Genomic DNA, 57671 nt, shown 5'->3' with positions numbered 1-57671 from the left:
GGGCCCAGGGCCGTTCAGAGGCGAGGCGCCCCGGACCGCCAGCGGTCCCCGGTCATCCGCCGATCGTGTGGAAGTCCCGCCGCAGCGCCGCGAACCCGCGCTCCTCGCGGCGGGGGTGGACGCGGTTCGTGAGCAGGATCGCGTAGCGGCCGGCCGCCGGGTCGAGCCACAGGCTCGTGCCGGTGAAGCCCGTGTGGCCGTACGAGGCCGGCCCGAAGGTGTCGCCCACCGGCGAACCGGCCGGATCCTGCCCCTGCCAGGCCAGTGAGCGGCGCAGGTTGAGGTGGTCCGTGCGGGGGGCCGTCATCAGGGCGAGGGTGTCCGTCTCCAGAAGCGGTGTGCCGCCGCCGAGCAGGCAGAGGGCGAGGCGTTCCATGTCCGCGAGGGTGGAGAAGAGGCCCGCGTGCCCGGCGACGCCGCCGAGTACGACGGCGTTCTCGTCGTGCACCTCACCGACGACGGTCCGGCCGCGCCAGGGGCAGGCTTCGGTGGCCACCGCGCGTGGGTGGTCGGCGACTTCCGGCCGGAAGCCGGTGTCGGTCAGGCCCAGGGGAGCGCTGACGAGGTCGGCCGTCAACCGGTCCAGGCTCCGGCCCGTGGCCTGCTCGGCGATGAGGCCGAGCAGCATGAACCCCTGGGAGGAGTAGGTGACATGACTGCCGGGCTCGGCGGTGCGCGGCAGCGTGCCGAGGGCCCTGAGCAGGGACTCGCGGGTGGGGTGGTCACGGTAGAGGGGGACGCCGCCGGGCAGCCCCGAGGTGTGGTCGAGGAGTTGGGCGACCGTACGGGCGGCGTGCGGACTGCCGGCGTAGCGGGCGAGGTGGTGTCCCACGGTGTCGTCGAGGCCGAGGACGCCGCGGTCGACGAGAGCCATGACGACCAGGCCGACGATCGGCTTGGTCACGGACGCGAGGTCCCAGAGGTCATGGCCGTCCAGAGCCGGCCCGTCGAGTGCGCGGGTGCCGGTCCATCCTCGGCCGTACGGGCCTGCCGTGTCGCCGAGCGACCAGGCGGCGCCCGAGTAGAGGCCGCGCGCCCGGCCGTCCTCCAGCATCCGGCGGCGGACGGCGGCGTGGTGCGCGGAGCCGGTCGTGTCGGGCCCGGTGGCGCTCGCACCCGTGGCCGCCCTGCGGCCGCCGACGATCGAAGCCGTCTGCCGGAACTCGGCATTCATCGCTTCTCCCCCTCCCCTGCGGCTCCGCCCGTACTCCGCGTGCCGCCTGCGCCCGTCCCGTTCGTGGGGCGCCCCGGGACCGCGGCCGGTCCGAGCCGCACGCCGGGCTGTGCGGCCAGGCTCGCCGACACGGCGGCTGCGGCGGAGCGCACCATCGGCCCGTACAGCTGGGCGGCCGCGTCGTCGAGGGTGAAGGCCAGGCCGGTCAGCACGAGGGCGCCCACCGCGCGGCCCGTCGCGTCGCGTACCGGGGCGGCGAGTGCGCGCCGGTCGAGCCAGGCATCGGTGCCGTCGTATGCGTAGCCGTCGCGGGCCGCGGCGGCCAGGGCCGCGTCATCGGCGGGTACTCCGTCCGGGCCTGCCGACAGGGACTCCCTCTCCTCGGCCGGCAGGGCGGCGAGCAGGGCGAGGCCTGCCGCGCCCGCGGTCACCGGCTCGCGGAAGCCGGGGCCCAGGTCGAGCCCGAGTCCCTGGACGGGTGAACGGACGTCCAGGTGGATCACCGTACGGTCGTCGCGCACCACGTAGGAGGCGAACAGGCCCGTACGGGTGCGGAGTTCATCGAGGACCGGGCCGACCCGGCGCATCGCGGCGTCGTCGGCGAGGAGGCTCGCGGCGAGTCCGAGGAGCCGTGGCCCCGGACGGTAGCTGCCGCCCGTGTCGGGTTCGGCGTACCCCGTCGCGGCGAAGGCGCGCAGCAGGCGGTGCACGGTGGGTTTCGCGAGTCCTGTGCGACGGGCGAGGTCTGCGAGACGGTGCGGCGCCCCGGACCGGGCGAGGGCCGCCAGAACCTCCATGGCCTTGTCCACCGGTCCGGGCGAGAGCGACGAGGGGCTCGGTCCCGGGCCGTCGGAGGCGGCGGTAGCCGCTGCTGCGGAGGTCTGCGTGTGCGAACGACTGTTGACCGGTTTCCCCATGTGGCCTACCTTACCCGAACTGCATTCCATTCACCGGAACGAGTGTGTTGCCCAATGGAACGAATACGTGAAGGGGGAGGCGGCCCGCACGTCGGCTGCTCCCGCCGTTCGGCGCTGCGCCTGAGTGGTCTCGCGGTGCCCGCCCTTGCGGTCCCGGCCCTGTTGAGCGGGTGCGGCGCACCCTCGGCGGCCTCCGCGGGCAACGTGCTGCGGGTCTCCCAGACCGGGGACCCGAAGACGATGGACCCGCACAAACAGGGTGACATGACGTCGATGAACGCTCTGATCAACATCTTCGACACACTCACCACGAGGGCCCGCGACAACACCCTCCAGCCGCGGATCGCCTTGTCCTGGAAAGCCGTCGAGCCGACGGTGTGGCGGTTCGCGCTGCGGCGCGGCATCACCTTCCACAACGGTGAACCGTGCGACGCCGAGGCCGTCCGGTTCAGCATCCGGCGTCTGCTCGCCCCCGCGACGAAGTCGCCCATCGTGGAGCTGCGTTACGTCGTGGACGTCAGCGTGGTCGACCGGTACACCGTGGACGTGCGCACCTCGGTGCACGACCCGATCCTGCCCGCGAAGCTGTCCTTGTTCGGCGGCGTCGTGGTGCCCCCGCGCTACCTGGCCGAGGTCGGCGACGAGGGCTTCGCCGCGCACCCGGTGGGCACGGGACCGTTCACGTTCCGGCGTTGGCAGCGCGACCACGAACTGCGCCTCGCCGCCTACGACAAGCACTGGCAGGGCCGCCCGCACGTCGATGAACTGGTCTTCGTACCCGCCCCCAACTCCTCGTCCGCGCTGGCCGCCCTGCAGAGCGGCGGCGTCGACATCGTGGCGGGCATGACCCCGGACGCCGCGCAGCAGTTGGCCGGATACCCAGGCGTGAAGATCGACCACCACACCGGCATCCGCACCTCCTACCTGTCGCTCGACACCCTCAGCGAAGGACCGCTGCGCGACCGGCGCGTGCGCCAGGCGCTCAACCACGCCGTCGACGTACCCCTGCTCATCAAAGCGGTGCTCGGTGGCAACGCCACCGAGGTCCCGGCGATGATCCCGCGCGGGGCGTTCGGCTTCGACGAGTCCGTGAAGCCCTTCGAGCGCTCCCTGGCCAAGGCCCGCGCACTGCTGGCCGAGGCCGGGCATCCCGACGGCATCAGCACCGCGATCACCGCCTCCAACCTGGACGCGAACGTCGCCGAGGCCATCTCGGGCCTGCTGGCCCGCGCGGGCATCCGCGCCAGGGTGAACCTGCTCGACCCGGGCACGTACTCCCAGCGCCTGACCTCCACCAACCACGGCGCGCTCGGCCCGATCTACCTGGCCGCGTCCACCGTCTGGACCATGGACGGCGAGAGCATGCTCCAGTCGAACGTGCGCAGCGACCGCCGGCAGAGCCGCTGGCACCACAAGCGCGCCGACCTGCTCGTGGACCGCGAGGAACTGTCCGTGGATCCGGCCGTGCGCCGCCGCGCCTTCTTCGACCTGCAGCAACTGATCAAGGACGAGGCGCCGTTCGTGCCCCTTTACCAGATCGACAACATCTACGTGCACAACACCCGGCCGAGCTGGACGCCCGGCGCCGCCGGGGTACTGGACATGGCGAGCGCGAAGGTGGCCGTGTGATGAGCCAGACCCTGACCGCGCCCACCACCCCTGCCGGACCCGCCGCGTCCGTCCCGGGACACAGCCGGGCCTGGGCGGTGTTGCGCCCTGCCGCTGCCCGACTCGGCACCGCGCTGCTGGTCCTGCTGTGCACCGCCACCGTCGCGTTCTTCCTGGTCCGGCTGTCCGGCGACCCGGTGAAGGTGATGCTGCCGCCGGACGCCACCGCCCAGCAGGAGAGCGTGCTCCGGCACAGCCTGGGCCTGGACAGGCCGCTCGTCACGCAGTATCTCGACTACCTGTGGGGCCTGCCGCGCTTCGACTTCGGCAACTCCCTCTTCTACGACCAGCCGGTCCGCGCGGTCCTCGCCGACCGCATCCCGGCGACCCTGCTGCTCGCGGCGGGCGCCCTCGTGGTGACGCTGGTGATCGCGCTGCCCGCCGGCACGATCGCGGCGATGCGCCGCGGAAAGGCCGCCGACCGCGGTGTCATCACCGCTGTTCTGATCGGCCAGTCGACACCCGCCTTCTGGGTGGGCATCCTGCTCATCCTCGTGTTCGCGGTCGGTCTGCACGCCCTGCCTGCCTCCGGGTACGGCACCTTCGCCCACCTCGTCCTGCCGTCGATCACCCTTGCCGTCTACTCGGTCGCCGTCGTCGCCCGACTGCTGCGCTCCTCGCTCATCGACGTGCTCGGCTCCGACCACATCCGCACGGCCCGCGCCCGGGGCCTCGGCCCGGTGCGCACCGTGCTGCGGCACGGCCTGCGCAACGCGTCGCTGCCCGTGGTGACGGTCGTCGGCCTGGAGGTCGGCAGCCTGCTCGGCGGCGCGATCCTCACCGAGCAGGTCTTCTCCTGGCCGGGCGTCGGCCAGCTGACCGTGCAGGCCATCGCCAACCGCGACTTCCCCCTGGTACAGGGCACCGTGCTGCTGTTCGCCGCCACGTTCGTCGTGGTGAACCTGCTCGTGGACCTGTCCTACGGCCTCCTCGACCCGAGGGTGAGGAACTCCCGATGACCACCACCGCCCCCGCGGCCACCGTTGCCGCCCCCGCCGCGACCCAGCCGTCCGTCCTGCGCTCGCTGCTGCGCAACCGGCTCGCCGCGATCGCGCTGCTCTTCCTCCTGCTGATCGTCGTGTGCGCGCTGTGCGCACCCCTGATCGCTCCCGCCGACCCGGGCGCCCAGAACCTCCTCGCCCGGCTCCAGCCCCCCGCCTGGCAGTCCGGCGGCAGCACGGACCACCTGCTGGGCACCGACCAGCTCGGCCGCGACCTGCTCTCACGCATCATCTACGGCACCCGGGTCTCCCTGCTCGTCGGCGCCGGCGCCGCCCTTCTCGCCGGTGTCATCGGCACCGTCGCGGGCCTCGCCTCCGGCTACCTCGGAGGCTGGACCGACCGGATCGTGATGCGCGTCGCCGACGTCCAACTCGCCTTCCCGGCGATCCTGCTGGCGCTCGCCGTCGTCGGCTTCGTCGGCTCGGGCCTCGGTTACGTGATCCTCGTGATCGGGATCACCGGCTGGGTGTCGTACGCCCGCGTGGTGCGTTCCGAAGTGCTGTCGCTGCGCACCCGCGACTTCATCACCGAGGCCCGCGCGATCGGCGTCGGCGACCTGGCGATCATGCGGCGGCACCTGCTGCCCAACGTCATGGCACCCCTGGCCACCATCGGCACCCTGCACGTCGCGGCGGCCATCGTCGCCGAGGCGTCGCTGAGCTACCTGGGCCTCGGTGTTCCGAAGGAGACGGTGACCTGGGGCGGCATGCTCGCCGACGGACAGCTCTACCTCGGCACGTCCTGGTGGATCGCCGTCCTTCCCGGCATCGCGCTCATGCTCACCTCGCTGTCCATCAACATCCTGGGCGACGCGCTGCGCGACGTCGCGGACCCGAAGGCGTACCGCCGATGACCGACTCCGCACAGACCACACCGTCCGCGCCCGTCCTCGAATTCCGGGACCTACGTGTCGACTTCACTCTCGCCTCCTCGACCGTGCACGCGGTACGCGGGGTGAACCTCTCGGTGACCGCCGGCGAGACCCTCGCCGTCGTGGGCGAGTCCGGCAGCGGCAAGTCGGCCACCGCCCTGTCCGCGCTGCGCCTGAACCCCGAACCCCCGTGCGTGTACGCGGGCGGCCAGGTGCTGCTCGACGGGAAGGACGTACTCACCCTGCGCGAGAAGGAGTTGCGCAAGGTTCGCGGCTCCCGGATATCCATGGTCTTCCAGGACCCGATGACCAGCCTCGACCCGTTGCAGCGGGTGGGCGACCAGGTCGCCGAGGTACTGCGGCTGCACGGCGACCACACCCGCGCCGAAGCCCGCAGGGAGGCGCTGACCGCTCTGGACGAGGTCGGCATCCCCGACCCTGAACGGCGCTACCGCCAGTACCCGCACGAACTGTCCGGGGGCCTGCGCCAGCGCGTCATGATCGCCTCCGCGCTCGTGGCACGGCCCAGCGTCCTCATCGCCGACGAGCCCACCACCGCGCTCGACGTGACCGTGCAGCGGCAGATCCTGGAGCTGCTCGTACGGCTCCAGCAACGCCACGGCATGGCCGTCCTGCTGATCACCCACGACCTGGGCGTCGTCGCCGAGACCGCCGACCGTGTCGTCGTCATGCGGCACGGCGAGATCGTCGAGACGGGCGACGTGGACCAGGTCTTCACGCGCCCCACCGCCTCGTACACACGCGATCTGCTGGCCGCCACTCCCCGACTGGAGCCCGTCGCATGACCACGAACCCGCTGCTGGAGATCGACGGCCTGCGCAAGGAGTTCCCCGGCCGCCCTCCGAGCGTCGCCGTCGACGACGTCTCCCTCACCGTCCGGGAGGGCGAGACCTTCGCCCTGGTCGGCGAGTCGGGCTGCGGCAAGACGACGCTGACCCGGCTGCTGCTCCGGCTGCTCGAACCCACCGCGGGCAGCGTGCGGTTCGACGGCACGGACCTGCTGGCTCTGGACGGAGCCGCGCTGCGGCCGCTGCGCCGGCAGATGCAGGTCGTGCTCCAGGACCCGTACTCCAGCATGAATCCGCGGCTGCGGATCGCCGACATCGTCGGGGAGCCGCTCGTCACCCACGAGGAATGGGCGCGCGGGCGGCGCGGCAGGGCCAAGGTCCGCGACCGGGCCGGCGAACTCCTCGACTCCGTCGGTCTGGACGCGAGCATCCTGGACCGGTATCCGCACGAGTTCTCCGGCGGGCAGCGCCAGCGCATCTCCATCGCGCGGGCACTGGCCCTGGAGCCACGCCTGGTCGTGCTCGACGAGCCGACGAGCGCACTCGACGTGTCCGTGCAGGCCCGCGTCCTCGACCTGCTCGCCGAACTCCAGAGCCGCCTCGGCCTGACCTACTTCTTCATCTCGCACAACCTGGCCGTCGTCCGTCAGATCGCCGACCGGGTGGCCGTGATGCGGCAGGGCCGCATCGTCGAGTCAGGCACCGCCGACCAGGTGTTCACCGCCCCCGAGGACGCGTACACCCGGCGGCTCCTGGACGCCGTGCCGGTCCCCGGCCCCGGCCGCCGGATCCTGCGGGGCCTCCCGGCATGAATCCCGGCCTAGACCCCCGACAGGACCAGGCCCGCCGCCCCGAGCAGTGCGCCGGTGTCCGCGGCCTCCCCGAGAACCACGGTGGGAGCCTCGCCACCACCGAGGGCATCGGCGCGCAGCCGGGACTCGATCATCGCCCGGAACGGTTCACCACCGTCGAGGGCCTCACCGTGCAGCACGAACAAGCCGCACGCGAAGAGCTGCTGGACGGTGGCGAGGCCGAGCACCAGGTTCTCCGCGTACCGGGCGACGAGATCACCGGCGGCCGGGGCGGCGGACGCCGTCAGGGCCGCCAGCGTGGCGGCCTCGGGAGCGAGACCGTGCTCGGCGGCGCGCTCGCGCAGCCAGCGGGTCGTCGCCACGGTCTTCCAGCAGCCGCGCCGTCCGCAGGTGCAGACCTCGCCGCTCGCGGTGACCGTCATATGGGCGCCGCTGCGCCCGCCGGCCGGGGCGAGCACCTCCCCCGCGTAGAGGATGCCGACGCCCAGGACCTCACCCGTCGCGACGGAGGCGAACGAGCGGCGGCCACGCCCGGCGCCGAACCAGCGGTCGCCGAGCACCTGTACGCGTGCCCGGTGCTCGATCCGCACCGGCGCGCCCGCCAGCGCCGCGAGCCGGTCGGCCAGCGGGTAGCCGCGCAGCGCCGGGGCGTCGTTCGCCTCGATGATCAGGCCCGCCGCGGGATCCACCACACCGGCCGCGGCCACGCCGACGCCGAGCAGGGACTGCCCCGCGAACACCGCCGCCGCCTCCCGCAGGGCCGCGTCGACGACGGCCGGGTCGGCGCTGCGTGCGTCGAAGCGGGCCTGCACCCGCTCGCGTACTGCTCCGCCACGGGTGAGCAGCGCGGCGCGTACCAGTCCGGGCAGCACCTCGACGGCGCCCAGCACACCGACGTCCCGCCCGGCCGGCTCGTCCGGCCGCGGATCGGGCACCAACCGCAAAGGATTACGTTCATGCGCCATGCGCCGACTCTGTCATGCCCTCGAACCGGGGAGACAGCGGCATGACCCACCGGAATCTGACCGAGGCCACCTGGCGCGAGACGCGGGCGGCGGCTCCCGACGCGATCGCCGTCCTGCCGATCGGTTCGCAGGAGCAGCACGCCGAGCATTTGCCGATGGGCACGGACACGATGCTCGCCGACGCCGTGGTCTCCCGCGCCCTGGCCCTGCTCGACGAGCGGGCCGCCACCGGCGTGGACGTGCCGGATCTCGTGAGGCTGCCGACGCTGCCGTACGGCCACAGCCCGCACCATCTGTTCGCGGCGGCGCTGACCCTGTCCGCGCCGGTGCTCGGCCTGGTCCTCGACGAGCTCCTCGACTCGCTGGCCGCCTGCGGTTACCGGCGGGTGCTCGTCGTCAACGGACACGGCGGCAACGACGAGATCATGCGGCTCGCGGTCAAGCGGTTCGCGCTGCGCGCCGACGTGACAGCGGCGGCCTGCTCGTACTGGACGCTCACCGACACCGGCGAGCCCGAAGCGGATGCAGACGCGCAGGACGAGAAGCACGCCGCGCGGATGCCCGGGCACGCCGGCTGGTTCGAGACGTCGTTGATGCTCGCCGCGCGGCCGGAGCTCGTACGGGCCGAGCGCGCCCGCCACGCGCCGGTCGAGCCGCCGCCGCTGTTCGACAAGCCGCCCTACCCCGGTCTGACCGTGGAGCGGCACGGCGAGTGGGAGCGGGTGGGCGGCGCCACCGATGACGCGTCCGGCGCCGACGCCGCACACGGCGAGCGCCTGCTCGACCGTCGGGCCCGCGGCCTGGCCCGCGCGGTGCTCGCCTTCGACGCCGCGTCGCGCCCCCTCGCGTGACCCTCCACCCCTTCCCACGTAAGGAACCGCTCATGAAGATCACCGAGGTCGACGTCCACGTCGTCAATCTGCCGCTGGTCAACCCGTTCACCAGCTCGTTCGAGACCAAGACCGGGGAGACACGCACCGTGGTGCGCATCAGGACGGACTCCGGTGTGGAGGGCTGGGGCGAGACGATGTGGGGCCGCCCGGTCGCCGCGATCGTCCGCGACCTCGCCGAGGACCTGATCGGAACGAGCCCGTTCGCCCTGGAAGCCTTCCACCGCCGCCACCACATGGTGCCGTTCTTCTACGGCTACCTGGGTTACGCCGCCCTGGCCGCCATCGACGTCGCCTGCTGGGACGCCATGGGCAAGGCCACCGGGCAGTCGGTGACCGATCTGCTGGGCGGCCCGGTGCGCGACGAGGTACCGCTGACCGCGCTGATCACGCGTGCCGACGCACCCGGTGCCGCTGCGGGCGACCTGCCGCGCGCTCTCGCCGAGCACACCGAGCGGGTGGTGGCCGAGGGCGGCTTCACCGCCGTGAAGCTCAAGGGCACCAAGGACGTACAGGGCGACGTCGCGATCCTGCGGGCGGTGCGCGCCGCCCTGCCCGAGGTGAATCTGCGCGTGGACCCGAACGCCGCCTGGTCGGTGCCCGACTCGATACGCGCGGGGATCGCGCTGGAGGAGCTGGACCTCGAGTACCTGGAGGACCCGTGCGTGGGGATCGAGGGGATGAGCCAGGTCCGCCAGAAGGTGCGCATCCCGCTGTGCACCAACATGTGCGTGGTCCGCTTCGAGGACTTCGCTCCCGCGATGCGCCTCAACGCGGTCGACGTGATCCACGGCGACGTCTACAAGTGGGGCGGCATCGCCGCGACGAAGGCGCTGGCCGCTCACTGCGAGACGTTCGGCCTCGGGATGAACCTGCACAGTGGTGGTGAGCTGGGCATCGCGACGGCCGCCCACCTCGCGGTGGTCGCCAGCACCCCGGTGCTGTCGCGCGCCATCGACTCCATGTACTACCTGCACGCGGACGACATCATCGAGCCGCTCACACTGACCGACGGCCGCCTGCGGGTACCGGACGGCCCGGGTCTCGGCGTCACCGTGGACGAGGACAAGCTCCGCCACTACGCCGAGGTGAACGCGCGCGAAGGAGACCTCACCAAGTGACCACCGACAGCTCCCGCCCCGGGCGCCACGCCGTCACGACCGCGACGGCGCCCGCGCCGATCGGCGGATACAGCCAGGGCATCGCAGCGGGCCCGTACCTGTTCACCTCCGGCTTCGGCCCGCAGGACCCGGTCACGGGCGAGCTGGACGGGACGATCGAGGGGCAGACCCGCCAGGTGCTCGCGAACCTGAGCGCGCTCCTTGCGACGGACGGGCTCACGCTCGACGACGTGGTGAAGGCGACGGTCCATCTCCAGGACGTCCACCGCGACTTCGCCGGGTTCGACGAGGTCTTCCGCAAGCACTTCGGCGACCCCCGGCCGGTGCGCACCACGGTGGGCTCCGAGCTGATGGGCATCCTCGTGGAGATCGACGTGGTGGCGCTGCGCCGGACCACCTGATCCGCACATCCCCGCACGAGCAGGTGCGCGAACAGTGCGCGCCGCACACCACGTGCGGTGCGGACGGGGTCTGCCGGCTTCACACGGACGAAGGGCACACCGGCCGGGACGGACCGCGCTCCCCCGTGAGTGCGGGGGTGGGACACGGTGGGAGCCTGACACCGTGACCGACCCGACCGGAGACCCCCACGTCCACCGCGACCCGTACCCCGCGTTCGCGGCCATGCGCTCCACCTGCCCGGTGCAGGCGGTGCCCGTCGGCTCGAGCGGACGGAGCAGCTACCTGGTCACGGGGTACGCGGAAGCCCGGCAGGGCTCGGCGACTCCCGCCTGTCGAAGGACACGGCGGCCTTCTTCGCGGGCGCCGGGTCGCAGCGCCGCCTGCACCCTGCGGTCGCACACAGCATGCTGGCCACCGATCCTCCCGAGCACACCCGGCTGCGGAAGCTGGTGACCGGTGCGTTCACGACGGGCGCCGTGTCCGGGCTGCGCCCCTTCATCGCCCGTCTGGCCGATGAACTCCTGGACCGGTGGCCGGTGGGCGGCCAGGTCGACTTCGTCGGCGAACTCGCCGTGCCCCTGCCAGTCATCGTGATCTGCGAGCTCCTGGGTGTGCCGGAGTGCGACCGGCCGGCGATCCAGCGGTGGTCCGGCGCGCTGTTCGCCGCCGGGCAGCCGGACCGCGGCGACGATGCTTCGCACGCCGTGGCCGACTACATGACCGGCCTCATCGCGTCCAAGCGCCTGCGCCCGGGCAGTTCGCTCCTCGACCGCCTCATCGCGGCCCGCGACGGCGACGATCGCCTCAGCGAGGAGGAGCTGGTCTCCCTGGCCGTGCTGCTGCTCGTCGCAGGGCACGAGACGACCACCGGCCTCCTCGGCAACGCCGCCCTCGCCCTCCTCCTCCACCCCGCCGAGTCGGAACGGCTGCGCCGGGACCCGGGGAGCATTCCGGCCGCACTGGAGGAGCTTTTGCGCTACGACTCCCCCGTCAGCACCTCCACGTTCCGCTTCACCACCGAACCCGTCACGCTCGGAGACAGCGCCGTCCCCGCCGGCGTCCCGGTGCTGATCGCCCTCGGGGCCGCCAACCGCGACCCGGCGAGGTTCCCGGTACCGGACCGGCTCGACCTGGGCCGGGAAGCCGCGGGCCACCTCGCCTTCGGCCACGGAATCCACCGCTGCGTCGGCGCTCCTCTGGCGAAGGCCGAGGCGGAGATCGTCCTGCGCGCCGTCCTGACGCGTTTCCCCCGCCTCCACCTGGCCGTACCGACGGCGGAACTGAACTGGCGTCGGACCCGGCTCGTTCGCGGACTGGTCTCACTCCCGGTCTCGACCTAGGGATCTTCTCGGTTCGACCGATGCCGGGCTCGCGGTAACGGTCAGGCCGTCAGATGGGCCAGCACCGAGCGCATCGCACCGCGTACCGCCTCGCGCGACTCCTCCGTCGGGTCGACGGTCTCGAAGCTGTGGTGACCGTTCGGCACGTCGACCACCTCGACGTCCGCCCCGCAGTCCGTGGCCGCGGTCAGGAACTTTTCGACGGTGGCGGCGATCTCGGGCATCTCACGCCCCACCCTCGTGATCACGACGGGAAGGGCACCCGCGCCCGCCACCGCGTCCACCGGATGGAACCGGCTGTCGAACAGACCCCAGTTCGGCAGCGGTGCCAGGATCGGGTAATTGGCCGCCAGGCAGCGCAGCCACACCGGAGGCCGGCGCAGCCAGTCCGCCGCGATCAGACCGCCGCCCGAGAGGAACCACAGGGCGACCCGGTCCCCGTCCACCCGCGGATCGGCCCGGACCAGCTCCACGGCGGCAGCCACGTCCGCGGCGGCACGCTTGTAGTCGGCCAGGTCGTGCAGGCGGTGGTCGAGGGTCACGCCCACCACCCCCTGCCCTGCGGCGTACCGGGCGTACCCCCTCAGGCCCGGCCAGTCACGCGGGGTCGGCCGGGCCTCGGCGGGCACCGGTCCGCCGTGCACGAACACGACGGCCGGCCGCGGGTCTCCGGCGTCGGGCAGGTACAGGTCGACGTTCCCTCTCCGCTCACGGGGGAGGTCCGGCACGTCCAGCAGGAACGGCCGCAGGTGCGCGGGCGGCTCCGCGGGGCCGGGAGGCACCAGCCGGTGTCCCCCGCCCGCGGCGGCCCGCAGCAGGACGTCGGCGAGCTCGGCAGGGAGGGAGAGCATCGGCCAGTGCCCGGTGGGGAGTTCGAAGAATGTCACCCCGGGATCGGTCAGGGCCTGAAGGGCGGGGTCACCGAAGCCCACGCGCATCTGGATCAGTTCGATGCTCGCACCGTTTCGGTTGCACAGCACCCCGGTGACGGGCAGCGAGGCCGCCGCACCGGTCAGCCGCAGTGGCTGGAGCAGGGTGCGCAGAGGCTGGGGCGCCGCCAGGGCGGTGAGCCGGTCGAGCGCCGCGTCGGGAATGCCCGCGGTGCTGCCCCAGCGCTGCCACTCGTCGCGGGCCGGGAAGGGCAGCTCCCGCCGGGTCCCGCAGGCACCGGCGTGCCCGGTCAACTCCTCGCGCAGGGACTGGTCCGGGACCGCGGCCAGGGCGGGAACGCCGTCCTGCGGCATCCCCGAGTCCAGGTAGACGATCCGGTCGATCAGCTCCGCCCGCCGGTCCGCGGCACCCAGCGCCGGGTGGATGCCGTAGTCGTGGCCGACCAGCACGATCTCCCGGCTGCCCGCGACGCCGACCGAGTCGATCGCCGCGAGTACGTCCGCGATGTGGGTCTCCAGGTCGATGCCGGCCGCCTCGACAGTGCGGGACCGGTCGAGTCCGGTGAGGGCCACGGCGTGCGCCTCGGCTCCCTGCGAGGCCAGGTGCGCGGCTGTGTCCTCCCATACGTGCGGTCCGGTGAACATCCCGGAAACCAGGACGAATACGGTCATGGGCCTCTCCTCCGTGCGCCGTCGTCGGCGGACCTCCACGATCGGCGGGCCGCGCTCGCCGGTACGGTAGAAGCTCCCCCTGAGGGAGGTTCAAGTGTTCACGTCGCACGACGGCCTGAGCAGCATCGGCGAACTCGCCGAGCGCGCGGGCGTCTCCGTCAAGGCAGTCCGCTTCTACTCCGACCGCGGCCTGCTGCCGGAGGCCTCCCGCAGTTCCGGCGGGCATCGCCGTTACGGCCCCGAAGCGCTCGGTCGGCTGCGCCTGGTCCGCTCCCTGCGCGCCCTCGGTCTGCCGCTGCGCGAGGTGCGCCGCATCCTCGACGAGGAGGACGCTGCGGGCAGCGTGCTGGAGGACGCCGTGGCCAGGCAGTTGCGCGAACTCGGCTCCCAGCTCAAGGCCATGCGCTGGCGGGAGGCGGGGCTGCGGTTGGTCCAGGAGTGCCCGCCCGGGGAGCGGGCCGACCGGCTGGCCCTGATCGGCGCCCTGGCCGCCCCGCCGAGCACGGCCCCGCTGGCCCGGTTCTGGCGGTCCTGGCTGCCGCCGCGGATGCCGGCCCGGGCGACGGCCGCGTTCCTGGAGGTGGCGGTACCTGAGCCGCCCGACGCCCCGGAGCCTGCCCAGGCCCTCGCCTTCGCCCGGCTGAACGCCTTCGTGACCCGTCCGTGCCCGGGCGCCGAACAGCCGCGGCCCGAGGCGCACAAGGCCGCGGGAGCCCACGGACCGGCCGTGCTGTACGCCGGTCTGGCCCAGGCGTACGAGCTTGCGGGCAAGCAGTTGCGCCGCGGCCGGGAACCGTACGCGGGCGAGGAACTGGACAGCTTCGTGGGTGCGTACGCGAGTGTGTACGGCGCCCGCGACACCTCCGCCTTCCGCAGCCGGCTGGCCCGGCAGCTCGCGGTCGACCCGCGGATCGACCGCTACTGGGACCTGGTGACCGAGGTGATCAGCACCCCGGGCGGTCCGCCGGAGCCGACCCCCGGGTCCGCACACGCCTGGCTGTTCGCGGCGCTGGACGAGCAGACGGCCGCGGCGGCCTGAGGCGCGGGGTGCTACCTCCTGGCGGCCCGCCCGCGCCGGTACATCACATAGCCCCCGCAGAGCAGTCCCGCCACGAACACTCCCAGCAGTGCGGCCCAGAGAGGCATCGTGACCTTCGGGATGATCACGCGGATGGTGACCTCGTCGGTGTTGACGCAGATGAAGACGATCGCGAGGACCGCCAGGACGGTGACGGCGATCCGTGCGGGGCTGAACGCGCCCGAGCGGCCGGTGGTGACGTCCTTGGGGCTCATGGGCGGCCCTTTCGCTGGGTCCTTACTGCGGTACCAGGAACGGCGGTCCCCGAACCCCAGGATCTCTCCGTGCGGGGCCCGGGGGCGGTGGAGCGCGGCCGTTCGGGTGACGGTCAGCCGACCACCGGGAGCTCCAGTACCCCGGTGTCCTGCGGGGTACTGGCGACGGTGACCGGCTTGATGCCCCGGTTGCCGAAGTACGCCGTGTCGCTCGCCGCGATCACGAACCGCAGCCGGTGCCCCGGCTCGAACCGGTGGACGATGCCCGGCAGCTCCACGGTGAAGGGGCGCGTGACGTCCGGGACGCGCACCGGCGCGACCAGACGGTTGACGAGCTTCTTGCTGCCGTCGGGCGCCACGTCGTACACCTTCGCGAAGAGGACCAGCTTGTCGGCGGCGTCCCCGCTGTTCTGGACGCGCTCCGTCTTCGGTGAGACGACCTTCAGGGTGGCCTTCGGCGCACCGACGACATCCACTGCCGAGGTGAGGGGGGCGCTGGTCCAGCCGAGGTAGGTGCCCTTGGTGTCGTACGGTGCCGGGTCGTCGATCCCGATCAGGCCGGCCAGCGCGCTCTCGGAGTGGCTGGTGGGCAGGAGCCAGTTCGTGTACTGGCGGCTGCCCCGGGTGACCTGCGCACGGCTGTCGGTCAGGGTGCCGTCGCCGGAGAGGTACATCTTCCGCGAGAGGGCGGGGACGGCGGCCGCGGTTCCGTAGCCGCTCGCCCAGTCGCGGTAGTAGGCGAACGCGGGCCCGGTGTCGGTGTCCTCCTCGTGCTGGAGGTAGCGGTCGAACCAGGCGAGGATCCGCTGTCCGACGTAGCTGGTCTCCAGATTGCCTTCCGCGAGGTCGAGTTCGCCGGGTACCTCGCCCCCGCTGTGACCCCAGGCCTGCCAGACCATCTTCGTCGTCGTGCCCTGCGCCGCGAGCGTCCGGTAGGTGGCGGTCGCCTCGTTGAGGTTGAACAGGCTGTCGGCCTGGCCCTGGACGAGCAGGGTCGGTGCCGTGACGCCCGGCAGGTAGGAGGCCGGTGAGACGCTGCGGGCGTAGTCCAGCATCGCGTCGGCCTCGGCGGCCGGGTAGCGGCCGGAGTTCAGGAGGCGGATGGTGTCGCACGCCTGCGGGGCGAAGTGGAGGCAGGTGAGGTTGCCGAAACGCGACGGGTCGAGGCTCGGGACCAGGAGCGGTTGGGCCTCGCCCATCAGGTAGAAGCCGTTGGTCCACTGCCACTTGAAGACACCGGGGGTGTCGGAGGAGACCCCCCGGGTCGCTCCCGTGGCGTTCGGGGCGAGTGCGTACGCCAGGTCGTTCCAGGTGATCAGCGGAACGAGTGCGTCGACCCGGCGGTCGGATGACGCGGTGGCCAGCTGGACGGCCCCGCCGTACGAGCCGCCGATCATGCCGACCCGCGGGTCACCCGGGCCGTCGCCCGTGACGTAGTCGGCCCTGGTGCCGTCGTCGGCGGCGCGTGTCCCGGCGAGGAAGTCGATGAGCCCGGAGGCCGCCTTTCCGTCGATGGCCGGGTCGTCGAGCGTGATGAGGCAGCCGGACTCACCGAAGCCCAGTCCGGAGTAGACGAGGCCGACGTATCCGCGGGAGGCGAAGGCCTTGCCGATGGCGTCGGTGGAGCCGTCGGACTTGCTGCCGCCGAAGCCGTTGGTCGCGAGGACCGCGGGGGCGGGGTGCTCCGCGTCGACACCGGCGGGCCGGTAGAGGTCGGCGTCCACGGTGCAGGAGCGGTCGCCCGCACGGACGGTGAACTCCAGTGGGGTCACGGTGAATTCGGATGCGGCCGACGCGGGACCGGCGCCGAGCAGGGCGAGCGGGGCGATGAGCGCCGCCCCGGCGAGGAAGGTGAGTGGACTGCGGGACCTGGGGACAGTGCGCGACACATGGACCTCCACACCGAGGAACACCTTACCGACCGGTAAGTACCGAGCCGGGCCCATGCTGTGACACCCGTCATACCGCTGTCAACGCACCGGACCGCGGTTTCATGACAGATATTCAGGAAATCCGCGTGGTGGGCACGTCACACCAGGGCCGGCACCTCCGTGGTGAGCGTGCAGCGACCGCCGTCGGCCGGCGCCTCCAGCACCGCGGGCACGCCGAGCGGGATCGTCAGCGCCGTGGAGCAGTGGCCGAAGCCCAGCTCCTCGACGACCGGTATCCCGAGTCCGCCCAGCCGGTCGTCGAGCACGGCCCGGACCTGCTCGTACGGTCCGCAACTCGCCCAGGAGCCGCACGCCACCCCGGATATGCCGTCGAGGGCTCCCATGCGCGACAGCCGGGTGAGGATGCCGTCGAGCCGGTACGGGTCCTCCGTGATGTCTTCGATCATGAGCAGGCCGCCCCGGGCGGAGGTCCGGGCCTGCGGGGTCCCCGCGTCGGCCGCGAGCAGGCTCGAACAGCCGCCGTACGTGACCCCCCGGGCCCGCCCGGGGACCAGCGCGGCCGCCGTGCCCAGCCCGAGCGTACGCACCGACTCGGGCTCGAACAGGGTGGAGCGCAGCGACTCCTGGGTGGCGGCGTCCTTCAGGAAGACCTCGGTGGCGACCATCGGTCCGTGCAGGGTCGAGAATCCCGCCCGCAGGGCGAATGCCTCGTGCAGCACGGTGATGTCGCTGTAGCCGACGAACACCTTGGGCCCGGCCGCCCTCAGCGCGGGCCAGTCGAGGAGATCGACCATGCGGTGGACGCCGTACCCGCCGCGGGCGCACAGCACCGCGTCCACGGACGGATCGCACCACGCCTCCTGCAGGTCACGGGCCCGGTCCTCGTCCGAACCGGCCAGGTAGTCCAACCCCGGGTGGACATCCAGGACATGGGGTGCGACCACCGGGTCCAGGTCCCAGCCGCGCAGCAGGTCGAGTCCCGTCTCGAGGCGCTCGGGCGGCACGGGACCACTGGGTGCCACGACCGCGACCCGGGCGCCGGGACGCAACCGGGCCGGCCGGGTGAGGGGCTGCAGGGTCACTTCTCCAGCTCCAGCCGGGGGATGTCGGTCCGGTCGATGCCGAACGTCTGTGCGTAGAGGGAGAGTTCGGCCTCCAGCGCCCGGCGCACGGTGTCCGCGCGGCGGAATCCGTGGCTCTCCCCCTCGAAGGTGATGTACGCGTGGGGGATGCCGCGCCCTGCGAGGGTGGCGAGGAACCGTTCGCACTGGGCCGGTGGGCAGATCGGGTCGTCCAGTCCCTGGAGCAGCACGAACGGAACGGTGAGCCGGTCCGTGTGGTTGATGGGTGAGCGCTCGCGGTAGCGCTCGGGCACCTCGGCCAGCGGGCCCACGAGCGAATCGAGGTACCGCGACTCGAAGTCGTGCGTCTCACCGGTCGCCCAGCCCTCCAGATCGAGGATGGGGTAGCTGATCGCCCCGCAGGCGTACACATCGGTACCGGTGAGGGACGCGGCGGCGGTCCAGCCGCCGGCGCTTCCGCCCCTGATCGCCAACCGTTCGCGGTCGGCCGAGCCCTCCTCGGCCAGCCCCAGGGCGACGGCGGCGCAGTCCTCCACGTCGACCACGCCCCACTGTTCGCGGAGGCGTTCGCGGTAGAGGCGGCCGTATCCGGTGGAACCGCCGTAGTCGACCTGGGCGACGCCGATGCCCCGGGAGGTGAAGTAGGCGATCTCCAGGTCGAGGGCGACCGGGTCGCGTCCGGTGGGGCCGCCGTGCGCCCAGACCACGTAGGGCGGCAGCTCGTCACCGGGGCCGGTGACCGCGGGGTGGTGCGGTGGGTGGACGTGGGCGTGGATCTCACGGCCACCGGGTCCGGTGAAGGTGCGGATCTGCGGCTCGGGGTAGTACGCGGGGTCGACGGCGTCCTGGTGGGGCGGGCCGATGGTCCGGGTGTGACCCGTCGCGGTGTCCAGCTCCACCACCTCGAAGGAGCTGTGCGGGCTCGCCGCGATGCCGATGACCCGGCTGTCCTGCACGGCGAGCGTTTCGGCCCACGACGTCCAGGGCCCCGCGACGTCGACGAGCTCACCCGTCTCCGGGTCGAGCACTCCGAGCCGGGTGGTGCCCCGGCCGTGGATGACGGCGATCAGCCCGCTGTCCAGCAGCCGGAACCAGTGCAGACCGATCTTCCACAGCGGCCCGCCGAACTCCTCGCCGCGGCCCGCGCAGAGCCGGCTGCTGGGCACGACGGCGCCCGCCACGGCGTCCGGCCGGATCCGCTGGAGCTCCCACCAGCCGTCGACGTCCGACGCGAAGAGCAGCGAGCCGTCCCGGTCCCACTCCACCTGGACGACCGACTCGTCGATGTCGCCGACGATCGGCCGTACGCCGGTGAAGGAGCCCTCCTCGGTGACCTCGGCGACCATCACGACCGTGCCGTCCCACGGCATCTGCGGGTGGTCCCAGGCGATCCAGGCGGCCCTGCGGCCGTCGAAGGAGAGCTTCGGCCCGGTGACGAACCGGTGCCGGTCGCCGCTGAGTTCCCGCACGGCGCTCCGGTCGCCGGCCGCCGAGCCGTCCAGGGGCACTGCGGCGATCGTCCGGCGGACGTCCGTGGGCGACTCGCCGGTGAACTCCTCGAGCACGCACCAGACTTCGCCGTGCGCGCCGCGGTCGAGGTGCAGCTGGGGGTCGACCCAGCGCAGTCCGCCGCCGATGTCCGACACGGGGCTGAGCGGCCAGGGCTCGTCGGACCCGTCCGGGGCGTAGGCGTACAGCCGCTGGTCGGGGTGGTGGACGAAGACGACCAGCGGTCCGCCCTCCTCGCGCGCCGCCCCGGCCCACGGCCGGCCGCCGTACTCGATGACGCGGCTGCGGGCGTTCCACGGGGCGGGCAGGACGGAGGTGGTGGTGCCGTCGGCCAGGCGGCGTACGAGGGCACGCCGGCCCCCTTCCGACGGGCGCGGTTCCGTCCACCACACCTCGTCGCCGACGTCACCGACGAACTCGGGCCGGCCGTCGTGCGAGGCGGCCAGTGCCGCGTCGATCGGTGACGGCCACGCGCCGTACGCCGCTGTGGACACCATGGTCGGTTCCCCCGTAGTCGTCAGGCGTTGCGCAGGAAGTGGTCCAGGACCCGTACACCGAAGTGCAGGGCGTCGACGGGGACCCGCTCGTCGACACCGTGGAACAGGGCCTGGTAGTCGAAGCCGACGGGCAGCTTCAGCGGGGAGAACCCGTAGCCGGTGATGCCGAGCCGGGAGAACTGCTTGGCGTCCGTACCGCCCGACATGCAGTACGGGACGGCATGGGCGCCCGGGTCGAACAGTTCGACGGCGGCGCGCATCTTCGCGTACGTCGGTGAGTCGACCGGGGCTTGAAGCGCCACCTCGCGGTGATGGAACTCCCAGTCGACACCGGGTCCGGTCAGCCGGTCGAGGGTCTCGATGAACTCGTCCTCGCCGCCCGGCACCATGCGGCCGTCGATCAGGGCGGTGGCCCTGCCCGGGATCACGTTGACCTTGTAACCGGCTTCCAGCATCGTCGGGTTGCTGCTGTTGCGAATGGTCGACTCGACCAGCGCGGCGGCAGCGCCGAGCTTGCCCAGCAGCTCGTCCACATCGAATCCGGGCGCGTCGAGGTCGACACGGATGTGGTGGAGCGCGGCGATCTCGGTGAGGGCGGCCCGTACGGTCGGGGTCAACCGCACCGGCCACTCGTGCTCCCCGATCCGGGCGACGGCGGCGGCGAGCGCGCTGACGGCGTTGGCCCTGTTGACCTTGGAGCCGTGTCCCGCCTTGCCCTCGGCGGTCAGCTTCAGCCAGCCCGTGCCGCGCTCGCCCGCCGCGATCGGGTAGAGCGACATGCCGGGTCCGGCGTGGAAGGTGAAGGCCCCGGACTCGCTGATGCCTTCCGTGCAGCCCTCGAAGAGCTCCGGGTGCCGGTCGGCGAGGAAACCGGAGCCGTCCTCGGCACTGGCCTCCTCGTCGGCCGTGTAGGCGATGACGATGTCCCGGCGCGGGCGGACACCGGCCCGCGCCCAGGCCCGGACGACGGCGAGGACCATCGCGTCCATGTTCTTCATGTCGACGGCGCCGCGTCCCCACACGACCCCGTCGCGCACCTCGCCCGAGAACGGGTGCACGGTCCAGTCGGCGGCCTCCGCGGGCACCACGTCGAGATGCCCGTGCACGAGAAGGGCGTCGGCGGACGGGTCGGTGCCCTCGATCCGGGCGACCACGTTGGTCCGTCCGGGCGTGCGCTCGAGCAGCGTCGGTTCCAGTCCGGCGCCGGCCAGCCGTTCGGCGACGTACTCGGCGGCCGGGCGCTCCCGGCAGTTGCCGTCACCGCGGTTGGTGGTGTCGATCCGGATCAGTTCGGAGGTGAACGTCACGGATTCGTCGAGCGCCGGGCCGTCCACGGCTCCGGGCGGGTCGGTCGTCTCAGCCATACTGCTCCTCCACGGCGGACGACACGATCGTCGTCACCGCCTTGAACGTGCGAATACCTTCGTACATCGTCCCGCTGGTGTAGGCGACGCGCCGCTCGCCACTGGGCGCCACGCCGGGGACCACGGTCGCGGCCGCCGCCAGATGCGCGGCATCGAATTCGAGCTCCACCGTGAAGGAGCCCCCGGTCACGGGTGTGTGGCGCACGGCGAGCGCGGTCGCGTCCTTGGCCGCCGCCCTGATGTCGGCGGCGGTACGTGCTGGGGTGCGGCACACGGCCGCGTACCGGGAGACGTGGTCCTTCACCGCGACCTTGCGGGCATCGGGGGCGTAGAGATCCGCGTCCTTGCAGGTCAGGTCGTCGCCGGTGACCAGGATGACGGGGACGCCGTACTCCGCCGCGACATGGGCGTTGAGCAGGCCCTCGCTGGCACGGACACCGTTCAGCCAGACGCCGGTGATGGAGTTGGCGAGATAGGTGTGCGCGAGTACGCCCTCCGTGCCGGCACCGGTGTGGTAGCCGACGAACGCGATGGCGTCGACGTCCCCGTGCTGGATGCCCTCGACCATGGAGAGGGACTTGTGCCGGCCGGTCAGCATCTGCACGCGGTCGTCGAGCAGCTCCAGGAGCAGGTTGCGCATCGACCAGTGGGCCTCGTTGACGAGTACCTCGTCGGCGCCCCCGTCGTAGAAGCCGAGGGCCGCCGCGTTCACGTCGGAGGTGAACAGGGGGCGGCACCTCTCCCACTGCGAGGTGCCGGGCAGCACGTCGGCCGGCCACGTCACGCCGGTGGCGCCCTCCATGTCGGCGCTGACGAGGATCTTCACGGTGCACGGTCCTGTCGCTGGTCGGTGGGGTGCGGTCGAACGGATACCGCGTCGGTCGTGCGACATCGGTACCCGCACGGTCGACGGATATCCCCCGCCCGCTCCCGGGAAGAAGATCTTCGTGCCGCATCACGGTACGCGCCGCAAGGGCACCGGACCAGAGCCGTCGGGATCTGTCACTGGTCCAGTCCGGTGATGCCGGGGGCGCCGGACGGACGGGCCCGCGCCGGTGGCACACTGGCCGCCGATCGTGCGAAGGAGCCCCCCGTGACGATGATCCGCAGCCTCCGCCGCGTGGTACGCCGTGCCTACCGCGGCAAGGTGGACCTGAGCCACCCCGCGCGCTCCCCGCTCGGCAGCGCGGTGGTCAACTGCGTGCTGTACGAGGACGGAGTGCGGTATCCGTCGGACTGCCCGGCGGACGAGGCCCTGCGCCGGGTCCGTACCTCCGGCCGGGGCTTCGTCTGGCTCGGGCTCCACGAGCCGACCGTGGCCGAGTTCGCCGGTGTCGCCGAGCTGTTCGCGCTGCATCCGCTGGCCGTCGAGGACGCGGTGCACGCCCATCAGCAGCCCAAGGTGGAGCGGTACGACGAGACACTGTTCGCCGTGTTCAAGACGTGCCGCTACGTCGAGCACGAGGAACTCACCGCGACCAGCGAGGTGGTGGACACCGGGGAGATCATGGTCTTCACCGGCCCCGACTTCGTGATCACCGTCCGGCACGGCAGCCACGGCTCGCTCGGCCCGCTGCGCGAGGGCCTGGAGTCCGCGCCGGAGCAGCTGGCGAAGGGACCCGCGGCCGTGCTGCACGCGATAGCCGACCATGTGGTCGACGCCTACCTCGGCGTGGCCGAGTCCATGCAGAACGACATCGACGCCGTGGAGACCGCCGTCTTCAGCGAGCACGCCGGCCGGGGGGACGCGGGCCGTATCTACCAGCTGAAGCGTGAGCTGCTGGAGTTCAAGCGGGCCGTGTCCCCGCTGGACCGGCCGCTGCAGGCCCTGGCGAGCCGCACGATGGAGCCGGTGGGGCCGGACTTCCAGCCCTACTTCCGCGATGTCGCCGGGCACCTGGCCCGCACGGCCGAGCAGATCGCCGCGTTCGACGCTCTGCTCGACTCCGTGCTGCAGGCCCATCTCGCGCAGGTGACCGTCGCCCAGAACGAGGACATGCGCAAGATCACCGCATGGGCGGCCGTCATCGCCGTCCCCACCATGGTCTGCGGGGTGTACGGCATGAACTTCGACCACATGCCGGAACTGCACTGGACCTACGGCTACCCGTTCGTCGTGGGTGTGATGGTGGTCGCCTGTTTCGTCATCCACCGCGGCTTCCGGCGCAACGGCTGGCTCTGACCCGTCGGGTCGCCGGTGCGCCGGCCGTCGGGGCGGCGGGCCGTCAGGGCCGTCAGGGCCGGACCGTGCCCTTGACGAGCTCGTCGATGCGGGCGAGCTCGTCCTCGCCGAACTCCAGGTTGCGGACCGTCGCCACACTGTTCTCCAGCTGGGCGACGCTGCTCGCGCCGACGACGGCGGAGGTGACCCGGCCGCCGCGCAGCACCCAGGCCAGCGCCAGCTGGGCCAGGGACTGTCCGCGCTCCCGCGCCAGCTCGTTCAGCCCGCCCAGCCGGCTCACCAGCTCGGGGGTGACGGCGTCGGCCGACAGGAAGGGGCTGGTACCCGCGGCGCGCGACCCCTCCGGGATGCCCCGCAGATAGCGGTCGGAGAGGATGCCCTGCTCCAGCGGCGAGTAGGCGATGGAGCCGGTGCCGAGCTCGTCGAGGGCGTCCAGCAGCCCGTCCTCCACCCAACGGTCCAGCATCGAGTAGCGGGGCTGGTGGATGAGGAGCGGGGTGCCCAGGTCGTTCAGGATCCGGGCGGCCTCGCGGGTCTGCTCGGCGGAGTAGTTGGAGATGCCGGCGTACAGCGCCTTGCCCTGGCGGACAGCGGCGTCGAGCGCCCGCATGGTCTCCTCGAGCGGGGTGTCGGGGTCGAAGCGGTGCGAGTAGAAGATGTCGACGTACTCGATGCCGAGCCGGGTGAGGCTCTGGTCCAGCGAGGCGCGCAGGTACTTCGCGGACCCCCACTCACCGTACGGGCCGTCCCACATGTCGTAGCCGGCCTTGGTGGAGATGACGATCTCGTCCCGGAGACGGGCGAAGTCCGTCTTCAGGGCACGGCCCATCGCGATCTCGGCGGAGCCGGGGGGCGGGCCGTAGTTGTTGGCGAGGTCGAAGTGGGTGATGCCCAGGTCGAACGCCCTGCGGAGGATCTCTCCCTGGCTCTCCGGGGTCCGGTCGCCTCCGAAGTTGTGCCAGAGCCCGAGCGACAGCGCGGGAAGCAGCAGGCCGCTGCGTCCGGTGCGCCGGTAGGGCATGGCGGTGTAGCGGTCGGCGGACGGAAGGTACATGCGAGCACTCCACGGGAGAGGTCCGGGGGGAGCGCGCCAGGTCTGGTGCGCAGCGTCCAGACTGGCGGAGAACGATCCAGCGGTCCAACAGGAGATTGCACTGGGATTCATCGATTAGATTGCTCAATCATGGAACTGCGTCAGCTGGAGCACTTCGTGGCCGTCGCGGAGGAGCAGCACTTCACCCGAGCGGCCGAACGCCTCGCCGTGTCCCAGTCCGGGCTGTCCGCGTCCGTCCGGGCGCTGGAGCACGAACTGAAGACCCCTCTGTTCAGCCGCACGACGCGCACGGTGCGGCTCACCGAGGCGGGGCAGGCGCTGCTCGTGGAGGCGGAGCGCACCCTGGCGGGGGCGAGGGCGGCGCGCGACGCCGTCGATGCCGTACGGGGGCTGCTGCGCGGCACGCTGACGCTGGGGGTCGAGCAGTGCGTGGCCGGGGTCAGCCCGGCCCGGCTCCTCGCGGCCTTCCACCGGGACCATCCGCACATGGAGATCCGACTGCGCCAGGAGGGCACCTCCAGCCTGCTGGAGGGTGTGGCCGGCGGGCGTCTGGACCTCGCGTTCGCCGCCACCGTCAGTCCGCTGGAGTGGGCGGGCGAGCTCATGCCACTGGCGCGGGAGCCCATGGTCGTCCTCTGCGCCCCCGGTCACCGTCTCGCGGAGGTGCCCCGGGTGGCGTGGACCGGTCTGCACGGCGAGTCGTTCATCGACTTCCATCCGGACTGGGGCCCGCGCCGCGCGGCGGACGAGGCGTTCGCCGCAGCAGGGGTGCGCCGTACGGTGGCGCTCGAGGTCAACGATGTCCACAGCCTGCTGGAGCTGGTCCATGAGGGCCTCGGTATCGCCGTGGTGCCGCACCACTTCTCCCGCAAGCAGGAGGCGCGGGGGCTCGTGGTGGTGGAGCTCGACGGTGCGCACCGGCCGGTCTACGAGAGCGTCGTGCTGCTTCCGCCGGCCCGGGCCATGAGCCCGGGGGCGCAGGCGCTGATGTCGCTGGTCCGGGAGGACCCGCTGCGCTGAGCCCGGGTGTTCGGCCGAACCGCTCAGCTGCTCAGGGCTTCGGCGAACGCTCCAGGACGGCCGGCGGGCACGTCCACCCGTACTGACTCCCCCGTCACGGTAGGGCTTGTTCAGTCCTCGTGGCCCAGCTGGAGATCACGTTCGGTCCGTCCGCCCCCGGGGACCTGGAGCACGGTGGCGACGGGCGGGTAGCCGGCGGCGATCACGGTGTACTCACCGGTCGACAGGTCCACGAAGCGGAACGCACCGTCAGGTCCGGTGGCGAGAGTGTCGACCACGTTGCCCGCCGCGTCCAGCAGGGTGACCCTGGCGTCCTCGACGACCCGCCCGCCGGGAGCCCGTACGACACCGCGCAGCACGGCGCCGCCGGCCAGTTCGATGTCCTGCCTGGTCTCTCTCGCGGCCTGCACGCTGACCGGCAGGGCGGCGGGGCGGAAGGCGGGGGCGCTGGCCGCCAGGGTGTACTCACCCGCCACCAGCTCGCCGATCACGTAGCCGCCGTCGCGCCCCGTGCGGGTGGTCGCGACGACTTCGCCGCGCACATCGGTGAGCGTCACCGCCGCGTCGCGGACCGGGGCACCGTCGGGGGTGACGACCGCGCCCGCGAGCCGTCCCGCACCGCCGAGCACCACATCGAGCTCCACGGGCCGCTCGCCGACGGTGACGCTGACGGCCTGCGGCTGGTGCCCGCCCGCCGCTGCGATCAGCACGTACGAACCGGCACCGGGCGCGCTGAGCGCGTACCGCCCGTCGTCACCGCTCGCGCCACGTCCGATCTGCTGCCCCTGGACGTCGATGAGGGTGAGGGCGGCGCGCCCCACCTTCGTACCGTCGGGGTGCTGGACGCTGCCGCAGACCGGGACGCCGGACAGCCGTCCGGCAGGCGGCGGGCCGGGGTCGGTGCGGGCAGCGGGGATCGTGGAGTGCGTCGCGGACGGGTCGGCGGCCGTGCCTGGGGTGTGGTGGGGCACCAGGGGTTTCTCCTTGAGGAAGAAGGCGAGGAACAGGCCGAGCAGGAGCACCGGCACGAGGTAGAGGAAGATCCGCGGCATCGCGTCGGCGTACGCCTGGATGTAGGCGTCGCGCAGGGCGGGCTCCATGGCGTGGACCAGCTGCGGGGTGATCGACTCCGGGTCGGGCAGGTCGGCTCCGGTGGGGAGCCGCACCCCGAGGGCGTCCCCGAGCCGCCCCGCGAACAGGGTTCCGAAGATCGCCGCGCCGACGCTGCCGCCGATCTGGCGGAAGTAGTTGTTGGCGCTGGTCGCGCTGCCGAGGTCGGCGGGGTGTACGGAGTTCTGCACGGCGAGGACGAGCACCGGCATGACCAGGCCGATCCCGATGCCCAGCACGGCCTGCCCGAAGCCGTATTCGACCGCTGAGGTGTCGGTCTCCAGCCGCGAGAGCAGCCACATGCCGACGGCCGAGACCGCACTGCCGGCGAGGGGGTAGATCCGGTAGCGCCCGGTCCGCGAGATCAGCTGGCCGGAGACGATGGACGCGCCGACGATGCCGCCCATCATGGGCAGCATCAGCAGCCCCGATTCGGTCGCGGTGGCGCCCTCGACCATCTGGAGGTAGGTCGGCAGGTAGCTGGCGGCGCCGAAGAGCGCGATCCCGATGACGGCCCCCACCAGCGCCGTGACGTTGAAGACCGAGTCGCGGAACAGCCGCAGGGGGATGACGGGTTCGGCCGCGCGGTGTTCGACGGCGAGGAACAGCAGAGTCGTTCCGGCAGCACCGGCGGCGAGCCCCAGGACGGTGCGCGAGCCCCAGGCATATTCCGTGCCGCCCCAACTGGTCAGCAGTACCAGGCAGGTCGAGGCGGCGGCGAGCAGGAGCGCCCCGAGCACGTCGAGGCGGGGGCGGACGGCCGGCTTGGGCAGTTTCAGTACGACGGCGATGACGGCGAGTGTGACCAGGCCGAACGGCACGTTGATGTAGAAGCACCAGCGCCAGGAGGTGTGGTCGGTGAAGAAGCCGCCGAGCAGGGGGCCCGCGACGGACGCGAGGCCGAAGACGGCCCCGATGAGGCCCATGTAGCGGCCGCGTTCCCTGGGCGGGACGATGTCGGCGATGATCGCCTGGACGCCGATCATGAGGCCGCCGCCGCCGATGCCCTGGACGGCCCGGAAGGCGATGAGTTCGTCCATCGTGCGCGACCAGCCGGCGAGTGCGGAGCCGATGACGAAGACGACGATGGCGAACTGGAAGACGCCCTTGCGGCCGAAGAGGTCGCCGAGCTTTCCGTAGACCGGCAGGCCGATGGTGGAGGCGAGCAGGTAGGCCGTCACGGCCCAGGACATCTTGTCCAGGCCGTGGAGCTCACCGACGATCTTCGGCAGGGCTGTGGCCACGATCATCTGGTCGAGCGCGGCGAGCAGCAGGGTGAGCATCAGCCCGAGGAAGACGAGGCGGACCCGGCGGGGGCTGTTGTCCTCGGGCGTTGCGGTGGGCGGTGGGGGTGGCGTGGCCGCGGCGCCTCCGGCGCCACTCGGCTCGTCCTTCACCAGAGTGATCCCACCCACCACGTGACGCTCCCCTCGTCGCTGCTGCGCCGCCCATTTCTCGCATCAGGCGGCAAGGCAGGGCAAACGCGACCGGGCGCGCGGGCGGCGCATAACGAGGGCTTATGCGCCGGTGGGAGGCGCTACGGCGCACAACCGGCCGTCCCGGAAAACCACCCGTTCCGGTGAGGCCGGCTGCGATGCCGACGGGGTCGGCGGACGGGCTACTTCTCGACCTCGGTGGCGAGGTTCTGCAGGAGCTCGTCGTAGATCCGGCCGAGGCCCTTCGGCGCGAAGGTCCTCTCGAAGAAGCCGCCGATGCCGCCGGCGCCGTCCCAGACGGTCACGACGACGGCCTTGGACTTGCCCTCACCGGCCGGAGTGACGGTCCAGGTGGTGACCATGGAGGAGTTGCGGTCCTTCTCGACGAGCTGCCCTTCGGTCGGCTCGGTGACCTCGAGCAGGCAGTCTCGGACCCGCTTGCTGGTGGCCTGGAGCTTCCAGTGCACGAGGGTGCCTTCGCCGTCTCCGCCCTCACGCACCTCGTACTCGCTGAAGTGGCCCGTCAGCACCCTGCCCCGGACCTCCTTGTAGTCGGCCAGCGCATCGAACACAGTCTCTGCGTCCGCCGCGATGATCCGCTCCGTCGTGGCCTCGACCTGCGCCATGCCTGCTCCTCAGCACTCGGTTGTTCGGGGTGTAGCTGAGCCAACCACCTCCGGTACTGCCCCTCAAAATCGGGCCTCGCGATCCCACCGCGCACGATCAAGGGAACAAGTGTTCTATTCTCTGCGGAGTGCTACCAAGGAGGCGTCCATGCGCTGGGACAATCTGGCCGAGAACACCGCAAAGGCGGGGAACGGCGCGCTCTTCGCTGCGGACGCGGTGACCACGCGCACCTTCGACACCCCCGAATTCCGAGGGATCACCTTCCACGAGATCCGGGCCCGATCGATCGTGAACCGGGTGCCCGGGGCGTCCCGCATGCCGTTCGAATGGACCGTGAACCCCTATCGGGGTTGCTCCCACGCCTGCGTGTACTGCTTCGCCCGCAAGACCCACAGCTATCTGGACCTGGACACCGGCCTCGGTTTCGACTCCCAGATCGTCGTCAAGATCAACGCCGGTGAACTGCTGGACCGTCACCTCGCCTCCCGGCAGTGGCACGGAGCGCACATCGCGATGGGCACCAACGTCGACTGCTACCAGCGGGCGGAGGGCCGCTACCGGCTGATGCCGGGCATCATCACGGCCCTGCGCGATCACGCGAACCCCTTCTCGATCCTGACGAAGGGCACCCTGATCCTGCGCGACCTGGAGCTACTGCGGCAGGCGGCCGAGGTCACCGAGGTCGGCATCTCCGTCTCCGTCGGCTTCACCGACCCCGCTCTGTGGCGCACGGTCGAGCCGGGCACCCCCTCCCCCGAGCGCCGCCTGGACGTCGTGCGCACCCTCGCCGACAACGGCATCGGCTGCGGTGTGCTGATGGCGCCGGTCATCCCCTTCCTGAGCGACGGCCCCGACCAGCTGCGCACCACCGTCCGCGCGATCGCCGCCGCCGGGGCCACGTCGGTGACCCCGCTTGTGCTGCATCTGCGCCCCGGCGCCCGCGAGTGGTTCATGCAGTGGCTGGGCGAGCACCATCCGCACCTGGTGCGGCGGTACGAGCGGATGTACGCGGACGGGGCGTACGCGCCGACCTGGTACCAGCGCCGCGTCACCCGCCGGGTGCACGAACTGGCGGCCGAGTTCGGCATCGGTCCCGTACACCGGGGCGAGAACCGCCGGATCTCCGCACCCGAGGCGCCGGTGCCCCTGCCCGACGCTCCCTCCACCGGCCCCACCCAGCTCACCCTGCTCTGACCGCGCCCGCGCTCCTGCCCGAACGGGTCAACTCTCGATGGAATCTGTCCCGTCGTGCCCGAATTCGGGGAGCATCCGGCGGGGGCTGTGCCGCTCACAGGCGCGTTCCCTCCACCACGGGAGGCCATATGACGAAACGTGCAGGAATTCTGGTCGCAGTCGGCGCCACGGTCGCGGGTCTGGTGACCGCAGCGCCGTCCACCGCGACCGCCGGAACGGGGGCGGGCGCACCGCGCGCAGTCGCCCCGCTCAAGTGGAGCGCATGCGGGACGGCGTCGTATCCGGCCCTGCAGTGCGCAAAGGTCCGCACCCCGCTGGACCATGACCGACCGTCGGGCAGACAGGTCACCCTCGCACTCTCCCGGATCCCGCACACGGCGAAGACCTCGCAGGGTCCGCTGCTGGTCAACCCCGGCGGCCCCGGCGGCAGCGGGCTCTCGATGGCGGGCTTCGTGGCGGGCTCGCTGCCCAAGAAGCTCGCCGCCCAGTACGACGTGATCGGGTTCGACCCGCGCGGGGTCGGGAAGAGCACCCCCGCACTGAACTGTGTGCCGAAGTACTTCACCCCGGTGCGCCCCGACGCCGTGCCGGACTCCTACGCGGCCGAGAAGGCCAACAGGGACCGGGCCGCGTCCTTCGCCGCCGCCTGCGGCGAGAAGCACGGCGACCTGCTGCCCTTCATGGACACCGTCAGCGCCGCGAAGGACCTCGACGTGATCCGCCGGGCCCTCGGCTCGCCGCAGATCAACTACTTCGGCTACTCCTACGGCACCTACCTCGGCGCGGTGTACGCGAAGTTGTTCCCGGAGCGCGTGCGCCGCCTGGTCCTCGACTCGATCGTCGACCCGGACGGCGTCTGGTACGAGGACAACCTCGCCCAGGACCACGCGTTCGACTCCCGCCACAAGGCATTCGCGGCCTGGGTCGCGAAGAACGACACCACCTACGGCCTCGGCACCGACCCGGCGGGCGTCGAAGCCGCCTGGTACGACATGCGCGCCGCGGTGAAGGAGCACCCCGCGGGCGGCAGGGTCGGCCCCAGCGAGCTGGAGGACACCTTCCTGCCCGGCGGGTACTACGACGGCTACTGGCCCTCCCTCGCCCAGGCGTTCGCGGCGTACGTGAAGGACGAGGACCAGGAGGCGCTCGTCTCCGCGTACGAGAACTTCGCGGCCATGGACGCGAGCGGCGACAACGGCTACTCCGTCTACGCGGCCGTGCAGTGCCGCGACGCCGCCTGGCCCCGGACCTGGAGCACCTGGCGCAACGACACGTGGCAGGCCCACCGCAAGGCGCCCCTGATGTCGTGGAACAACACCTGGTACAACGCTCCGTGTGCCACATGGCCGGTGGAACCGCTGGAGCCGGTGCGGGTCACCAACCGCAGCATCCCGCCCGCGCTGCTCTTCCAGGCCACCGACGACGCCGCCACGCCCTACGAAGGCGGTGTCACCATGCACCGCAGGCTCAAGGGCTCCAGCCTGGTCGTCGAGGAGGGCGGCGGCAACCACGGCATCAGCCTGAGCGGCAGCGACTGCCTGGACGCGTACCTGGTGGACTACCTCACCGACGGCACCCTCCCGCGCGCCGACGGCAGCGGGGCCGACGCGGTCTGCGAGGCACTGCCCGAGCCGAAGCCTCCGAAGAAGGCCGCGAAGGCCGCGAAGGCCACGAAGGCGGCGACGAGCACGAAGGGCAGCACACTGCACGGGCTGCTCGGCTTCCGCGGCTGAGACCCCTCCGCGCAGCCGCACCGCCGGAGGCGTACGCCAGGATGGGCCGCATGACGACACGGCCCACTCCCGCGTACGCCCCCGGCGTGCAGGTGCGGGACATGACACTCGACGACTGCGCCGCCGTGGCGGAGATCCGGGTGCGCGGCTGGCAGACCGCGTACGCCGGAATGATCCCGCAGCCGTATCTGGACGCGATGGACATCGCGTCGGATGCCGAGCGCCGGCGCGGCTTCCTCACCGCGGGCCCGGCCGTCAACGTCGTCTCCCGGACCGCACCGGACCCCGTGGTGACCGGCTGGGCCTGTTACGGCCCCGACGGCACCGGCAGGGCCGGGCGGTGCGAGCTGTACGCGATCTACGTGCACCCGGAACGGACCGGCGCGGGGACCGGACGCGCACTCCTGGCCGAGCTGACCGCCCGTGCCGTGGCGGCCGGGTTCCACGAGATGGCGCTGTGGGTGCTCAAGGAGAACGGGCGCGCCCGCCGCTTCTACGAGCGGGCCGGTTTCCTGCCGGACGGCGCCGAGGAGCCCTTCGAGGCGGGCGGCGCCGTGGTGCCCGAGGTCCGGTACGTGCGGGCCCTCAGGGAGCCGGCAGCCGGCTGAGCGCCTCCGCCGCGGCCCGGCCGAGGCGGGGGTGCGGCAGTGCCGCCTCCAGGACCGGCCTGGCCTCGCCGTCCCCCAGGGCCCCCAGCCCCTCCACGCAGGCGAGCGCGACGCGCCAGTGCGGTTCCTCCGGCGTCAGCAGCCGCCGCAGGGTGCTGACCAGCGCGGGCACCGATTCCGGCGCGCGCAGGGCGGTCAGCAGGCGCACCGGGTGCATCGCGTAGGCGGTGCGCAATGCGTTCGTGGCAAGTGTCGCTGCTGCTTTGGGTGTTCGGGGGTCGTCCAGGAGCAGCAGGGCATGGGCGGCCGAGACGCAGCGCTCGGGGTCGCGGTGGTTGAGGAGGAGCACCAGCGCCTCGAAGGCCCGGCGGTCGCCCCGGCAGCCGAGCCGGAACGCCGCGATCTCGCGCGCCCACAGCGGGCGCGCGGGCTCGATCAGGACGCGGGCCAGCTCCTCGTCGTCGTCCGTGGCCAGGAGCTTCCGGTAGACGGCCGGTTCCTCGGTCTCGTCCCGCAGCCTGTCCGTCAGCGAGCGCAACTCCTCATCCATGACAGTGAGCTTATCGGCGCACACGCACCGTGTCGGTCTCAACTGTGTGCCAGCGCACATCCGTCCAGGGCTGGCGCGCTCATTACTTGCCGGTTAACCTCATGTGAGCGGGACACACTCCCGCCGACTCGGGTGGCCTGGTGACGCAGCCACCCGGAGTGCTTGTCGGTTCGGCAGCTTTGAGAGACGCGACTCGGGACAGAGTCCGTCACCTTTTCCCCGGTCCTGTGCGTGCCCAGCACGCCTCAGGCCCTGAGCACCACGACACAACTTCCGCACGCAGGGCGCCGGTTCCTCTTCGACCGCACGCGCCGCCCGTGCTCCTCTCAGTCGTCACTCACCCTGGAGTCCCGTGATGGACACCCCGCTCAGCACCATTGCCGTCGTCGGCCTCGGCACCATGGGAACCGGCATCGCCGAGGTCCTGGCCCGTGCGGGCCGCGAGGTCATCGGCATCGACATCAGCGAAGCCGTCGCCCGTCAGGCCGTCGCATCCCTGGAGGCCTCCACCGCACGCGCCGTGCAGCGCGAGCGGATCACGGAGCAGGAGCGGCGGGACATCCTCGCCCGCTTCCGCACGTTCTCCGATCTCCAGGCCGCCGCGGACGCGGAGCTGGTCATCGAGGTCGTGCCCGAGTCCTACGAGATCAAGCAGCAGGTCTTCCGGGAGCTCGACGCCGTCGTCTCCCCCACCGCCATCCTCGCGACCGGTACGAACGCCCTCTCGGTGACGCGGCTCGCCGCCGAGTCGCAGCACCCCGAGCGCGTCCTCGGCCTGCACTTCTTCAACCCGGCGCCCGCGATGAAGCTCGTCGAGGTGGTCTCCTCCGTGCTGACCGCGCCGACGGCCGTGGAGACCGTCACCCGGCTGGCCCGTGAACTGGGCAAGGAGCCGGTCGCGGTCGGCGACCGGCCCGGATTCGTCGCGGACGGGCTGCTGTTCGGCTACCTGAACCAGGCCGCCGCGATGTACGAGGCGAACTACGCCTCCCGTGAGGACATCGACGCGGCGATGAAGCTGGGCTGCGGGCTGCCCATGGGCCCCCTCGCCCTGCTCGACCTGATCGGCATCGATACGGCCCGCACGGTCCTGGAGGCCATGTACTCGGCTTCCCACGACCGGCTGCACGCACCGGCTCCCGTGCTCGGGCAGCTCAGCGAGGCGGGCCTGACCGGCCGCAAGGCGGGCAGGGGCTTCTACACGTACGACGCCCCCGGCGGCCAGACCGTGGTGCCGGACGCCCGGACCCCCCTGACCAGTGCGGGTTCGGTGGCCGGGCGGGAGGTGTCCTCGGTGGGTGTCGCCGGCTCCGGGACGATGGCCTCCGGCATCGCCGAGGTCTTCGCCAAGGCCGGGTACTCCGTGGTGCTCGCCGCGCGCAGCCAGGAGAAGGCGGACACGGCCAAGGCCCGGATCGCCAAGTCGCTGGACCGTTCGGTCTCCAAGGGACGGCTGACGGCCGAGGCGCGCGAGGAGACGCTCGCCCGGGTCACACCGGCCGGGTCCCTGGACGCGTTCGCCGAGGTCGACCTCGCCGTCGAGGCGGTCGCCGAGGACCTGGACATCAAGCAGCAGCTGTTCGCGACGCTGGACAAGGTCTGCAAGCCGGGTGCGGTGCTCGCCACCACTACCTCCTCGCTGCCGGTCGTGGCGATCGCGAAGGTCACCTCACGTCCCCAGGACGTCATCGGGATGCACTTCTTCAATCCGGCGCCCGCGATGAAGCTCGTCGAGGTGGTCCGCACGGTGCTGACCGCCGACGACGTGCACGCCACGGTGCGCGAGGTCTGCGTGAAGGTGCGCAAGCACCCCGTCGACTGCGGGGACCGCGCCGGGTTCATCGTGAACGCCCTGCTGTTCCCGTACCTCAACAACGCGATCAAGATGGTCGAGGAGCACTACGCGACGCTCGACGACATCGACGCGGCGATGAAGCTGGGCGGCGGCTACCCGATGGGTCCGTTCGAGCTCCTGGACGTCGTCGGGCTCGATGTCTCGCTCGCCATCGAGAAGGTCCTGCACAGCGAGTTCCGCGATCCGGGCCTGGCCCCGGCGCCGCTGCTCGAGCATCTGGTGGCCGCCGGCTGCCTCGGCCGCAAGACGGGGCGCGGCTTCCGCGAATATGCCCGCCGCTGAGCCGGGAGCCGGTTGGGGCGGGCTGCTCGGGCCCTCGGGCGACCCGCCCCCACAGGCGCACTCTCCTGCACTGATGCGTTACGTTCACACCATGTCGCAGCCTGCCAGGTCCACCCGTTCCGCCGCCGCGCCCGACGCCACGGAGAGTGCCGCAGGCACCCGCGCCGCTGCCCAACGGCTCAAAATGCGCCGCGAACTGGCCGCCGCGGCAATGGAGCTCTTCGCCACGAAGGGCTACGAGGCGACGACGGTCGACGAGATCGCGGGCGCTGCCGGAGTCGCCCGGCGTACGTTCTTCCGCCACTTCCGCTCCAAGGAAGAGGCCATCTTCCCGGACCACGACGACACCCTCGTCAGGGCCGAGGCCGTCCTGAATGCCGCTCCCGCGCACGAGCACCCGCTGGACACCGTGTGCCGCGGCATCAAGGAAGTCATGCGGATGTACGCGGCGAAGCCGGCGGTCTCCGTGGCGCGCTACAAGCTGACCCGTGAGGTCCCCACGCTGCGTGAGGCCGAAATCGCCTCGGTGGCCCGCTACGAGCGGCTCTTCACCCGTTATCTGCTGGGCCACTTCGACGAGCGCGACCATCACGTGGGCAATGACGACCCGCTGCTGGCCGAGGTGGCCGCGTCCGCCGTGGTGACCGCGCACAACCATGTGCTGCGGCGCTGGCTGCGGGCGGGCGGCCACGGCGATGTGGAGGCTCAGCTGGACCATGCCTTCGCCATCGTGCGGGACACGTTCGGGACGGGGATCGGCGCCGGCCGGACCGCGGGGAGCGAGCCCGCGAAGACCCCGGTCGCCTCCGTGGCCACGGAGGGCGAGGTGCTGGTCGCGGTGGCGCGTACCGATGCGCCGCTCGACGAGGTCATGCGCACGATCCAGCAGGCCCTCAAGGACCGCTGAGCGGGCGTTCAGCTCCCGGCGGGCTGTGCGGGCTCCCCGGCGTGCCAGGGCAGGGGGGCGCCGTACTCACTCCATGCGACGAGTCCGGCGAGGTCGACGCACACGATGCCGCACTGCTCCGCGTACTCGCGGGCCGGTTCGGTGAATTCACCGGTGGTGACGACGACGGCCGCCCCGGCCTCGTGGACGGCGTAGCACGTACCGCCGAAACGCTGGAGATCCTGCGAGCCGACCTTGTTCTCGGCCGTGTACCTCTTGCACTGGACGACCAGGCGGCGCCCGTCGGGCGTGGTACCCACGACGTCGGCCCCCAGATCCCCTGCACCGCCGACCACTTCGGCGTCCGTGCAGCCGTCCCGGCGGCAGAGTGCGGCGACGGCCTCCTCGAAGTCGTACGGGTTCATCCCCTCCCAGTCGACCGTCTCGGGGCTCCGTACGGGCTCGGGGCCCGCTACGGGCCGATCCTCCAGCGCGGTGTCCACCACCTCGTACGCGGCCTCCAGCGCCGCCGACGCCGCCCTGGCGGCCATCCTGCGGTTGCGGCGGCGACGCAGGAGCGCCACCGCCCCGGCGACCACCGAGACCGCCGAGAAGCCGACGGCCACCGGATGCCGTCCGGCGCTCTCCAGCGCCGTGCGGAGGGTCAGCCCGGCACCGCAGACCAGGACGGCGACGAGGAGGAAGCCGAACGCCGTCCGGCGGACGCTGAATTCGGACCGGCGGTCTCTTCGGACGCGTTCGCTCACCTGTATCGGCATCGGGTGCCCCACCCCTGTTCGTCGTGACCGGATCAAGATCACTTCCGTCTGCCCCCGCCCGCCCCGTTGACGCACCTGCCCGGGGAAACCCGATGGCCCGGTGGCGCACCACGTGGTCGGATGCGCGGATGGATCCCCAGAGCACACTGGCCCTCTTCGACCATGAGATGCGGGAGCACGCCCGCCCGGACGGCCCCGGTGTACGGGTCGAACGCACGGGAGACCTCGTACGGCAGACCGGCGGCGCCGACGACTGGAACGGTGTCGTCTGGACCGCTCCGGATCTCGGCCCCCGACAGGCGGACGCGGCGATCGCCGCGCAGGTGGAGCACTACACCTCGCTCGGGCACGACGAGTTCGAATGGAAGCTGTACGCACACGACAGCCCCGCCGATCTGGGCGGGCGCCTGGCCGCGGCCGGTTTCGAGGCCGAGCCGACGGAGACGCTGCTGGTCGCCGAGGCTGCGGAGCTGCCCACGTCCGTGGAGCTCCCCGCAGGCGTCGAGCTGCGGACCGTGACCGACGCCGCCGGGGTGGAGCTGATGGTCCGGGCCCATGAGCTGGCCTTCGGCACCGACGGCTCACGACTGCGCCACCAGACCCTGGCCAGGCTGTCCGAGGCCCCGGACACCTTCGTCGCCGTCCTGGCCGTGGCGGGCGGCGAGCCGGTGAGCTCGGCCCGTATGGAACTGCCTCCGGGCACCGGCTTCGCCGGCCTCTGGGGCGGCGGGACGGCGGCACCCTGGAGGGGCAGGGGCATCTACCGGGCACTGATCGCCCACCGGGCCCGGATCGCCGCGGAGCGGGGCTACCGCTATCTGCAGGTCGACGCGACCGGCCAGTCGGCCCCGATCCTGCGCCGGCTCGGCTTCACGGCCCTGAGCACGACGACCCCGTACGTCTACCGCACCACGCCGTAATCGCACCACGCCGTAGCCGCACCACGCCGTAATCGCACGACCTCCGGGAGCAATCAGGCATAGCGCTCATCATGTTGCTCATGCGTGCCGTGCGGATGACAAGTGAGAGAAATTGTTGGCACTCGGTGCCTTGCCACCTGTCACGGAGTGCCATACGTTGAAGGTGTCCGGGCGGCCGGCGTGCAGAGACCTCTCGTACGTCGGCTGTCCCCGCAATCCACCGTGTCTGCGCGCCCGGACGCCTGCGTCACAGGCAACCCTTCTGCTCCACCGAGCAGGCCGAAGCACCACCCCGCCGAACCGACGGCACACCTCCACACCGCACCGCCCCCCTGTCCACAGGGGTCCCTCCAGCGTTCCCTCGGCGTTGGAGACCCGATCTGCCGGAGGCATCACCGTGAAGGAAATCCTGGACGCGATCCAGTCGCAGGACAGCACTGCCGCGGACTTCGCGGCCCTGTCCATCCCCGAGTCGTACCGCGCGGTGACCGTGCACAAGGACGAGGCGGACATGTTCGCCGGGGTCGCCAGCCGCGACAAGGACCCGCGCAAGTCCCTCCACGTGGAGAACGTGCCGGTGCCCGAGCTCGGCCCGGGCGAGGCCCTGGTCGCCGTCATGGCCAGTTCGGTGAACTACAACTCCGTCTGGACCTCGATCTTCGAGCCGGTCTCGACCTTCGGCTTCCTGGAGAGGTACGGCAAGCTCAGCGACCTCAGCAAGCGCCACGACCTCCCGTACCACGTCATCGGTTCGGACCTCGCGGGCGTCGTGCTGCGCACCGGACCCGGCGTCAACGCCTGGAAGCCCGGCGACGAGGTCGTCGCGCACTGCCTGTCCGTCGAGCTGGAGTCCTCCGACGGCCACAACGACACGATGCTCGACCCGGAGCAGCGCATCTGGGGCTTCGAGACGAACTTCGGCGGACTCGCCGAGATCGCGCTCGTGAAGTCCAACCAGCTGATGCCGAAGCCGGACCACCTCAGCTGGGAGGAGGCCGCTTCCCCGGGCCTCGTCAACTCCACCGCGTACCGCCAGCTCGTCTCGCGCAACGGCGCCGGCATGAAGCAGGGCGACAACGTGCTGATCTGGGGCGCGAGCGGCGGACTCGGCTCGTACGCCACGCAGTTCGCGCTGGCAGGCGGCGCCAACCCGATCTGTGTCGTCTCCAGCCCCGAGAAGGCCGACATCTGCCGGTCGATGGGCGCCGAGGCGGTCATCGACCGCAACGCCGAGGGCTACAAGTTCTGGAAGGACGAGCACACCCAGGACCCGAAGGAGTGGAAGCGCTTCGGCAAGCGCATCCGCGAGTTCACCGGCGGCGAGGACATCGACATCGTCTTCGAGCACCCCGGCCGCGAGACCTTCGGCGCCTCTGTCTACGTCACCCGCAAGGGCGGCACCATCACCACCTGCGCCTCCACCTCGGGCTACATGCACGAGTACGACAACCGCTACCTGTGGATGTCCCTCAAGCGGATCATCGGCTCGCACTTCGCCAACTACCGCGAGGCCTGGGAGGCCAACCGCCTGGTGGCCAAGGGCAAGATCCACCCGACGCTCTCCAAGGTCTACTCCCTCGAGGACACCGGCCAGGCCGCGTACGACGTGCACCGCAACCTCCACCAGGGCAAGGTCGGCGTCCTCGCGCTGGCACCGGGCGAGGGCCTGGGCGTGCGCAACGAGGAGCTCCGCGAGCAGCACATCGACGCCATCAACCGCTTCCGGAACGTCTGAGGTTCACCAGATGACTGAGCGCCAGAAGGACCGGCCCTGGCTCATGCGGACGTACGCGGGTCACTCGACCGCCGAGGCGTCCAACGAGCTCTACCGGCGCAACCTCGCCAAGGGCCAGACAGGTCTGTCGGTCGCCTTCGATCTGCCGACGCAGACCGGGTACGACCCCGACCACATCCTCGCCCGCGGCGAGGTGGGCCGGGTGGGTGTGCCCGTCTCGCACCTCGGTGACATGCGGCGTCTGTTCCAGGACATCCCCCTGGAACAGATGAACACCTCGATGACGATCAACGCCACCGCGATGTGGCTGCTGGCGCTCTACCAAGTGGTCGCGGAGGAGCAGGGCGCCGACCCCGACAAGCTCCAGGGCACGACGCAGAACGACATCGTCAAGGAGTACCTCTCGCGCGGGACGCACGTCTTCCCGCCCGTGCCCTCGCTGCGGCTGACCACCGACATGATCACGTACACGGTCAACCGCATCCCGAAGTGGAACCCGATCAACATCTGCAGCTACCACCTGCAGGAGGCGGGAGCCACTCCGGTCCAGGAGATCGCGTACGCCATGTCGACGGCCATCGCGGTCCTCGACGCGGTGCGCGACTCCGGACAGGTGCCCGAGGAGAAGTTCGGCGAAGTCGTCGCCCGTATCTCCTTCTTCGTGAACGCGGGCGTCCGCTTCATCGAGGAGATGTGCAAGATGCGCGCCTTCGGCCGCATCTGGGACCGGGTCACCCGCGAGCGGTACGGCATCGTGAACGCCAAGCAGCGACGCTTCCGCTACGGCGTGCAGGTCAACTCCCTCGGACTGACCGAGGCGCAGCCGGAGAACAACGTGCAGCGCATCGTCCTGGAGATGCTGGCGGTCACCCTCTCCAAGGACGCCCGCGCCCGCGCCGTGCAGCTGCCCGCGTGGAACGAGGCGCTGGGGCTGCCCCGCCCGTGGGACCAGCAGTGGTCGCTCCGCATCCAGCAGGTGCTCGCCCATGAGAGCGACCTGCTGGAGTACGAGGACATCTTCGCCGGGTCGCACGTCATCGAGGCCAAGGTGGACGAGCTGGTCACCGAGTCGCTCGCCGAGATCGACCGGATCCAGCAGATGGGCGGCGCGATGGCCGCCGTCGAGTCCGGCTACCTCAAGTCGGAGCTGGTCTCCTCGCACGCCGCGCGGCGTGCACGGATCGAGGGCGGCGACGAGAAGATCGTCGGCGTCAACATCTACGAGACGACGGAGCCGAACCCGCTGACCGCCGACCTGGACGCGGCGATCATGACGGTGGACCCCGCCAACGAGGCCCGGGTGGTCGCGGCCCTGCACGAGTGGCGCGACAACCGTGACGAGGCCCGTGCCTCCGAAGCGCTCGCCGCGCTCAAGAAGGCCGCGGCCGGCACCGAGAACATGATGGAAGCGACCGTGGAGTGCGCCCGCGCGGGTGTCACCACCGGCGAGTGGTCCTGGGCGCTGCGGGACGTCTTCGGCGAGTTCCGGGCCCCGACGGGCGTCTCGTCCGCGCCGGTCGCCGTGACCGCCGAGGCCGGCACCCCGCTCGCCCTGGTCCGCGAGAAGGTCGCGCGCACCGCAGACGACCTGGGCGCGGGCAGGCTGCGCCTGCTGGTGGGCAAGCCGGGCCTGGACGGACACTCCAACGGCGCCGAGCAGATCGCCGTACGGGCCCGTGACGCGGGCTTCGAGGTGGTCTACCAGGGAATCCGGCTCACGCCGGAACAGATCGTCTCGGCCGCCGTCGCGGAGGACGTGCACTGCGTCGGCCTGTCGATCCTGTCCGGCTCGCACGCCGAACTGGTGCCGGACGTACTGACCCGGCTCCGCGAGGCGGGCGCGACCGACATCCCGGTGATCGCGGGCGGCATCATCCCGCCCGCCGACGCCGCCGCTCTGATCGGGGCCGGCGTCGCCGCCGTCTTCACCCCGAAGGACTTCGGTATCACGGAGATCATCGGCCGTATCGTCGACGAGATCCGGAAAGCCAACAAGCTCGACCCTCTGGAGGTCCCCGCATGACCACGCCCTCGTCCCCCGTGAACCGGCTGCGCCCCCGCCGCTCGTGCCTGGCGGTCCCCGGCTCGAACCCCCGGTTCCTGGAGAAGGCCCAGGGCCTTCCCGCCGACCAGGTCTTCCTGGACCTGGAGGACGCCTGCGCGCCGCTCGCCAAGGAAGGCGCCCGGCACCACATCGTCGACGCGCTCAACAACGGCGACTGGACGGGCAAGACCCGGGTCGTGCGCGTCAACGACTGGACGACCCACTGGACGTACCGCGACGTCATCACGGTCGTCGAGGGCGCGGGCCCGAACCTCGACTGCATCATGCTGCCGAAGGTCCAGGACGCCCAGCAGGTCGTCGCTCTGGACCTGCTGCTGACGCAGATCGAGAAGACGATGGGCTTCGAGGTCGGGAAGATCGGCATCGAGGCGCAGATCGAGAACGCCAAGGGCCTGGTGAACATCGACGACATCGCCGCCGCCTCGCCCCGCCTGGAGACCCTGATCTTCGGCCCGGCCGACTTCATGGCCTCGATCAACATGAAGACCCTGGTCGTCGGCCAGCAGCCGCCCGGCTACCCGGCGGACGCGTACCACTACATCCTGATGCGCATCCTGATGGCGGCCCGTACGCACGACCTCCAGGCGATCGACGGCCCGTTCCTCCAGATCCGCGACGTGGACGCGTACCGCGAGGTCGCGGGCCGTGCCGCGGCGCTGGGCTTCGACGGCAAGTGGGTCCTGCACCCCGGTCAGGTCGACGCGGCCAACGAGGTCTTCTCGCCCTCGCAGGAGGACTACGACCACGCCGAGCTCATCCTCGACGCGTACGACTGGTGCACCTCGGAGGAGGGCGGCAAGAAGGGCTCGGCGATGCTCGGCGACGAGATGATCGACGAGGCCAGCCGCAAGATGGCGCTGGTGATCGCAGGCAAGGGACGCGCGGCCGGCATGCAGCGCACCTCCAAGTTCGAAGCCCCGGAGGCCTGATCATGCAGTTCGGACGCACATACGAGGAGTTCGAGGTCGGTGCTGTCTACAAGCACTGGCCCGGAAAGACGGTCACGGAATACGACGACCACCTCTTCTGTCTGCTGACCATGAATCACCACCCGCTGCACATGGACAGCAACTACGCCGAGAAGACGACGGATTTCGGCAAGAACGTCGTCGTCGGCAACTACATCTACTCGCTGCTGCTCGGCATGTCGGTGCCCGACATCTCCGGCAAGGCGATCGCCAATCTGGAGGTCGAGTCGCTGAAGCACGTCGCGCCCACCTTCCACGGCGACACGATCTACGGCGAGACCACCGTGCTCGACAAGACGCCGTCGAGGTCCAAGAGCGACCGCGGCATCGTCTACGTCGAGACGAAGGGCTACAAGCAGGACGGCACACTGGTCTGCGTGTTCCGCCGCAAGGTGATGGTCCCCACCGAGACGTACATCAAGGAGCGGGGCGGCGAGCAGCCCGGCCGCCCGGAGCTGGTCCAGCCGCCGCAGAAGAACGTGGAGAAGTAGCCATGAGCCGACTCGCACAGACCGCCGGTCTGACCGATATCCAGCAGGAAATCCTCTCCACGGTCCGGGATTTCGTCGACAAGGAGATCATTCCCGTCGCGACCCAGCTGGAGCACCGCGACGAGTACCCGACGGAAATCGTCGAAGGGCTCAAGGAACTCGGCCTGTTCGGGCTGATGATTCCCGAGGAGTACGGCGGTCTGGGCGAGTCACTGCTCACCTACGCGCTGTGTGTCGAGGAGATCGCCCGCGGCTGGATGAGCGTGTCGGGCATCATCAACACGCACTTCATCGTGGCGTACATGCTCAAGCAGCACGGCACGCAGGAGCAGAAGGACACCTTCCTGCCGCGGATGGCGCTGGGCGAGGTGCGGGGCGCCTTCTCGATGTCCGAGCCGGCACTGGGCTCCGATGTCTCCGCGATCACGTCCAAGGGCGTCAGGGACGGCGACGAGTACGTTCTGAACGGCCAGAAGATGTGGCTGACGAACGGCGGAACGTCCACTTTGGTGGCCGTCCTGTGCAAGAGTGACGAAGGACACCCCGAGGGCACCGCCCCCCACAAGTCGATGACGACCTTCCTGGTGGAGAAGGAGGCGGGCTTCGGTGAGGTCCGCCCCGGTCTCACCATCCCGGGAAAGATCGACAAGATGGGCTACAAGGGCGTCGACACGACCGAGCTCATCATGGACGGACTGCGCATTCCGGCCAATCGCGTGCTGGGTGGCACCACCGGCCGAGGTTTTTACCAAATGATGGACGGTGTCGAAGTCGGCCGCGTCAATGTCGCGGCGCGTGGCTGCGGTGTCGCACAGCGTGCATTCGAACTGGGTGTTTCTTACGCTCAGCAACGGCACACCTTCGGAAAGCCGATCGCCCAGCACCAGGCGATCCAGTTCAAACTGGCTGAAATGGCCACCAAGGTCGAAGCCGCTCATGCGATGATGGTGAATGCAGCTCGCAAAAAGGACTCCGGGGAGCGAAACGACCTGGAGGCAGGGATGGCGAAGTACCTCGCCTCCGAGTACTGCAAGGAAGTCGTCGAGGACGCCTTCCGTATCCACGGCGGCTACGGCTTCTCCAAGGAGTACGAGATCGAGCGCCTCTACCGTGAGGCGCCGATGCTGCTGATCGGTGAAGGTACCGCCGAGATCCAGAAAATGATCATCGGTCGCCGGCTCCTCGAGGAGTACCGGTTCCAAGGCTGAATGTCTCTTTCAGGGTGATTTGGTGGCGAAGAACATCACACCGAGTCACCCTCGACCGGAGCCTTTCAGCTGTCCGACTCGGCTGCTGGCTTGCCCAGTTGCCGCTCGCACCCGATAGCATCGCGGGAAAGCCGCCGTCCCCCCGTTGCCAGCGCGGCATCATCCGCTACGAAGGTCATCCATGCCCGACAGCCAAAACTCCGCACCACGCGGCGGGGTCCGCCTTGCCCGCGGAGCATCGCCGTGGCTCCTCCCGACCGTCGCCACCGCGGCACTCAGCCTCACCCGGGCCCGCAAGTCCGGGCGCTGGGCCGCTGTGGCCGTGCCCACCACCGCGCTCGCGGCGGGCATGCTGTGGTTCTTCCGCGACCCCGAGCGCGAGATCACCCAGGGCCGCGTCATCTCGCCGGCCGACGGTGTGGTGCAGAGCATCATGCCGTGGAAGGACGGGCGCACCCGCGTCGCGATCTTCATGAGCCCGCTGAACGTCCACGTCAACCGGGCGCCCCTGGCCGGCACCGTGACGTCGGTCGAGCACATCCCGGGTGGGTTCGTCCCGGCGTTCAACAAGGAGAGCGAGAACAACGAGCGCGTTGTCTGGCACTTCGACACCGAGCTCGGCGACATCGAGATGGTGCAGATCGCGGGAGCGGTCGCCCGTCGCATCGTCCCCTACATCCCGCAGGGTACGAAGGTGGAGCAGGGCGAACGCATCGGTCTGATCCGGTTCGGCTCGCGCGTCGACATCTACCTTCCGGAAGGTATCGATGTCGCGGTCGAGGTCGGACAGGCCACCACCGCGGGGGTGACTCGAATTGACCGTGATTGATCCTGATACACAGGCCGGCTGGGTACCGGAGGCCGAGGAGGACGCCGACGCCGAGGACATGCCGCTCTCGATGCGGCTGTCGATAGCGGACACCCTCACTCTCGGTAACGCCACGTGCGGTTTCATGGCGGTGTACTTCACCACCACGGGGATCCTCATCCCGCACCTCACCGGCAGCGACGAGACGGGCATGGCCCGTCACTCCGCCGCCACCGCGGTGATCCTCATGCTCCTGGCCGCGGTGTTCGACCTCTTCGACGGGCTCGTGGCACGCAAGCTGCGGTCCTCGCCGATGGGTGCGGAGCTCGACAACCTCTCCGACCTGATCAGCTTCGGGCTCGCCCCGGCCTACTTCGTGCTCGTGTACGGGATGGTCGCGGACGACGCGCACCAGCGGGTGTCGGCGCTCGCGGCGATCGTGGTGCTGCTGGCGGTGGTGCTCCGGCTTGCGAGATTCTCCTGCGTGACGCTGAAGGACGGCATGTTCCAGGGCATGCCGAGCCCCTTCGGGGCGCTCACGGTCGTCTCGATCGTGCTCCTGGAGCTGCCCTTCGTGCCGACGCTGCTCGCGATCGTCGGAGTGGCGTGGCTGATGGTCAGCCGGGTCGAGTACCCCAAACCGCGGGGCGTCCTCGCGGTGGCGATGCTCGGCTGGATCGTGGCCGCGATGGGGCTGCTCGCCGCATGGGCGTTCGACGCCCCCGGCGGCCAACTGCTCCTGCAGACCGGCTGCGCGCTGCAGGTCGTGCTGGGTGCGGTGATCCCGCTCTTCGCCACGGCGCGGCGGGTGAACACCTTCCGCGACAACCGGCGCGAGGCGCGGGCGGCTCAGCTCCCGTAACCGACGCAACGCAATCGCACGAGGGCCCGGATACTCCCCAGCATCCGGGCCCTCGTGCGTGCGGTGACTGTCGTGCTCAGCGCACCTTGCGCACCGGAAGAATCGCCAGCGCGCCGCCGAGGCACACCAGTGAGGCCGTGACCAGCAGTATCGAGTAGTTGTGACCGCCTCCCACGGAGATGAGCAGCGCCCCGAGCGCGGGCGCGAAGATCTGCGGGGCGGACATCGCGATGTTGAAGATCCCGAGGTCCTTGGAGGGGTTCTCCGGGTCCGGCAGCACATCGATGACCAGGGCGAGGTCGACACCGAGGTACGTGCCGAAGCCGAGGCCCAGCACGATCTCCGCGCAGTAGAACAGGGCGATGGTGTCGGAGCGGCTGAGGATCAGCATGCCGGCGCCGAAGAGCACCGCGGCGACGGCGATGAACGGCTTGCGGCGGCCGAAGCGGTCCGAGAGCCATCCTGCGGCCTGCGCGGAGCCCATCACGCACAGCCCGTAGACGAGGACTCCGGTGGCCAGGGTTTCCGTCGCCTCGGCGGCGGTGAGCCGCATCTCGTGCTGGAGGTAGATGAGACGGAAGGTGGTGAACATCCAGTTGGCAAGGGTCAGCAGGAAGCGCGAGAGCCAGGCCCAGGCGAAGTCCGGGTGCTGCTTGGGATTGATCCAGTAGGTGTTCAGGACGGCTTTCAAGCCCTCCCGCGCGGGCTTCTCCTCCAGCGGCTTGTCCGGCAGGACCAGGACGTAGCCGATCACCAGGAGGACGCCTATGACGCTGGGGACCAGGAAGAGCAGCAGCATCTGATCGGTGAAGGACCTGGCGATCCAGGTACCCGCGGTGGGCGCCAGGTTCTGCATGATGCCGAGCAGCCCGCTGATCTTGCCGCGCTTGTGCTCCGGGACGTTGTCGGCGACGGTCGCGACAAAGGCGGCCAGCGCCCCGTTGGCGGACGCGGAGGCGATGACGAAGCCGACCGTGACGACGGCGACGCTGCTCGCCGTCGCGATGATCATCAGTCCGAGGAGCAGCCCGAGCATTCCGAGGACCAGCCACGGCCTGCGGCGACCGAAGCGGCTGGTGGTGCGGTCGCTGAGACGCCCGAAGAACGGGTTCGCCAGCATCGCGGCCACCGCGCCCGTCGTGGTGACGATGCCGAGCGAGGCCACCTGGTCGTCCTCGGGGACGATCGACTGCACCTTGAGCTGCAGGCTGACCAGGATGGGCGTCAGAAGGGCCAGGAACAGGCCGAGCTGGCCTGCCGCCATGCCGACGACGAGCCGGGGCCGGGGAGTCTGCGCACCGGCGATGTGCTCGCCGGGTGGGGGCGCGTCCTTGGTGCTGCCGAGGGTGTCCGTGGTCACGGTGAGGACTGCTTCCTGTCGAGGGGGGAGGGCGTGCGCGAGGGGGCTACGAGTGGCTGAGGTGGCGGTCCGCGCCGACCGTGCGCTGGGGTCCCGTCAGTTCGATGTCGGCACTCAGCCGGATGTCGCCGCTGGAGGAGCCGAGCATCAGGCGGAGGGCACCGGGCTCGACGATGCGCCGCCCGTCGCCCGAGGCGTCCTTCGTGTACGAGGTCTGGTCCGCGTGCACCCGGAAGGCCACCAGGGCGTGCGCGCCGGGCTCGAGCTCGACGGTGGCGAAGGCGGCCAGCTGCTGCGTGGGGCGGGCGACCTGGGCGACCGGGTCGTCGTAGTAGAGCTGGACGGTCTCCCGGCCGGCGTACTCGCCCGTGTTGCGCACGAGGCATGAGACCTCGATGAACCCGTCGGTGGGGACGAGCCCGCCGTGGGCGACCCGCAGGTCCTCGTAGCCGAACGTGGTGTAGGAGATGCCGTGCCCGAAGGGGTAGAGCGGCGTGTTGTCGAGGACGCTGATGCCGTCGCTGTGGCGGCCGAGGGGCGGGTTGAGGTAGGTGCCCGGGCTGCTCCCCGGGGTGGCCGGGATCTGGACGGGCAACTTGCCGCTCGGGACGGCCCGACCGGACAGGACGCGGGCCAGCGCGGGACCGCCCTCCTCGCCGGGCATGAACGACTGGACGACAGCCGCACAGCGTTCTGCAAGCCCTCCGAGGGCGTAGGGGCGGCCGGAGACGACGAGCAGGACGACCGGGACGCCGGTGGCCAGTACCTCCTCGACCAGCTGTGCCTGCACACCGGGAAGCGCGAGGTCCGGCGCGTCGCACCCCTCCCCCGAGGTGCCGTTCCCGAACATCCCGGAGCGGTCTCCGACGACGACCAGCGCCAGGTCCGCCGAGCCGGCGGCACGGACGGCGGCGGGCAGGCCGGAGCGGTCGTCGCCGCTGACCGCGCAGCCCTGCTCGTAGGTGAAGGTGATGTCCGGCAGCTCAGCGGTGAACGCCTCGCGCAGGCTGGGCAGGGCGAGGCCCGCCGGGTGGCCGGGGTGCTTGGGCAGGACGTGGTTGGGGAAGGAGTAGCAGCCCAGGAAGGTACCGGAGTCGTCGGCGCCTGGGCCGATGAGAGCGATGCCGGGCGTCCGGGCGGCGTCCAGGGGCAGAGCGGCGCCCTCGTTGGCCAGCAGGACGACGGAACGCTCGGCGACCGTGCGGGCGAGCGCACGGTTGGCCGGGGAGTCGAGGTCGACGGGAGTACCGACCCCGGCGTCCGCCTCCGGGCTGTAGTCGGCGTCCAGGAGCCCGAGCCGGAGCTTGTGGCGCAGGACGCGTTCGACGGCACGGTCCAGGAGCTCGGGCGCGACCTGCCCGCCGTCGAGCTGCTGGGCGAGAGGGGCGCCGTAGCAGCGGGTGTTGGGAAGTTCGACGTCCATGCCGGCGCTCAGGGCGACGCGGGCCGCGTCCGCCTCGTCGGCGGCGACCCGGTGCATGGTGTGGAGGAACGCGATCGACCCGTAGTCGGAGACCACCGTGCCGGTGAACCCCCACTGCTCGCGCAGCACGGTCGTCAGAAGGTGCTCGTCGGCGCAGGCGGGGACGCCGTCCTGGTCGGTGTAGGTGTTCATCACCGAGCCGACAGCACCCTCGCGTACGGCCATCTCGAACGGCGGCAGGATGACGTCGGCCATCTCACGGGCGCCGATGGAGACGGGCGCGTGATTGCGGGCGCCCCGCGAGGCCGCGTGCCCGGCGAAGTGCTTGAGCGTGGCGATGACGCCCTGGGACTGCACCCCGCGGACATAGGCGGTGCCGATGAGCCCGGTCAGATACGGGTCCTCGCCGAGAGTCTCCTCGACTCGGCCCCAGCGGTAGTCCCGTACGACGTCCAGGACCGGGGCGAGGCCCTGGTGGACGCCGACGGACCCCATGTCACGGCCGATCGCCGCGCCCATCCGCTCGATCAGGGCGGTGTCGAAGGTCGCGGCCCAGGCCAGGGGCGTGGGGTAGACGGTGGCACCGAAGGCGGCGAATCCTGTCAGGCACTCCTCATGGGCGATGGCGGGGATGCCCAGACGGGTGGTGTCGGTCAGCAGCCGTTGCAGGCGTACGAGTTCGGTGCGGCCTTCCTCGGGGGTGAGCGGGCGGGTGCCGTAGGGACGGGTGAGGTGGCCGATGCCGTGGGCGAGGGCGTCGGACTCGCCGGACCGGGCGGCGAGGGCTTCTTCGATCGGGGCGACCCGGGCGTCTCCGCTGCCGACGTTGGCCTTGGCCCAGTAGCTGCCCAGCTGGGCCAGCTTCTCGGCCTGTGTCATCGCGGCCATGAGGGCTTCGATGCGCTCGTCGGCGCCGAGCGATCGGTCGTTCCAGTGGTTCATGGGTCTCCTGCTCCCGGCCCGTGGATGCCGTACACCGCGTCGGGGGTCGGGTAGGCAGGCCGAATAAGTTCACGCCATTGACAAAATGGTGCGTGCAGCATGCACAGGAGGAAAGATCCAGGTCAAGAGGTTGCAGGTGTCATTCTCATCAATCCGGAATGAAAGATTCCGGGCATGCCGAAGAGCGGCTGCAGCTCCGCTCGGGGCAGTACGCAGCCGCTTCGGCGCCTCAGGAACGCCAGGGAGGAACAGTCACCTGGAACGCGGGCGTCAGTGACCGAACGCCCGGTGCGCCACACCTTCGAGGTGCGCGCGCATCGCGGCCTCGCAGCCTTCCGCGTCCGCCGCCTCGAACGCACCCAGGACCGCGGCGTGTTCGGCGAGCGCCTCCTCCGTGTCGCTCACCCGGCCGCCGGTGAAACGGCGGAAGCGCTGGATGTGTGCGCCCAGCGGGTCGATCGCGGCACTCAGGAAACGATTGCCCGCGGCGCGGGCGATCGTCGCGTGGAAGGCCGAGTCCGCCTGCAGGTAGGCGCGGAAGTCGTCCGCCACGCGCTGCACCGCCGCCGCTTCCATCAACTGGTGGCTCGCGGCCAGCGCGCGCGCCGTCCCCGCCGCGTCCCGCTCACAGGCCTGGCGGGCGCTGTACGGCTCGATCAGCAGCCGGGCACCCATCAGTTCGCGGAACCCGCCGTCGTCCAGAAGCGGGGCGACCGTGTAGCCGCGGTGCGGGACACGCACGACCAGGCCGGTGTTCTCCAGCTTGGCGAGGGCCTCGCGCAGCGGCGTCGGCGAGACGCCCCAGTCCTTGGCGATGGTGTCGATGCGCAGGGGCGTACCCGGTTCCAGGCCCTCGTCGAGAATCAGGGCGAGCAACGCGTCGTACGCCTCATCCATGAGGACGGTCCTGCCGAGACCGGGCTGACGTACCTGCCTGTCGGCTGGACCCATCCTTGACTCTCCCTGTGACATGCCGGACGCTGCCGGCTGACCGCGCCCTCAGCCTAGTCGGAACGGCTGCGACCGCCCCTGACGGGGCCGTTCAGCGCGCGGTGCGCGGGGACAGCAGGGTGACCAGCGCCGAGTCGTCCTCGGCGGCCAGACCCTGGCTGATGGCGAGCTGGTAGAGCTGGTCCGCCGCGGCGGCCACGGAAGTCGCGACACCGGCCTTCTTGGCGAGGGACACCACGATGTTCATGTCCTTGCGGATGATGTCCAGCCGGGAGCGCAGCTCCGGCCCGCCGGTGCCGTCCTCCTTCACCTCGTACTGCTGGGCCATGCGCGGACCACGGTCGGCCAGCATGAAGGACGCTGCCGCGCCCTGGCCGAGGACGTCGACGGCGCGGTCCAGGTCGATCCCGAGGGCACGGGCGAGCGCGAGGGACTCGGCGGCGGCCGCGGTGTGGATACCGCACAGGAGCTGATTGACCGTCTTCATGATCTGACCGTCACCGATGCGCGGTCCGACGATGTGCAGCGTGGAGCCGAGCCGGGAGAGGACGGCCCGGGCCGGCTCAAGGGCCGCGTCGTCCGCGCCGACCATGATGAGCAGGTCGCCCGTCCCGGCGCGTACGGCGCCGCCGCTGACGGGAGCGTCGACCAGGTGCACTCCCTGCTCGGCGAGGCGCGCCGCGACGTCCTGCACTGCGTCGACGCCGACGGTCGAGGTGACCACGACGACCGCACCGCTGCGCAGCGACTCGGCGGCGCCGTGCTCGACGATCCCGCCACCGAACAGACAGGACTCCAGCTGTTCCTGGTCCCGTACGGCGATGACCACGACATCGGCACCCCGCGCGGCATCGGCCGGCGTGGCGGCGGCCGTGGCTCCGCCCTGCACGGCGAGGGCGCGCCGCTCCTCGAAGACGTCGAAGGCCAGGACCGGGAAGGCGCCGGCGAGGCGGTTGGCCATGGGCAGGCCCATGGCGCCGAGGCCGAGTACGGCAGTGGTCGGGGTGGAGGTCTCAGCGGACATCGGATGCTTCTTCCTTGCGGGTACGGCCGTGAGGGGCCGTGTGGACGGATTCTCTTGTCGGGGCCGGGTACTCGGACGGGGCGCCGCACTGTGCGGGTGTCGCGCCCCGGCGTCAGACGAAGAGCGCGTACATGAGCAGGGACATGGCCAGGCCCGTCACGGCGACGATCGTCGACAGGGCCGACCAGGTCTTGATGTTCTGGGAGACGCTCATCCCGAAGTACTCCTTCGCCAGCCAGAAACCGGCGTCGTTGACATGCGAGAAGAAGAGCGATCCCGCCCCTACCGCGAGCGCGATCAGGGAGGCCTCCACCGGTGGGGTGCCCGCCACCATCGGAGCCATGATGCCCGCCGCCGCGGTGGTGGCAACGGTGGCCGAGCCGGTGGCCAGCCGGATCAGCACGGCGAGCAGCCAGCCGAGGACGAGCAACGGCATGTCCGCCGCGGCGGCGAACTTGCCGATGGCCTCGGCCACGCCGGTGTCCACGATGATCTGCTTGAAGCCTCCGCCCGCGCCGACGATGAGGAGGATGCCTGCGACGGCCGGCAGTCCGGCGCTCACGACGGTGCGGACCTCCGCCCGGCTGCGGCCGAGCCGGAAGCCGAAGACGACCATGGCGACGAGGACGGCGACGAACATCGCGATGAGCGGCGTGCCGAGGAAGTCCAGCAGGTGGTTGTACCAGGCGTCGCCGGGGAACGCGATGTCGACGACCGACTTGGCGAGCATCAGCACGACGGGCAGGGCAACCGCGCCGACGGATGTGGCGAAGCCCGGCAGGCGACGGGCCTGGGCCCCGTCCCGCGCCTGGTCGGCCTCCTTGACGAGGGAGGCGACCAGCTCCGCCGGGGCCTCGGTGCGCACATGGCGCGCGATGAACCGCCCGTACAGCGGGCCCGCGATGATGACGGTGGGGACGGCCGCGAGCAGGCCGAGGCCGAGCGTGGTGCCGACGTCGGCGCTGAGCGCGCTGACAGCGACGAGCGGACCGGGGTGGGGCGGCACGAAGGCGTGCATGGTGCCGAGGCCCGCGAGGGCGGGCACGGCGAGCAGGACCAGCGGGGTGTTCGTCCTCCGGGCCATGACCACGATGATCGGCACCAGCAGCACGAGGCCCACCTCGAAGAACATCGGCAGGCCGATGACCGCGGCTATGAGCGCCATCGACCAGGGCATCAGCCGGGGTCCCGAGCGCGAGCCGATGGTGTCGACGATGCGGTCGACGCCTCCTGAGTCGGCCAGGAGTTTGCCGAGGATCGCTCCGAGCGCGATCAGGCCGCCGGTGGAACCGAGTGTGGCCCCCATTCCGGCACCGAACGAGTCGACGACCGCGGCCAGTTCGGTGCCGGAGCCTATGCCGAGGACGATGGAACCGCCGATGAGGGCGACGAACGGGTGGAAGTCGAGCAGCGCGATCAGCGAGATGATCACGCCGATGGCGAGGGCAACCATGATGATGAGCCGGGTGTCGTGCCCGGTCCAGGGCGTGGTCGCCGCCGCCAGGATGTCGGTCCCGGGCGGGACGAGTGGAGACATGGGGGGGCGCGTCCTTACGTCGTTGTAAGTGGTGGCAGGGGGTGTGCCGACGCCACGGGCGTACGGGTGCCGGGCGGGGCGTCAGCAGCCGGCGGCGGGCTCGTCCCCGAGGCCGGAGCCCTCGGACGTGTCGTAGGCATCGAGGACGTCGATCTTCCCGCTCGACGGCGAGGACGCGTCGAAGCGGTAGCCGAGCCACTCGCGCACCAGCCGGCGGGCCAGCTCGAGGCCGATGACCCGCTGGCCCATGGTCAGGACCTGGGCGTTGTTGCTCAGGACCGCGCGCTCGACGGAGAAGCTGTCATGTGCCGTGACGGCGCGGACACCGCGCACCTTGTTGGCGCTGATCGCGACACCGAGCCCGGTTCCGCACAACAGGAGGGCACGGTCGGCCTCCTTGCCGGCGACCATACGGGCGGCTGCCACACCGATGTGCGGGTACGCGGTGTGCTCGTCCGCAGCCACCCCGATGTCGAGGACGGACGCGACGCGCGGGTCGGCCTCCAGATCGGCCTTGAGAGCTTCCTTGTACTCGTATCCGGCGTCGTCGCAGCCGATGACCATGCGGAGCGGTGCAGAATTCTGATGGTGCGTCATCTCGTATGTCCCGTGGAGTTGTTGGCGTGGGAACGTGGTTGTCGGGCGGGGTACGCCGTCGTCACTCAGCCGTTGCCGAGCACTGCCGCGACGGTGCGGGCGCACAGGGCCAGGGAGAGCGCCCCGGCATCGGGGGTACCGACGCTGCGTTCGGCCAGCGGGCGGGCGCGACCGAGGCGCGGCGTGAGGGCCGCGGTGGATGCGGCCGCGGCGGTGGCCACGACTGCGGCCCCCGCAAAGGCGGTTCGGGGGTCGCCACCGCGTGCGACCTCCGCGGTGAAGGTGTCGACGAGGGGGACGAGGGTGTCGACGAGGGTCTTGTCCCCGGGCTTCGCGCCGCCCAGCGAGGTCACCGCGTCGAGAGCGGCACGGGCACCCGCCGCGGCGCGCACGCCGTCGGCCCGGCCGGTGTCACCGAGCTCCTGGGCGAGAGCCCGCAGGGCGACGCCCCACAGCACGCCGGACGTGCCCCCGGCCTCGTCGGCCCAGGCGTCCGCTGCGGCACTGAGCAGCGAACGGGCACCCGCCTTCCGCGAGTCCGCCTCCTCGGCGGCGCGCACGGCCGCGTCGATCCCCTTGCTCATGCCACGCCCGTGGTCACCGTCCCCGGCGACCGCGTCGATGCGGCCGAGTTCCGGGGCGGCCTCGTGCAGCGCGGTGCGCAGCGCGCGCAGGGCTGCCAGGACGGCGGCAGCGGCAGCGCGCGACTCGGCGTCCCCCTCGGTGACCGGGACCTCGGGCTGTTCCTCGGGCAGGAGGTGAGCCCGGTCCGAGGGCTCGGGCAGGGGCAGACGGCTGAAGCCGGGGGCGTCGGCGGCGGCACACCACCAGCGCTCCAGGTCCTCGTCGAGCCACATCAGGGTGAGTGAGCACGCGGCCATGTCGAGGCTGGTGACGAGCTCGCCGACCTCGGGCCTCACCGCTGTGAGCCCGGCCTCGGCCAGCGCGTCGGCGACGTGGCCCCACAGCAGGAACAGTTCCTCGTATTTGGTGGCGCCCAGTCCGTTGAGGATCACGGCGACGCGCGCTCCCGCCCCTCGGGGGCGCTCGGCGAGCAACCGTTCGACGAGCGTGCGGGCGATGGCAGGGGCATCGGCCATGTCGGCGTCGCGCACGCCGGGTTCACCGTGGATACCGAGGCCGATGGCCATCTTGCCCTCGGGGACCGTGAACAGCGGCGTATCGGCGCCGGGCATGGTGCAGCCCTCGAAGGCTATGCCGAAGGAGTACGTACGGTCGTTGGCGTGGCGGGCGGCGACTTCGACGTCGTCCAGGGCGAGTCCTTCCTCGGCAGCCGCCCCGGCCACCTTGAAGACAGCGAAGTCGCCTGCTATGCCCCGGCGTTCGGCGCGCTGCTCGGCGGGGGCGCTGGCCACGTCGTCGGTGACCCGGACCGTGCGGGTGTCGATGCCCGCGTCGAGCAGCCGTGCCTGGGCCATGCCGAAGTTCATGCGGTCGCCCGCGTAGTTGCCGAACGAGAAGAGGACTCCGCCGCCGGTGTCGGCTGCCCGCGCGACGGACTCGGCCTGCCGTGCGGACGGCGAAGTGAAGATGTTGCCGACCACGGCGCCCGACGCGAGCCCTTCGCCCACCAGCCCGCTGAAGGCGGGGTAGTGCCCGGAACCTCCGCCGACGACGACCGCGACCCGGCCCGCACCCGGCCGGCGGGTGCGGACGACTCCCCCGGGCACCACGGTGACGTGCTCCGGATAGGCCGCGGCGAAGCCCCGCAACTGGTCCTCGCTGAAGCGGTCGGGGTCGTCGAAAAGCCGGGTCATGACAGGGGGGCTCCTTGTCGGAGGTACGGGGGTGCGGGAATGCGTCGTTCGCCCGGGGCGGCTCGGCAGGGGGCGGCCGGGAGCGAGGCGGGGCCTGCTTCGGGGCACACCCCACCGCCGCCGGCGCACGGAGCGGTGCCAGCGCCGCCGGCCGTCCGGATCGCGAGGGACGCCGTGCGCTGCTCAGACGCCGGCGCGGCGGGGCAGGATGCGCCTGAGGTAGTCGCGGTTGGAGGCGGCCACACTGAGGCCGTCGCCGCCGTAGTGCTCCACGCAGAACGCGCCGGTGTAGCCGTGCGCGAGGGCGATCCGGACGGCCCGGCGGTAGCTGACGAACCCGGACTCCATGGGGGCCGGGGAGGTCAGCACGGTTCCCGAAGCGGGGTCCTCGACGCGGTAGTAGCTCTTCACATGCCAGTAGTTGGCGTGCGGCAGCGTCTTGGTGACCATCGACTCCCAGGACTCGATGGGGCGCTGCATCCGGATGAGGTTGCCGAGATCCGGATTGAGGCCGACGTTGTCGCGGCCGATGTCGGTGAGCAGGGCGACCGAGGAGTCGGCCGTGCCGAGGTAGGTGTCCTCGTACATCTCCAGGGACAGCTCGACTCCCACCGACGCCGCGTGGTCGGCGAGTTCGCGCAGGCGGGTGACGGCCTTGTCCCAGGTCTCGCGATCACCGACCGGGTCCTGGGGACCCGGGACCGTCCAGAACCAGAGCACGGCCTGCTGCTCGGGAGTGAGCGGCCGGTGCAGACCGACCGAGACCAGCGGGACTCCGAGGGCGGCTGCCGCCTCGATGGTGCGGTGCGAGTAGGCGAGGTTCGCATCGCCGTCGACGGGGTCGATGACGCTGCGGCGGATGGCGGAGATGGCAGGAGCCGTCAGACCGATCCCGGAGAGCGTCTTCCTCAGTTCCTCGATGCGCGCGGGGGCGAGGTCACCCGGTCGGAGCCAGCCGTCCGTGAGGTCGACCTCACTGAACCCCGCGTCCACGACCTCCTGCAGCGTTTCCGCCCACTGCTGAGCGGTCTGTTCCTGGGTGGAGACACCGTCCGCCCCCACGTTCGGAAACTGCAGGAGGGCGGCGGCAATCGGCCAGGTTTCTGCGGTGTGAGTCATCTCGGCTCCCTTTCTCTATTTCCTATAGGATCTAGAATCCTGGAGACTGTCAATGTGACCCACCCCACACACCTCCCGGCCGCGTGGGAGGCACCGTCCAACTCGTCCAGCCGGTTCGACCCGGGCTCGTACACGCCCTGTCCCGCCAGCGGGTGCGCAGCCGCTTGTCACAGGGGAGGCTGGAGGACGTGCAGAACCATGAGGCCTCCGTCGCCGCCACGGGTTCCGGCACGGAGCTTCTGGACGACCCCGTGGCCCATGTCGTCCGGGAGGCCGGCGCTTCCGTGGCCATGCTGTACCTGCTGCCGAAGAACGAGACCACACTGCGCCTGACGGTGCTGGCCGGAGCGCCGGGCCAGCTGGCCATTCCCTGGAACCGGGTCACGCTGTCCGCACCGATACCGGTGTCCGACGCCGTGCGCCACCGGTGTCTGATCTGGCTCGGCAGCCAGGAGGAACTGGCGCGCCGCTACCCTCGCCCCGCCCTGGTCCTGCCGTACCGGTTCTCGCTGGCCGCCGCGCCGATCCGTACGGGAGACACCGACTGGGGCGGGCTGGTCCTGCTGTGGCCCGGCTCGCACCCGCCTCAGCTGGCGCCCCGGGAACGTGATGCCGTGGTCCGCGGCTGCCGCAACATCGGCATGCTCATGCAGCAGTCCGAGAGCATCGGCCACCCCGTGCTGCCGGGGGCCCAGCCGCGGGTGCTGCCCCCGCCGGAGCCGCCGGTCCCTGATCCGGCCGAGGGCTCGGCAGCGATGGAGTTCGTCCGGCGGCTGCCCGGGGGAAGCTGCGCACTGAAGATGGACGGGACCGTCAGCTTCCTCACCCCCGCGGCCGCGGAGCTGCTCGGGGCCCGCCCTGAGGACGTCCTGGGCACCCTGCCGTGGGTGTCGCTCCCCTGGATGGACAATCCCGCCATCGAGGACCACTACCGGGCCGCGGTCATCAGCCGCCAGCAGACGTCCTTCACCGCTCTGCGCCCCCCGGACCGGTGGCTCTCCTTCCACCTCTTCCCGAACGCCACGGGCATCAGCGTCCGGATCCTTCCCGCCGTCAAACCCGACTCGGCGGACTCCCCGCTGCCGCAGGCGGCACCGACACCCTCGACGCCCAGCCGGGCCACCGCCCTCTACCACCTGATGCACCTCGCCGCGACCCTCACCGAGGCCGTCGGCACCCGGGACGTGATCGAGCTGGCCGGCGACCAGCTCATGCCCGCCTTCCGGATCCACTCCCTCATCGTGCTGACATCGGACCAGGGACGGCTGCGGATCGAGGGCGGCCGCGGCAGCCGGGCCGCGCTCCTGGAAGGCTTCGACGGTGTGCCGCTGTCCGCGGACAACCCCGCCGCGCACGTGCTGACCACGGGCGTCCCCGCCTTCTTCGCCACTGCGCGG

The 57671-nt window shown here is 71.3% G+C and carries 48 protein-coding genes and 1 pseudogene (1 of these 49 only partly in view); 26 read left to right on the top strand and 23 right to left on the bottom strand.

All coding sequences use genetic code 11. The features are described 5' to 3' along the window. Positions 1-52: 52 nt before the first annotated feature. Positions 53-1054 (bottom strand): serine hydrolase domain-containing protein, encoded by a 1002-nt coding sequence (locus ABZS61_RS29675; protein ID WP_356427905.1) that lies wholly within the window; start codon positions 1052-1054, stop codon positions 53-55. Positions 1055-1170: 116 nt separating this feature from the next. Further along, positions 1171-2091 carry a helix-turn-helix domain-containing protein gene (locus ABZS61_RS29670; RefSeq protein WP_356427869.1) on the bottom strand — a complete coding sequence of 307 codons (921 nt, stop codon included), beginning with the start codon at positions 2089-2091 and terminating at the stop codon, positions 1171-1173. 54 nt (positions 2092-2145) lie between these two features. Here ABZS61_RS29670 and ABZS61_RS29665 point away from each other — a divergent pair, with 54 nt between their 5' ends. From ABZS61_RS29665 to ABZS61_RS29645, 5 genes are read left to right on the top strand one after another with little or no spacing between them, the layout of a single operon-like run. Next, the gene (locus ABZS61_RS29665) at positions 2146-3720 is read left to right on the top strand and encodes an ABC transporter substrate-binding protein (RefSeq protein WP_356427865.1); all 1575 of its coding nucleotides are present in this window, start codon (positions 2146-2148) and stop codon (positions 3718-3720) included. Continuing rightward, a complete protein-coding gene (locus ABZS61_RS29660; protein ID WP_356427862.1) occupies positions 3720-4718 on the top strand; it encodes an ABC transporter permease in 999 nt (332 codons plus the stop codon). The genes ABZS61_RS29665 and ABZS61_RS29660 overlap by 1 nt, the downstream gene beginning before the upstream one ends. Continuing rightward, positions 4715-5614: an ABC transporter permease gene (locus ABZS61_RS29655; RefSeq protein WP_356427859.1), complete on the top strand. Its 900-nt coding sequence runs from the start codon at positions 4715-4717 to the stop codon at positions 5612-5614. The genes ABZS61_RS29660 and ABZS61_RS29655 overlap by 4 nt, the downstream gene beginning before the upstream one ends. Beyond that, on the top strand, positions 5611-6438 hold the full coding sequence (locus tag ABZS61_RS29650; RefSeq protein ID WP_356427856.1) for an ABC transporter ATP-binding protein: 828 nt from the start codon (positions 5611-5613) through the stop codon (positions 6436-6438). The genes ABZS61_RS29655 and ABZS61_RS29650 overlap by 4 nt, the downstream gene beginning before the upstream one ends. Next, positions 6435-7253 carry an ATP-binding cassette domain-containing protein gene (locus ABZS61_RS29645; protein WP_356427853.1) on the top strand — a complete coding sequence of 273 codons (819 nt, stop codon included), beginning with the start codon at positions 6435-6437 and terminating at the stop codon, positions 7251-7253. The genes ABZS61_RS29650 and ABZS61_RS29645 overlap by 4 nt, the downstream gene beginning before the upstream one ends. A gap of 8 nt (positions 7254-7261) precedes the next feature. Here ABZS61_RS29645 and ABZS61_RS29640 read toward each other — a convergent pair whose 3' ends face one another. Further along, positions 7262-8218 carry an ROK family protein gene (locus tag ABZS61_RS29640; RefSeq protein WP_356427850.1) on the bottom strand — a complete coding sequence of 319 codons (957 nt, stop codon included), beginning with the start codon at positions 8216-8218 and terminating at the stop codon, positions 7262-7264. 41 nt (positions 8219-8259) lie between these two features. Between ABZS61_RS29640 and ABZS61_RS29635 the strand changes: the two genes are divergently transcribed. From ABZS61_RS29635 to ABZS61_RS29620, 4 genes and pseudogenes are all read left to right on the top strand, one after another. Then, positions 8260-9069, top strand: coding sequence for a creatininase family protein (locus tag ABZS61_RS29635; RefSeq protein ID WP_356427847.1), 810 nt, complete (start codon positions 8260-8262; stop codon positions 9067-9069). Between the two features lie 32 nt (positions 9070-9101). Further along, the gene (locus tag ABZS61_RS29630) at positions 9102-10229 is read left to right on the top strand and encodes an enolase C-terminal domain-like protein (protein WP_356427844.1); all 1128 of its coding nucleotides are present in this window, start codon (positions 9102-9104) and stop codon (positions 10227-10229) included. After that, entirely contained in the window at positions 10226-10630 is a 405-nt protein-coding gene (locus ABZS61_RS29625) for a Rid family hydrolase (protein ID WP_356427841.1), read from the top strand. The genes ABZS61_RS29630 and ABZS61_RS29625 overlap by 4 nt, the downstream gene beginning before the upstream one ends. A 163-nt stretch (positions 10631-10793) precedes the next feature. Further along, positions 10794-11971 (top strand): annotated as a pseudogene (locus ABZS61_RS29620) (cytochrome P450). Positions 11972-12012: 41 nt separating this feature from the next. Here the strand turns inward: ABZS61_RS29620 and ABZS61_RS29615 are convergent. Beyond that, the gene (locus ABZS61_RS29615; protein WP_356427838.1) at positions 12013-13533 is read right to left on the bottom strand and encodes an alpha/beta hydrolase; all 1521 of its coding nucleotides are present in this window, start codon (positions 13531-13533) and stop codon (positions 12013-12015) included. 94 nt (positions 13534-13627) lie between these two features. Here ABZS61_RS29615 and ABZS61_RS29610 point away from each other — a divergent pair, with 94 nt between their 5' ends. Beyond that, positions 13628-14572 (top strand): MerR family transcriptional regulator, encoded by a 945-nt coding sequence (locus tag ABZS61_RS29610; protein ID WP_356427835.1) that lies wholly within the window; start codon positions 13628-13630, stop codon positions 14570-14572. 11 nt (positions 14573-14583) lie between these two features. Here ABZS61_RS29610 and ABZS61_RS29605 read toward each other — a convergent pair whose 3' ends face one another. From ABZS61_RS29605 to ABZS61_RS29580, 6 genes are all read right to left on the bottom strand, one after another. Next, entirely contained in the window at positions 14584-14826 is a 243-nt protein-coding gene (locus ABZS61_RS29605; RefSeq protein ID WP_356427832.1) for a LapA family protein, read from the bottom strand. A gap of 113 nt (positions 14827-14939) precedes the next feature. Next, entirely contained in the window at positions 14940-16727 is a 1788-nt protein-coding gene (locus ABZS61_RS29600; protein WP_356427829.1) for a CocE/NonD family hydrolase, read from the bottom strand. Between the two features lie 128 nt (positions 16728-16855). Next, complete coding sequence (locus tag ABZS61_RS29595) at positions 16856-17800, bottom strand: LD-carboxypeptidase (RefSeq protein WP_356427826.1); 945 nt, start codon at positions 17798-17800, stop codon at positions 16856-16858. Beyond that, entirely contained in the window at positions 17797-19806 is a 2010-nt protein-coding gene (locus ABZS61_RS29590; RefSeq protein ID WP_356427823.1) for a prolyl oligopeptidase family serine peptidase, read from the bottom strand. Before ABZS61_RS29590 ends, ABZS61_RS29595 begins: the two co-directional genes overlap by 4 nt. Positions 19807-19826: 20 nt before the next feature. Continuing rightward, positions 19827-21170 (bottom strand): M20/M25/M40 family metallo-hydrolase, encoded by a 1344-nt coding sequence (locus ABZS61_RS29585; RefSeq protein ID WP_356427820.1) that lies wholly within the window; start codon positions 21168-21170, stop codon positions 19827-19829. Continuing rightward, positions 21163-21996 (bottom strand): M55 family metallopeptidase, encoded by an 834-nt coding sequence (locus tag ABZS61_RS29580; protein WP_356427817.1) that lies wholly within the window; start codon positions 21994-21996, stop codon positions 21163-21165. Before ABZS61_RS29580 ends, ABZS61_RS29585 begins: the two co-directional genes overlap by 8 nt. A 273-nt stretch (positions 21997-22269) precedes the next feature. Here ABZS61_RS29580 and ABZS61_RS29575 point away from each other — a divergent pair, with 273 nt between their 5' ends. Further along, entirely contained in the window at positions 22270-23352 is a 1083-nt protein-coding gene (locus tag ABZS61_RS29575; protein WP_356427903.1) for a magnesium and cobalt transport protein CorA, read from the top strand. Positions 23353-23404: 52 nt separating this feature from the next. On the opposite strand, the gene ABZS61_RS29570 is transcribed toward ABZS61_RS29575, so the two are convergent. Next, entirely contained in the window at positions 23405-24406 is a 1002-nt protein-coding gene (locus ABZS61_RS29570) for an aldo/keto reductase (RefSeq protein WP_356427814.1), read from the bottom strand. 129 nt (positions 24407-24535) lie between these two features. Between ABZS61_RS29570 and ABZS61_RS29565 the strand changes: the two genes are divergently transcribed. Then, positions 24536-25426: a LysR family transcriptional regulator gene (locus ABZS61_RS29565; RefSeq protein WP_356427811.1), complete on the top strand. Its 891-nt coding sequence runs from the start codon at positions 24536-24538 to the stop codon at positions 25424-25426. A 110-nt stretch (positions 25427-25536) separates the two neighbouring features. On the opposite strand, the gene ABZS61_RS29560 is transcribed toward ABZS61_RS29565, so the two are convergent. Further along, positions 25537-27954, bottom strand: a complete 2418-nt coding sequence (locus ABZS61_RS29560; RefSeq protein WP_356427808.1) for an MFS transporter — start codon at positions 27952-27954, stop codon at positions 25537-25539. Positions 27955-28154: 200 nt separating this feature from the next. Then, positions 28155-28598, bottom strand: a complete 444-nt coding sequence (locus ABZS61_RS29555) for an SRPBCC family protein (protein WP_356427805.1) — start codon at positions 28596-28598, stop codon at positions 28155-28157. A 148-nt stretch (positions 28599-28746) separates the two neighbouring features. Between ABZS61_RS29555 and ABZS61_RS29550 the strand changes: the two genes are divergently transcribed. From ABZS61_RS29550 to ABZS61_RS29540, 3 genes are all read left to right on the top strand, one after another. Beyond that, positions 28747-29793 (top strand): Rv2578c family radical SAM protein, encoded by a 1047-nt coding sequence (locus ABZS61_RS29550; RefSeq protein WP_356427802.1) that lies wholly within the window; start codon positions 28747-28749, stop codon positions 29791-29793. Positions 29794-29921: 128 nt separating this feature from the next. Next, positions 29922-31526, top strand: a complete 1605-nt coding sequence (locus ABZS61_RS29545; protein WP_356427799.1) for an alpha/beta hydrolase — start codon at positions 29922-29924, stop codon at positions 31524-31526. 50 nt (positions 31527-31576) lie between these two features. Next, positions 31577-32134, top strand: a complete 558-nt coding sequence (locus ABZS61_RS29540) for a GNAT family N-acetyltransferase (protein ID WP_356427796.1) — start codon at positions 31577-31579, stop codon at positions 32132-32134. Here the strand turns inward: ABZS61_RS29540 and ABZS61_RS29535 are convergent. Next, on the bottom strand, positions 32112-32684 hold the full coding sequence (locus ABZS61_RS29535; RefSeq protein WP_356427793.1) for an adenylosuccinate lyase: 573 nt from the start codon (positions 32682-32684) through the stop codon (positions 32112-32114). The two genes, ABZS61_RS29540 and ABZS61_RS29535, sit on opposite strands and share 23 nt — an antisense overlap. A 355-nt stretch (positions 32685-33039) precedes the next feature. Here ABZS61_RS29535 and ABZS61_RS29530 point away from each other — a divergent pair, with 355 nt between their 5' ends. Continuing rightward, the gene (locus ABZS61_RS29530) at positions 33040-34821 is read left to right on the top strand and encodes a 3-hydroxybutyryl-CoA dehydrogenase (RefSeq protein WP_356427791.1); all 1782 of its coding nucleotides are present in this window, start codon (positions 33040-33042) and stop codon (positions 34819-34821) included. Positions 34822-34912: 91 nt separating this feature from the next. Beyond that, on the top strand, positions 34913-35728 hold the full coding sequence (locus ABZS61_RS29525) for a TetR family transcriptional regulator (protein ID WP_356427789.1): 816 nt from the start codon (positions 34913-34915) through the stop codon (positions 35726-35728). 8 nt (positions 35729-35736) lie between these two features. Here ABZS61_RS29525 and ABZS61_RS29520 read toward each other — a convergent pair whose 3' ends face one another. Further along, a complete protein-coding gene (locus tag ABZS61_RS29520; RefSeq protein ID WP_356427786.1) occupies positions 35737-36486 on the bottom strand; it encodes a restriction endonuclease in 750 nt (249 codons plus the stop codon). A 128-nt stretch (positions 36487-36614) separates the two neighbouring features. On the opposite strand from ABZS61_RS29520, the gene ABZS61_RS29515 reads away from it, so the two are divergent. From ABZS61_RS29515 to pssA, 8 genes are all read left to right on the top strand, one after another. After that, the gene (locus ABZS61_RS29515; RefSeq protein WP_356427783.1) at positions 36615-37406 is read left to right on the top strand and encodes a GNAT family N-acetyltransferase; all 792 of its coding nucleotides are present in this window, start codon (positions 36615-36617) and stop codon (positions 37404-37406) included. Between the two features lie 397 nt (positions 37407-37803). Further along, positions 37804-39141, top strand: coding sequence for a crotonyl-CoA carboxylase/reductase (gene ccrA, locus ABZS61_RS29510; protein WP_356427780.1), 1338 nt, complete (start codon positions 37804-37806; stop codon positions 39139-39141). Positions 39142-39151: 10 nt separating this feature from the next. Beyond that, positions 39152-41164 (top strand): protein meaA, encoded by a 2013-nt coding sequence (locus ABZS61_RS29505; protein ID WP_351171466.1) that lies wholly within the window; start codon positions 39152-39154, stop codon positions 41162-41164. Then, positions 41161-42135, top strand: coding sequence for a CoA ester lyase (locus tag ABZS61_RS29500; protein ID WP_307124077.1), 975 nt, complete (start codon positions 41161-41163; stop codon positions 42133-42135). The genes ABZS61_RS29505 and ABZS61_RS29500 overlap by 4 nt, the downstream gene beginning before the upstream one ends. A 2-nt stretch (positions 42136-42137) precedes the next feature. Next, positions 42138-42665, top strand: coding sequence for a MaoC family dehydratase (locus ABZS61_RS29495; RefSeq protein WP_356427775.1), 528 nt, complete (start codon positions 42138-42140; stop codon positions 42663-42665). Positions 42666-42667: 2 nt separating this feature from the next. Beyond that, positions 42668-43873 carry an acyl-CoA dehydrogenase family protein gene (locus tag ABZS61_RS29490; RefSeq protein WP_329205845.1) on the top strand — a complete coding sequence of 402 codons (1206 nt, stop codon included), beginning with the start codon at positions 42668-42670 and terminating at the stop codon, positions 43871-43873. Positions 43874-44054: 181 nt separating this feature from the next. Beyond that, the gene (locus ABZS61_RS29485) at positions 44055-44702 is read left to right on the top strand and encodes a phosphatidylserine decarboxylase (RefSeq protein WP_356427772.1); all 648 of its coding nucleotides are present in this window, start codon (positions 44055-44057) and stop codon (positions 44700-44702) included. Continuing rightward, positions 44689-45543, top strand: coding sequence for a CDP-diacylglycerol--serine O-phosphatidyltransferase (gene pssA / locus ABZS61_RS29480; RefSeq protein ID WP_351171454.1), 855 nt, complete (start codon positions 44689-44691; stop codon positions 45541-45543). Before ABZS61_RS29485 ends, pssA begins: the two co-directional genes overlap by 14 nt. A gap of 76 nt (positions 45544-45619) precedes the next feature. Here the strand turns inward: pssA and ABZS61_RS29475 are convergent, their stop codons facing one another. From ABZS61_RS29475 to ABZS61_RS29440, 8 genes are all read right to left on the bottom strand, one after another. After that, a complete protein-coding gene (locus tag ABZS61_RS29475; RefSeq protein WP_356427768.1) occupies positions 45620-46903 on the bottom strand; it encodes an MFS transporter in 1284 nt (427 codons plus the stop codon). A 46-nt stretch (positions 46904-46949) separates the two neighbouring features. Beyond that, positions 46950-49268 (bottom strand): glycoside hydrolase family 3 N-terminal domain-containing protein, encoded by a 2319-nt coding sequence (locus ABZS61_RS29470; protein ID WP_356427765.1) that lies wholly within the window; start codon positions 49266-49268, stop codon positions 46950-46952. Positions 49269-49538: 270 nt separating this feature from the next. Next, complete coding sequence (locus ABZS61_RS29465; protein WP_356427763.1) at positions 49539-50219, bottom strand: GntR family transcriptional regulator; 681 nt, start codon at positions 50217-50219, stop codon at positions 49539-49541. Between the two features lie 91 nt (positions 50220-50310). Further along, positions 50311-51243, bottom strand: a complete 933-nt coding sequence (locus ABZS61_RS29460) for an NAD(P)-dependent oxidoreductase (protein WP_356427760.1) — start codon at positions 51241-51243, stop codon at positions 50311-50313. A gap of 112 nt (positions 51244-51355) precedes the next feature. Then, complete coding sequence (locus tag ABZS61_RS29455; protein ID WP_356427758.1) at positions 51356-52780, bottom strand: gluconate:H+ symporter; 1425 nt, start codon at positions 52778-52780, stop codon at positions 51356-51358. Positions 52781-52861: 81 nt separating this feature from the next. Then, positions 52862-53377 carry a ribose-5-phosphate isomerase gene (locus tag ABZS61_RS29450; protein WP_356427755.1) on the bottom strand — a complete coding sequence of 172 codons (516 nt, stop codon included), beginning with the start codon at positions 53375-53377 and terminating at the stop codon, positions 52862-52864. 65 nt (positions 53378-53442) lie between these two features. Next, positions 53443-55155 (bottom strand): dihydroxyacetone kinase family protein, encoded by a 1713-nt coding sequence (locus ABZS61_RS29445; protein ID WP_356427752.1) that lies wholly within the window; start codon positions 55153-55155, stop codon positions 53443-53445. A gap of 183 nt (positions 55156-55338) precedes the next feature. Beyond that, a complete protein-coding gene (locus ABZS61_RS29440) occupies positions 55339-56274 on the bottom strand; it encodes a sugar phosphate isomerase/epimerase family protein (protein ID WP_356427749.1) in 936 nt (311 codons plus the stop codon). A 188-nt stretch (positions 56275-56462) separates the two neighbouring features. Here ABZS61_RS29440 and ABZS61_RS29435 point away from each other — a divergent pair, with 188 nt between their 5' ends. Further along, positions 56463-57671: the 5' portion of a SpoIIE family protein phosphatase gene (locus tag ABZS61_RS29435; protein WP_356427747.1), read on the top strand. Its footprint extends 945 nt past the window's final position; only the first 1209 of its 2154 coding nucleotides appear in the window; the start codon lies at positions 56463-56465; its stop codon lies off the right edge, out of view.

This window comes from Streptomyces sp. NPDC005566 (assembly GCF_040605575.1).
Lineage (GTDB): Bacteria > Actinomycetota > Actinomycetes > Streptomycetales > Streptomycetaceae > Streptomyces.
This window is presented reverse-complemented; position numbering and strand designations above follow the sequence as displayed.

What these genes read in the sequence shown, in the direction of transcription:
- ABZS61_RS29575 (WP_356427903.1), top strand. Translation starts at nt 22,270, where the DNA reads ATGATCCGCAGCCTCCGCCGCGTGGTACGCCGTGCCTACCGCGGCAAG.
- ABZS61_RS29500 (WP_307124077.1), top strand. Translation starts at nt 41,161, where the DNA reads ATGACCACGCCCTCGTCCCCCGTGAACCGGCTGCGCCCCCGCCGCTCG.
- ABZS61_RS29515 (WP_356427783.1), top strand. Translation starts at nt 36,615, where the DNA reads ATGGATCCCCAGAGCACACTGGCCCTCTTCGACCATGAGATGCGGGAG.
- ABZS61_RS29520 (WP_356427786.1), bottom strand. Translation starts at nt 36,486, where the DNA reads ATGCCGATACAGGTGAGCGAACGCGTCCGAAGAGACCGCCGGTCCGAA.
- ABZS61_RS29440 (WP_356427749.1), bottom strand. Translation starts at nt 56,274, where the DNA reads ATGACTCACACCGCAGAAACCTGGCCGATTGCCGCCGCCCTCCTGCAG.
- ABZS61_RS29530 (WP_356427791.1), top strand. Translation starts at nt 33,040, where the DNA reads ATGGACACCCCGCTCAGCACCATTGCCGTCGTCGGCCTCGGCACCATG.
- ABZS61_RS29645 (WP_356427853.1), top strand. Translation starts at nt 6,435, where the DNA reads ATGACCACGAACCCGCTGCTGGAGATCGACGGCCTGCGCAAGGAGTTC.
- ABZS61_RS29555 (WP_356427805.1), bottom strand. Translation starts at nt 28,598, where the DNA reads ATGGCGCAGGTCGAGGCCACGACGGAGCGGATCATCGCGGCGGACGCA.
- ABZS61_RS29655 (WP_356427859.1), top strand. Translation starts at nt 4,715, where the DNA reads ATGACCACCACCGCCCCCGCGGCCACCGTTGCCGCCCCCGCCGCGACC.
- ABZS61_RS29670 (WP_356427869.1), bottom strand. Translation starts at nt 2,091, where the DNA reads ATGGGGAAACCGGTCAACAGTCGTTCGCACACGCAGACCTCCGCAGCA.
- ABZS61_RS29525 (WP_356427789.1), top strand. Translation starts at nt 34,913, where the DNA reads ATGTCGCAGCCTGCCAGGTCCACCCGTTCCGCCGCCGCGCCCGACGCC.
- ABZS61_RS29630 (WP_356427844.1), top strand. Translation starts at nt 9,102, where the DNA reads ATGAAGATCACCGAGGTCGACGTCCACGTCGTCAATCTGCCGCTGGTC.
- ABZS61_RS29465 (WP_356427763.1), bottom strand. Translation starts at nt 50,219, where the DNA reads ATGGGTCCAGCCGACAGGCAGGTACGTCAGCCCGGTCTCGGCAGGACC.
- ABZS61_RS29570 (WP_356427814.1), bottom strand. Translation starts at nt 24,406, where the DNA reads ATGTACCTTCCGTCCGCCGACCGCTACACCGCCATGCCCTACCGGCGC.
- ABZS61_RS29540 (WP_356427796.1), top strand. Translation starts at nt 31,577, where the DNA reads ATGACGACACGGCCCACTCCCGCGTACGCCCCCGGCGTGCAGGTGCGG.
- ABZS61_RS29640 (WP_356427850.1), bottom strand. Translation starts at nt 8,218, where the DNA reads ATGGCGCATGAACGTAATCCTTTGCGGTTGGTGCCCGATCCGCGGCCG.
- ABZS61_RS29650 (WP_356427856.1), top strand. Translation starts at nt 5,611, where the DNA reads ATGACCGACTCCGCACAGACCACACCGTCCGCGCCCGTCCTCGAATTC.
- ABZS61_RS29615 (WP_356427838.1), bottom strand. Translation starts at nt 13,533, where the DNA reads ATGACCGTATTCGTCCTGGTTTCCGGGATGTTCACCGGACCGCACGTA.
- ABZS61_RS29450 (WP_356427755.1), bottom strand. Translation starts at nt 53,377, where the DNA reads ATGACGCACCATCAGAATTCTGCACCGCTCCGCATGGTCATCGGCTGC.
- ABZS61_RS29635 (WP_356427847.1), top strand. Translation starts at nt 8,260, where the DNA reads ATGACCCACCGGAATCTGACCGAGGCCACCTGGCGCGAGACGCGGGCG.
- ABZS61_RS29505 (WP_351171466.1), top strand. Translation starts at nt 39,152, where the DNA reads ATGACTGAGCGCCAGAAGGACCGGCCCTGGCTCATGCGGACGTACGCG.
- ABZS61_RS29665 (WP_356427865.1), top strand. Translation starts at nt 2,146, where the DNA reads ATGGAACGAATACGTGAAGGGGGAGGCGGCCCGCACGTCGGCTGCTCC.
- ABZS61_RS29545 (WP_356427799.1), top strand. Translation starts at nt 29,922, where the DNA reads ATGACGAAACGTGCAGGAATTCTGGTCGCAGTCGGCGCCACGGTCGCG.
- ABZS61_RS29660 (WP_356427862.1), top strand. Translation starts at nt 3,720, where the DNA reads ATGAGCCAGACCCTGACCGCGCCCACCACCCCTGCCGGACCCGCCGCG.
- ABZS61_RS29470 (WP_356427765.1), bottom strand. Translation starts at nt 49,268, where the DNA reads ATGAACCACTGGAACGACCGATCGCTCGGCGCCGACGAGCGCATCGAA.
- ABZS61_RS29605 (WP_356427832.1), bottom strand. Translation starts at nt 14,826, where the DNA reads ATGAGCCCCAAGGACGTCACCACCGGCCGCTCGGGCGCGTTCAGCCCC.
- ABZS61_RS29445 (WP_356427752.1), bottom strand. Translation starts at nt 55,155, where the DNA reads ATGACCCGGCTTTTCGACGACCCCGACCGCTTCAGCGAGGACCAGTTG.
- ABZS61_RS29585 (WP_356427820.1), bottom strand. Translation starts at nt 21,170, where the DNA reads ATGGCTGAGACGACCGACCCGCCCGGAGCCGTGGACGGCCCGGCGCTC.
- ABZS61_RS29495 (WP_356427775.1), top strand. Translation starts at nt 42,138, where the DNA reads ATGCAGTTCGGACGCACATACGAGGAGTTCGAGGTCGGTGCTGTCTAC.
- ABZS61_RS29485 (WP_356427772.1), top strand. Translation starts at nt 44,055, where the DNA reads ATGCCCGACAGCCAAAACTCCGCACCACGCGGCGGGGTCCGCCTTGCC.
- ABZS61_RS29675 (WP_356427905.1), bottom strand. Translation starts at nt 1,054, where the DNA reads ATGCTGGAGGACGGCCGGGCGCGCGGCCTCTACTCGGGCGCCGCCTGG.
- ABZS61_RS29535 (WP_356427793.1), bottom strand. Translation starts at nt 32,684, where the DNA reads ATGGATGAGGAGTTGCGCTCGCTGACGGACAGGCTGCGGGACGAGACC.
- ABZS61_RS29550 (WP_356427802.1), top strand. Translation starts at nt 28,747, where the DNA reads ATGCGCTGGGACAATCTGGCCGAGAACACCGCAAAGGCGGGGAACGGC.
- ABZS61_RS29455 (WP_356427758.1), bottom strand. Translation starts at nt 52,780, where the DNA reads ATGTCTCCACTCGTCCCGCCCGGGACCGACATCCTGGCGGCGGCGACC.
- ABZS61_RS29590 (WP_356427823.1), bottom strand. Translation starts at nt 19,806, where the DNA reads ATGGTGTCCACAGCGGCGTACGGCGCGTGGCCGTCACCGATCGACGCG.
- ABZS61_RS29460 (WP_356427760.1), bottom strand. Translation starts at nt 51,243, where the DNA reads ATGTCCGCTGAGACCTCCACCCCGACCACTGCCGTACTCGGCCTCGGC.
- ABZS61_RS29565 (WP_356427811.1), top strand. Translation starts at nt 24,536, where the DNA reads ATGGAACTGCGTCAGCTGGAGCACTTCGTGGCCGTCGCGGAGGAGCAG.
- ABZS61_RS29490 (WP_329205845.1), top strand. Translation starts at nt 42,668, where the DNA reads ATGAGCCGACTCGCACAGACCGCCGGTCTGACCGATATCCAGCAGGAA.